The organism is Exiguobacterium sp. E17S (genome assembly GCF_057772545.1).
The window spans coordinates 106,808-162,454 of sequence record NZ_JBYLRU010000003.1; the positions used below are offsets into that span (position 1 = coordinate 106,808).

Sequence of the window (55,647 nt, forward strand, 5' to 3'; positions counted from 1 at the left end):
CGTAAGCGTTCGATTAGCGAAGGAACGTAAGAAAATAACGCAAACGTTCCAGGGTAGTGGACGGTGGCATCTCCACCAATCGTTCCGTCTCGATCAAGAAATATTGCCTGAATAGAATTCATGTGTACAACTCCTTTGATTACGAAGCATCTTTCAGTTCTTGGTACGGTTGAACACGTGCTGCCAGTTGTGCTGGGATGAACGCCGCAATGACACCGAACAAAATCGGTAAGGCAAGCGATACACCAATCAACAACGGTTCATTCCACGGTACTAGATCGTACAAGACATAAATCGTCGTATAGGCGACAATCAGTCCAATGATTCCGGAAATCAGACCAACAAGGAAGCCTTCGAGGACGATCAATTGACGGATCGCGCCGTTCGTCCAGCCGAGTGCTTTTAAGACCGCGAGTGAGGCGCGGCGATCGGTGACGTTTTGCCACATGATCTCTCCCGTCGTCAAAATGGCAATCGTGATCGCAACACCCATCGTCACGTAATGCATCGGACCGACTTGTAAGGCAACGAATTGACCGAGCCATGATGTATAGAGGACACCGTGTAAATGGAACGTCACGAATAAGAAGAATGTCAGCAGTGCTGTTGGTAGAGCGATTGAGAGAACGGACAAACTATTACGCTTCCATTTCCCAATCAGTTCCTTTAGTGCAAGTGTCATCGTCGAACGAAGCTTCAGTCCGACGCGAGCAGCTTTCGCGTATTCACCGGTCTTGATTGCTTCGTACGGTGAGATGCGACGGATCGTCCACGCTGACCACGTCGCACCAGCCAGGTAAATGACGAGACTGAACAGCGCAATCCAAAGAAGACTCCAGCCGTTCATCGCTTCATTACGGACATACGAGAAGATTCCTTCGACAATTAAGGCAACCGTCGAGACGAATCCAGCGAGGATCGCCGCCTCAATCAAGACGATTTTATAGAGATCCTTCGTCCGCCAGCCGAGTGCGAGTAAAACAGCGAATTCTTTTCGGCGCGCGAGCATCGCAACATAACTCGTCGCGAGGACATAGACGATGGCGACGGCGAGCATCGCAAAGATGACGCCTGAGAACCCAACACTCGTCTCGCGGAAGATTGTCATCGCAGCACCGATGTGGATCCACGGTTGTTCGATCCAGCCAAGCGTCTTACCGTCATCGACAACCTTCGTGACGACGGGTTGAGGAGAGGAACCCTTAGTAATTGTGACCATTAATCCAGTTTTCTGTTCGATTTGCTTTTTCACGTCTTGGAGTAGTTGCTCCGATGCTTCACTGACGGTCGAAGCGCCTTTGATTTTAAGGCGAATCGAAGAAATGGCTTGTTCACCATTGACTGCTCGCGCGCTGTCAATCGTCGTCAGGATGTTTGGAGAACTCGTCAACAGTCCGACGGGATTACCAGACGTATCAATCGATTTCGCTGGGTTGACAGGTTCCCCCTTCGCATCTAAAACAAGATCGGCAGACGAAGGACGATAAGTTTCCATTGGTAACTCGTTCAGCGGGTCTTTTGAGACCTTGATGTTTTTCGGATCGTACAGACCAACGACTTTAAATTGTAAAAATGGAAAGCGGACATTAGATGAGCCTGGTTCTGGTTTTTTAACCTTTTGTCCCATCGATGTGAGGGAGCGAAATCCTTTATCTGAAATAAGTTCCTTCTCAATACCGATTCCTGAAATTCGTGTCGACGTCGCGGATACTTCGAAAGCGTTGCTCCATCGGCTTGTAAATGGACTAAGCGTTGATTGGAATTGAAGAGGGCCAGATTGATAAACCAATTGTCCTCCTTCTGCATATTCAGAATCCGTTTGTAAGCTGTTCGTTTTTTCAACCATCGTTCGCAGATAGGTTTCTTCTACTTTAGCGGTTGGGATGGAAAGGTGTTGAATACTCTTAGCGGGATAAGAGGCAAGAGGAGAATTGATAATAGACCGTTTTGGTTGTGTTTTGATGACCTTATCAATTAGTTTTTGCTGGTCTTGTTCGGTTTGATAAGGAGCATCGAGACGTTCGATATCATAGTCGTAACTTCCCTTATTAAAAGAATTCGGATTCACTAAGATCGGGATGATATTTTGATTATTAGTCGCGTCTGACTCATGGTGATCGGTCGAATTGAAGTATCGGGATTTGTTCGTCGTACGTACACTCTTGTCCAGACCGACCAACCGTGCTTCTTCTTTTGGGTCAATACCTACGATCAGGACTGGATTTCTAGCGACAGCCGTTGAAAAACCATCAATTTGTTCAGAAATGAATGAAGCGTTCTCAGGAACTTGAACTTTTGTTCCTTGAGCAAGATGAAGCACAGTTTTTGATTGTCGCTCTTTCTTGAAGCCGTTTTGAATATAAGTGGTTTCTGTAAAACGATAGATTCCTGGTGTGGAAGGAATTTTAATCGCTTTTTCAAAGGAAACATTAGACATGACATACCCCATGACGGCGACCGGGGCTGCAATATCAACCTCATTCATTTGTTTGATTTGTTGATATTGTTTAAACGAAATCCCACCGTTAATCCCATTAAGATAATTCGGTTCGAGTAACTTACTCGACTCCGTCGTCATCTGACTGCCTTTCGGTCGAACGACGATATCATACGCGGACGACCATTTCTTTTGTAACGTCTGCTCGACCGTACCCTGACTTGAATCGGTCAAGTTGAACATCAGACTGAGTCCAGCGCTGATGATGAGCGCACCGACGAGCGTCAAAATGAATTTTCCACGTTGCCTGCGCCACTGGTTTAAGACAAAACGAAACATAATCCTTCCTCCCGTGAAGAGAGAGGGACAACATCTGTTGCCCCTCGCTACAAAATAAATATTAAGCTGCATCTTTGAGTTCTTGATACGGTTGGACACGTGCTGCCAGTTGTGCTGGAATGATCGCGGCGATGATACCGAATAAAATTGGTAAGGCGAGCGATACGCCAATCAACAACGGCTCATTCCACGGAACAAGATCGTACAGTGTATAAATTGTGGTGTAAGCGATTAACAGTCCGACGATACCGGAAAAGAGTCCGATTAAGAAACCTTCAAGGACGATCAACTGTCGGATCGCGCCGTTCGTCCAGCCGAGCGCTTTTAAGACGGCAAGTGAAGCGCGACGATCGGTGACGTTTTGCCACATGATCTCTCCCGTCGTTAAAATGGCGATCGTGATTGCAACACCCATTGTCACGTAATGCATCGGACCGACTTGCAGGGCGACGAATTGTCCGAGCCACGACGTGTAAAGAACACCTTGTAAATGGAATGTCACGAACAGGAAGAAGGTCAAGAGAGCTGTCGGTAAAGCAATCGAGAGGACGGACAGGCTATTGCGCTTCCATTTCCCGATCAGTTCCTTTAGTGCAAGTGTCATCGTCGAACGAAGCTTCAGTCCGATGCGAGCAGCTTTCGCGTATTCGCCGGTCTTGATCGCTTCGTACGGTGAGATGCGGCGAATCGTCCATGCTGACCAAGCGGCGCCAGCGAGGTAAATGACGAGACTGAATAGCGCGATCCAGAGAAGGCTCAACCCGTTCATCGCTTCATTACGGACATACGAGAAGATTCCTTCGACGATCAAGGCGACCGTTGAGACGAATCCGGCGAGAATCGCTGCCTCGATCAAGACAATTTTATAGAGATCCTTCGTCCGCCAGCCGAGTGCGAGTAAAACAGCGAATTCTTTCCGACGCGCGAGCATCGAAACATAACTCGTCGCGAGGACATAGACGATCGCGACGGCGAGCATTGCGAAGATGACACCGGAGAACCCGACGCTCGTCTCGCGGAAAATCGTCATCGCAGCACCGATATGAACCCATGGTTGTTCGATCCAACCGAGTGTTTTGCCTTGTTCGACGACTTTCGTGACGACCGGTTGTGGGGAAGAACCCTTAGTGATCGTAGCGACAAGACCAGGATCTCTCTCGATGGTTGCTTTGATTTGTTGTAAGAGCTGATCTGACTTTTCGCTGAGTGTTTCGCCACCTTTAATTTTTAGACGAATCGATGAAATCGATTTGTTGCCTCGATATTGCTGTGCACTGTCTAAAGTCGTCAACATATTCGGTGAGTTAGTCAGTAATCCGACTGGGTCACCTGAAGTATTGATAGATTTAGCTGGATTGATTGGTTTTCTGTTTGCATCTAAGACCAGATCAGCTGAAGATGGGCGATATGTCTCCATCGGTAACTCATTAAGTGGATCTTTTGATACACGAATTTTGTTAGGATCATAAAGTCCGATGACATTCATTGAAAAGCCGGGAGAATAATAAATATCATTCCCGCTACCCATAGTGTCTTTTACTTTTTTTTCTAACGAATGCGTGGAACGATATCCGGTTTTAGGTAAAGAGTTGATATCCTTTAAAAATGGATTCGTGACTTGAATTTTCTGACTTTCAACTTGATATGCATTTGACCAACGCGTGGTATAGGGACTTTTTTCAGGGCGATAAGTTAGCGGTCCAGTTGTGATTTCGAGTTGTAAGTAATCAGCAATCGTTGCATTATCCAATCGTGATGAATGGATATTTTTTGTTGGAGTATTCGTTAAAGTGCTAAAAAATTTTTGCTCAACATCTTTTGAAGAGATCGTAAATTTTTTGATTGTTTTACTTGGAATCTCATTCAACATCTCAAAGGCAGGTGTAAAATCCTTTGGAATCTTTGAATAAAATGTATTTTGTTGTTTTTGTGTACCGAATGGAACATCTAGTCGTTCGATTGAATACTGAAAAGTCCCTTGATTGAATGAATTTGGATTTAAAAGAATGGGAATGGTATTTGGATCTGCTTTTTCGGTTGCTTTATCATTTTTAGTAAAATAGCGACTATTTCCTTTTGAAGGAATGATGCTACGGTCAAGACCTACTAACTTGGCTTCAGCTTCAGGATCAATTGCTACCAGCAAGCTGAATGTTCGAGGATAGATGATTCGCGACGTGGACTTAGTTGTAAAGACTCCTGGTATATCAGGAACACGTGAGTTTTGATTGGCATTGACACTATAAACGGCTTCGTCGCTTAGGATTTTTTCCCCGAAACCGTTAGGTGATGTCAGCGTTTCTCTCAAACGGTAAAAGCCAGGTTTATCGGGAACGTCCCATTGCTCATCAACGCGTAAGCCAAGTTTGACATAACCCATCACGGCGACGGGTGCCGCAATTTCAATGTCGTTCATTTTTTTGATGGTTTCGTATTGTTTGAAGGAAATTCCTCCGTCGATCCCATTTAAATAGTTCGGTTCGAGTAAATTATTCGACTCACTCGCAAGCTGACTTCCTTTCGGTCGCACGACGATATCATAGGCGGACGACCATTTCTTTTGTAACGTTTGTTCAACAGTCCCTTGACTCGAGTCGGTAAGATTGAACATCAAACTGAGTCCGGCACTGATGATGAGCGCCCCGACGAGCGTCAGGATGAATTTCCCACGCTGCCGGCGCCATTGATTGATGACGAAACGAAGCATATGTAGTCTCCTTTGCTTGTTATTGGGAGATTTGCGTCTTTAAATAATGTGCAAGATCTTGTTCGAAATGGTGAATCGCTTGTGCATCGAGTGCTTCTATTTCTGCTTGCGCTGAGTAGCGAGTGACGAAATAAGGTGAGAGTGGCGTCACCAGATGAATGCGCTCTGTCCAGTCTGTCAACGATTCGTGACTTCGCCGCTTGAGGGCACGTGGTAAGCGTTGATTAAAATCAAATAGCATCAGGCGTAATGATTCTTCAGGCGGAGTAAGCATCGATTGAAGGTTTGTTTGTTGGACATAACTTTCAGGAGATGGTTGGACCCAATGTTTTGCTTCACTGTCAACTTCTCGTGACTGTGATGAACGTCGCCGCCGACGAAGAATCCGGTATGCTACGAAAGTAACGAGTACAAGTACAGCGGTGAAGAATAGAAGTTTATTTGAAGAAGACGAACTTTCTACAACATTCGAAATAGAAAATGGAGGAAGATCGTTTACTTTTCGATCGCGTGGTGTGCCACCAGTATTTTTAATTTGTTCATCGGACTCACCAAAATCGATGCCGTCTTCTCTCTCATCGATTTTTTCATCGAAATTACAACTGTTTTTTGTGAAGAATAAATTGGATAAGTCATTATGATTACATCCCCGCACGATCGTCGTCTCCTGTTCCGAGAAGTCCGCATTCCGAAACGCTTCATACGCAGACTGCGTCGATACCGACAGCAACAGAAAAACGACAAGTGAGCCGATAAAGCTCGTGATTAATTTGGCACGAAACGTGTGCAACGCGAGACACCTCCCTTTAAACAGTACTTAAACACTTTGCACCGTACGCTTCCGGCGGTCTTCGACGATTCGTCCGTCCTGCATGAAGAGAATCCGGTCAGCACGTTCGGCGAGTTCTAGGTCGTGTGTGACAAATAAAACGCCACATTTAGCTTCACGATGCAGCTCTAGTAACAACTCGAAGATTGCGTCACCGGTCACGGAATCGAGATTACCGGTCGGCTCGTCCGCGAGAATCCATTGCGGATGGTGAAGCAGGGCACGGGCGATCGCGACCCGTTGTTGTTGTCCACCGGATAATTGAGCAGGTAAAGCATTCCGTTTATCGTCGAGTCCAACCCGTTCGAGCAGCTTGAGAATCCGCTCATCTTGATTGAAGGATGTCTTTTGCTTTAACAAGGCGACCTTTAAGTTCTCGGACACCGTCAGTGCCGGTAATAAGTGAAACTGCTGGAAGATGAAGCCGATCTCGTGCGAGCGGAATTGCGATAACCGTTTGTTCTTCCAAGACGTGATGTCCTGCCCGTCATAGAGGATCTGCCCGGACGTCGGGCGATCGAGTGAACCAAGGAGACTCAGGAACGTTGATTTTCCAGACCCGGATGGACCGACGAGTGCCGTCACCTCACTTTGCGAAAACTGACCGTTTAGTTGATGCAAGACGTCGGTCCGGACACCGCTTCGTTCGAATGTATGCGAAATATCTTGAAAGGTAATATCCATATGACCACTCCTTTTACATAATTTGGTTATGTTCAGTGTATTATTTTTAGAAAATTTTGTCTATTGCGTTTTTATTTTTGACCCAACCACTTTTTTTACATTTGTTCATAGTTGGTTCATAACTTCTCCTTATGATCGGATTAACACCAATCAAGGGAGGCATTTAACATGAAACGAACACGCAAGAAATGGTTATGGATCAGTGGAGGGGTCATCCTGGTACTCCTGTTAATCGGTTCAACGCTCTTTTTAGGACGAGGAGAAGCACAAGGAACGAAGGAGGTCGTCGAGTCGAAGACATTAAAAACATTCTTCTACTTCTCAGGCACGCTTGAAGCGAAAGATCGACAGACGGTCATCAGTGATCGTGATGTCCGTATCACCGACGTTCGATTTGAAGAAGGGGATACCGTTAAGTCGGGTCAAACGATCGTCAGCGTCGAAGGAGGAGAAGATTTCAAGGCACCTCGCTCCGGACAACTCGTTCGTCTTGACGTCACGGAAGGCGAAGTTTATGCCCCGAATACTGTCCTCTTCGTTGTTGCAGACAACAAAGAGTTGATCGCTCGTCTGAAAATTGATGAACAAGATATCGAACGGATTGAAGTTGAAGATACGATTGAATTACAGACGGATGCATCTGATAAAACCATCAACGGGAAGGTCGAATCGATTAGTCCGGAAGCTGTGACGGAAAATGGAAGTACGTATTTCAATGCAAAGGTATCGGTACCGAGCTCGTCAAACTGGTTACCCGGCATGACGGTCGAGGGACGTTTACCATATCAACTCGCACAAGATGTACCTGTCTTATCGCTCGATGTCATTTCGTATTCGAAGTCGGATCGTCCGTATGTATATGTGAAAAAAGATGGGGAAACGACTCGTCAATACATCGAGACGGGGGTGACGGACGGACAGGATATTGAAATCAAGGACGGATTGTCCGCCGGAGACGAAGTCTTCCTGCCGAGTGAAGACGGTGGTTCCGGTCTTCTTCCGACTCCACCAGGAGGTGCGTCCTGATGCCGGTCGTTGACTTGCAAGAAATCCAAAAAACTTACGGCGAAGGAACCAATCGTCACATCGTTCTCGATCGAGTATCGCTGACGATCGAGGCTGGTGAATATGTGACGATCCTCGGACCTTCGGGTTCAGGAAAATCAACGCTGATGAACATCATCGGATGCCTCGATGTCGCTTCAAGCGGCGTCTATCGTTTGCAGGAGCAGCTCGTCCACGATCTATCCGAGGATCAGCTAGCGACGATTCGCAACGAAGAAATTGGCTTCATCTTTCAACAGTTCCAGTTGCTACCGCGCATGAGCGTCTTACAAAACGTCGAATTACCGCTCATCTATGCCGGGGTCTCGCGCAAAGAGCGCCGCGCACGATCGCTTGAGCTCCTGGAACGTGTCGGATTGACAGATAAAGCCGATGCCTTACCAAGTCAACTGTCCGGTGGTCAACAACAACGGGTTGCAATTGCGCGGGCGCTCGTGACGCGACCGACGATCTTACTCGCCGATGAGCCGACCGGAGCGCTCGATCAAAAGACAGGGAAACAAATCATGGAGTTGTTCGAGAGCCTCTCAGAGGAAGGGAAGACGATCATCATGATCACACACGATGTCAATATTGCTAAGCAAGCCCGTCGGATCATCCGAATCGAAGATGGTCAGGTGACGGAGGTGACGACATGATTCGCGAAACGTTACGGATGGCATGGTCGAATATCTGGCATCATAAGATGCGGTCGTTCTTGACGACGCTTGGTGTCATCATCGGTGTCGCATCGATCATCGCCTTGATTTCAATCGTCAACGGCGCAACGGCCTCAATTAATGAAGAGGTCGCCTCGTTCGGTGCCAATAAATTAACGGTCCAAACGACAGAGACGCCGTTGAAAGAAGGATTATCACCTGCACAACTGGAAGAGTTAAACACGATTAAAGGAACACGCGGTGTCTCACCGACCGTCTCGACGGTAAGGGACATCCGTGTCGAAAATCACTCACTCGAACAGGTGACGATCGAAGGGCGAAATCACATCTATTACCGGGAATCTGAAGATGTCCCGCAAGGTCGCGGCATCGTCATCAGTGATGTGAAACAACGGACGCATGTCGCCGTCGTCAGTCCATCCGTCGCCCGAACACTCTATCCGGGTCAGGTCGCGATTGGTAAGACGATCAAGCTCGATGGACTCAATTACCGGATCGTCGGTGTCAGTGACGCGGATGGCGATCAAATCGTCATTCCTTATACGACGGCCTTGCGGACGCTTGGGGTGACAGCCGTTAAGCAAGTGGATATCTTCAAGACGGACGCAGCTGACGTCGCGACTGTCAAACGGGATGTCACGGCAAAGCTGTACCAGTTCTATAACGGACGCGACGATACGTATGACGTCGTCAGCTTGGATGAAGCCCTCGATTCGATTGACCAAATCAATACGATGCTCTCGCTCTTATTGACGGGTATTGCGTCGATTTCCTTGATCGTCGGTGGGATCGGCATCATGAACATGATGCTCGTCTCGGTCACTGAACGAACAACGGAGATTGGCTTACGAAAAGCACTCGGTGCGAAACCACGTACGATCCGCCTTCAGTTCCTCTTGGAATCAATTCTGCTGTCCTTGATGGGTGGAGTGATTGGGATTCTTGTCGGAGCGATGCTCGCATTTGGCGTCAGTCTGATGATCAGTACACCGTTCACACTCTCCGTGAGCACGATTCTGCTTGCCGCTGGATTCTCGATCGGTGTCGGTGTCTTGTTCGGTTATATGCCAGCGCGAAAGGCATCTCGTTTGAATCCGATCGAAGCCTTACGAAATGTTTAAGTGAAGGAGGAGGACGATGGTAACGATTTTGATTGCCGAAGATGACCGGAATGTCCGTCTACTATTAGGCGAGACACTCCGGTCCGCCGGCTTTACGGTGATTGAATCGAGAGACGGGAAAGACGCACTCGACCAACTGGATCAACAACACGTCGATCTCGTCGTAACGGATGTAATGATGCCGCACGTTTCAGGGATCGAACTGGTTGAGCTGCTGCGTGAATCAGGATACGAACAACCTGTCTTGATGCTGACGGTGCTGGATTCCTTTCAGGATAAGGAAGCCGGGTTCACGACCGGTGCTGATGATTATATGGTCAAGCCGGTTGATTTGGACGAACTGTTACTGCGGATCCGAGCGTTGTTACGCCGGTCAAAGATCGTAGCAGAGCAAGAATTAATCGTGGGTGCCCTGCAACTACGGATGACGGACGCGACGGTCGTAACGCCTCATGGTGAGATACCGTTACCACAAAAGGAGTTTCAACTGCTCTATCGCTTGCTGGCACATCCGAAGCAGATTTTTACGCGTCAGCAGTTGATGGACGAAATTTGGGGATATGATGTCGAGAGCGACAGTCGGACGGTCGATGTCCACATCAAGCGGTTGCGTGACAAGTTCAGCGCCTATGATGATTTTACGATCGAGACGGTCTGGGGACTCGGTTATAAGGGAGTGATCCAGTGAAACGCTTCGTCCGCTCGATCTCTGGTCGCTTTTTCGTCATCCTCTTCGGTTTATTGTTACTACCACTGCTGTTACCGTTCATCATGACGATCTGGTTCCAGTTCCAAGAAGTCGATCAAGACCTAAATAATCAATTGCAACAACGAACGGATCAGATTGAACGATTGATGCAAGACCAAAACCTGTCGTTCGCTGAGGCGAGTCAGTATATGGATCAGTCTTTGATTGAGACGACACAATACACGTCGCTCAATCAAGTACAATCATTATCGTCGTCAGAACGTGACCAATTACAGCAAAAGGGTGAAATCACGATCGATGGAACGTGGCTCGAACCGTCGCAATACATTCGCCAAACGGAGACAGGATATCTCGTCTCGACACCGATTGCCGGACAACGCATCCTTGACGGATTACGAACGTCAGCTGGGATCGGTATCGTCATCACGATCGGCGTCGCCTTCATCCTGACGTGGCTTGCCGTTACGCTCGTGACACGACGGATTCGTAGCATCAGTGAAGCGGCGATTGAAGTGACGAACGGGAACTATGATGTCTCGATCAAGGAAGGTGGAAATGATGAGGTCGCACTCCTCGTTGAAAACTTCAACCACATGACCGAAGCACTACGACGAAACGACCATCTCGCAAAAGATCTCGTCGCCTCGATCTCGCATGAGCTGAAGACACCGATTGCTTCGATTCAAGGATTTTCTAGGTTGTTACAGACAGAAGAAAATTCGGATAAACGGCAGCAGTACTTGACGATCATGGAGCAAGAGAGCACCCGTCTATCACGCTTGACGTCGAATCTCGTCCGCTTATCGCGGCTTGATCATCAGACGATCATCGAGCGGAAATGGTATCGCCTTGATGAACAACTTCGGACATGTCTTTTACTACTGGAACGACAGTGGACGGAGAAATCACTTCGACTGGAGCTTGATTTACCAGAAGTGTCCGTCGAGTGGGAAGAGGAACTGATGCAGCACGTCTGGCTCAATCTGCTTGAGAACGCGATTCGCTTTTCGCCGGAATCGGGAGTGTTAGAAGTGACCTTAAGTGAAGGAGAGAACATTTGTGTCACGATCCGCGATGAAGGACCGGGAATCGCAGAACCGGACTTACCGTACGTGTTCGATCGCTTTTATCAAGGCGAACAGTCACGAGCGAATGAAGGACATGGTCTTGGATTATCGATCGTTAAACGAATCATCGATTTACATGACGGTGAGTTGACGATTAGGAATCATCCAGATCAAGGAGCAATCGTGACCGTTATGTTGATGGCGCACGAGACGCGAGAATGATGACAGACAAAAGGAGCGCGGACTTACAAGGTTTTATCGTGAAGTGTGACGCTCCTTTTCATTTGCTTAAGTCATCGATTTGAATTCAGCTTAGCTTTCTAGCTTGATATGAATCCTGCGTAATTGTTTTTGTAATATCATTCTTTCCAAAGGTTCACCTGCGTCTTGATCAGGTGTAAAGGCATAATCACTAAAGATTTTAACACCGTCCTTGAGCCAGTTCGCGCGATACAAGTCGTGTGCTTCACTTCTCGATAAGAAGATACCGTCCTCGATCTCGACATCATCGTCTACTCCGAACTGAAAGCCGCAACAAGAACAAAGTTCGAATGAAGCGTCACCATTTTCGTAATATGCATCGTCGTTCATTTGGTCATATCCACAGACGGGACATGTGTGTTTCATGAGAGCACCTCATTGTTCAAGAATCTTTTGATACTTATATCCTTTTAAGATATCTGTTTGATTCGTATAGGTCCAGTCAGCAATGGACTGATCTGGATGCAACTCAAAATAATGATTGAGGATATCACGCCCTAACATGTAGTTACTCCAGCGAGGAATCTCTTTTTGTTCATTACCTACAACGAAGTCGAGTTGTGATACTTCATGGCTGTTGACTAGATGCACGACATGTTTCTTTGTTACTTCATCCATCTCGATATTCCAAGGAATGGAAACGTTTTTGACGATTCGCTCGGCAAAGGCATCTGCCTTTCCTTCGACAATGACGGAATTAAGAGTCGTATTTAAACTAAAATCGGGTGTATCCATGAGGACTAAGTGATGATATTCATGTGCCGTCGTATATGCTAAGACGTCTTGATCGTAGTTTGGATCCAGGTAGAGAATGAAAGCATCTTTATAGGCGGCTCCAGTAACACCTTTCATCGGCTGGATATCGAGAGAAGATTCAGGGTTAATGGGAGCGACAATAATGGTACTTTTCTTTTTAGGAAGGATCTTATGTGAAGCGATGTAATTTTTTTGGATGATTTTTTTAATGTTGTCCTGCTGTTTCATCAAGTTCTCGATTTTATCGAGTAGGTCTTGTTCGTATACGGTTGATTGCAACATCAGAGAACCTTTTAAGTCGGCTGTCGCGAACTGCTCCTTTTCCCCGACTTTGTCGATATAGCTTAAGACATACTTCGCATAATTCTTTTTATCTATTTCAGGATCATTGTTTTTTAAAGACGCCTGTAGATATTTTTTGTACGGTTCATAGAGAAAAACAATGTTCAATTTACTTTCATCATCAATTTTTACAGATTCGGATTGTATTTTTTCACTCTTTGAGATCTGTTGAGTAGAGGGTCGTGTTGTCTTCTCTTGTTCCGTGCAAGCAGTTAAGAACAGGAAGGAGATAGCGAAAAGTAAGGTCAGTGATTTTTTCAAGATACGTTCATCCTCCCTTGATGGATGTGACAAAAATATTAAATGATAGATTATGAAAACGGTCGTTGATTCCTATTCATCCTCTTTCGCCATATGATCAATGATGATTGGATCACTGTAGGACAGAATATAAAAATCTTGTTCATGCGTCCTGATAGCGAATAAGTGCAAGTCTCCCCGTTCCGTATAAATTTCCTTCGTTTTCATATACTTCGCAGCGAACTCTCCCAAGATCGATTCTTTTGACTTCACGACTGGATAAGGGTTTCGGAGTCTGTCATCGATGATGCCATGCTCTTGCAACGTTCCTAGGAAAACGGCGTACTTTTCGAAACGCATCAAAAAGTAATCGCGCGAAGGATCGTCAATCAAAAGCTTGAATGTTTCGTCAGCGCCATAAAAATAGAAATCAATCGCGTAATGGTCGTTTGCCTTTAACGACATCGTATCCAGTTCGAGATCATATTCTTCAGTCGTCAGTAAAAAATCGAGATCAATAATCTTCAAAAAAATCACTCCGTTGTGATGATTGATGTCGTCGAACATTATGTTATCGAAGATTTATCGATGAACCACTTCTCCCCATGTTCCGCGATGAAACGGTATTCCGCACGGTAATGTGTGTCGTGACCTTCTTCTTTCATCTTGATGAAGGCAGCATCACCGTCCGCAGCTCTTTGATCAATCAACAGATAGAGGGCTTCGACGCGTAACAATAACATGGATAGGAGTTTAGAACGCGGTCCTTCATAGCCATACGCATCAAGGAACCGACTCACTCGCTTGGCGAAACGTGTGTCATCTTGCTCTGGTGAATAAGCAAGAACGGATCCGTCAGGTGCTTGTCGTCTGCTACTAAGCGGAACGAATGTATAGAGCGTATAGACGATATCCCAAGCACGTGGACCGGGTGCTGCGAGGTCAAAGTCAATCACGCCACTCAGTTTTTGATCCTGAAAAATCGTATTGTAGACGGCAAAATCGTTGTGGCAGATGACTTCGTGTGGAGTCGGGGTATTGAGCAACGGTGCCCAGTCCGGTGAGACGTCGAAGTCGACTGTCGCGTCATGATACTGGCGCATCAGATGCGCAACATCGTCTAATACGTCGTCATGCCACATGTATGCTTTTAGAGGATAATCGGCCGTTTCGCCAGGGAGGAAGGTCAGGATCTCTCGATTTTGTTCGTCGATGCCGACGAAACGCGGAACACCAGATAGACGTTTCGCTTCTAAATGGCATAATAACCGTTGGACGTTGTTGCTGTTCTCTTTTTGTGAGCGATAGACATGCTCACCTTTTTGATAGACAGCGGAGACATTTCCGCCAGTCAATCGTTGTTCTTCAGACATGAGTGTTCCTTCTTTCTTTTGTAATCGGTTACATATCGGCTAGTCTTTTTGCATGCGTTGATGCAGAAGCGGGTGCTTTACGCACGATTGTCATGTTCTTCAATCAGTCGACACCGCATCAAAGAGAGCATCAAGCGTCGGATTCGTGACATGGTCGAGGAATGTGTCAACGTCTTCCGTCGAACGAAGACGAACGATTTTGTCCGTTTCACCTGTAACTGGCGGCTCGATTCGTTGCCGCTGATAGATGTCGTAGTACGACGAGTCGCCACGAATTTCTCGTCCATCGCGTTTGGAGTGAGTCAGTCGGTCTGCAATTGTCACTTCGGGTAAATCGAACCAGACGAGGATCGAGCGGAATGTCGAACGGGAGAATGGATCTAATAATTGTTTCCGACCAATCCGCGAGGTGTTGGCATTACATAAGATGATCGTCTCGACGGAAGACGCGATTGCCTGTTCGATCAACCATCCCGTCAAGTCATGTTTGATCTGATTCGGTCCTTCTGTTGGAACGAGGTCCGGATAATGTTCGAGCAAAAAACGTGCTTGAAGATCCTGATCGATGACAAGGCTTGCTGGTAGACGTTGAGCAAGCTGTCGTGCGAACGTCGTTTTCCCGGCATGGGTCGGTCCAATTGTCAACAGGACGGTCCTCATGACGTCAGTTGTTCTTCCGGTAAGCGATCAGCGAGAATCTGCGCGAGCCAGTCTTCTTTCGTTCCGAAGCAAGGGGTCGTCCGTCCGATATGATAAAACGTACTGGCCAATGGTCCGGTGAAGTAGGTCGCATCCGGCATGCATAAGTAAATCGGGCGATTCGTCGCGAGCGCAATCCCGAGTTCGACGTGACTACTTTTTCCTGCTGGTAACACGAGGACGAAGGCGTCCGCTTGTTGTACGGCTTCGAATTCAGCAAGACCAATCTTTCGTAATGCTTCGGGATCCTCTGCCCGATCATTCATCGTCCAGTCATATGTTACATCGTGTCTACGCAAGCGGAGTTCATCGCGAAGCCAGCGGACGGTCAACGTGTGATCAAAGCGAGAAGCGATATAAAGGTTCATGTATGGATTCCTTTCTCAAGTAAAAGTTGTTCGATGGCCTGAACGAGCGCGTAGGCTCCGTCAGACGTATTCGATAAGACCGTGACGATCGTTTCCGATTGTGGATAATAGGCGGAATGAAAGCTGACACCCGGGTCGTAACCCATGATGTGCCACTTCTCGTGCGAGGCATCGAGTCGTTTCAGCCAGACGCCGTAACCATAAGACGCAACATCGTTGACTTTGACGTGGGGATGAAACAGTTGCGCGGTCATCGATTCAGACAGCAACTGATGCGTCAGAAGACTTCGCCAGAAACGTTCCATGTCTGATGCTGTGAGGAAGGCACCGCCATCTGGTCCGCCAATGATCGGTAACGCATAGTGGTTCGTTCGCCAAGTACCATCTTCATTCTCGATATGGCCGGTGGCTGTATCCGCCGGTAGGGAGTCGAGTCGGAAGTAACCAGACTGTGTCATTTGCGCACGAGCGAATAATTCGTTCGTCACGTAATCCGCGAAGGGTTGTTTCGTCAATTGTTCGATCACGAGACCGAGCAGGATGTATCCCGCATTGTTGTAATGAAAACGTTCGCCTGCAGTGAACAGTCTTTTTTGGTCCTGAAACAACGGTAAAAAATTGATGGGACGACGCAAACGGTACATCGGGAAATCTTGAAAGACCTCCTCGAAATCGGTCATCGTCGCTTCGTCAAAATAATCACCGATGCCTGATGTATGGGTTAACAGATGATGCACGGTCACACCGTCTAGATCGATTCCTATGTCCGGTAGAATCGTCGTGACGTGTTCGTCGAGTGCTACCTTTCCTTCCTCGACTAACCGTAAGATGGCGACCGCCGTGAAGAGTTTTGCACCAGAAGCAATTCCGAATCGTGTCGTTTCTGTATTCGATGCGCGGTAGCCCCGATGTGCGAATCCGTCAGCATGGCTAAAGATTTGTTCATCTTGCTGGTGGATGGAGACCGTCCCTTCGAGATGCGTAAGCTCCGGTAAAGCAATGAGTTTCTTGTACACGTTTATCATCCTCTCTGTTTCCCATCCTATCGAATTCATTCATGCAAGAAAAGGGAATTATAAGAAAAATTTGAAAAAAATGAAACTTTTTAAACGTGTCGCGTATCTAATAGGGGAGTGATTGCCAAAAAGGAGGATGCCGATGTGTTTCGAAAGTCAGGTGCAGCATTATCCGACGCTGCTTTTGAAGCAGCTTTATTCGCAGAAGAAGACTATGTGTACCGTATTTCCTTCATTTATCTGAAAGAGGAGGCGGCAGCGCTTGAGAATGTCCAAGAGGTCGCGTACCGGGCATGGCGTGGGCGAAAGAGTTTACGGGATGCTTCGTATTTTAAGACGTGGTTGACGCGCATTACGATGAATTGCGCTTTCCAGCAACATCGAGCGTCGTTTCAACCGCTCGCGATCGAACCGAGTCAAACGACTTCGTTTGAAGAGCGTCTCGTCGATCGCTTGTACTTGGACGATTTACTGGATGTCCTCGAGCCGACCGAGCGTTCGATCGTCTACTTCCGGTATGAAGAAGATTTGTCATTGCAAGAGATTGCGCAAACCTTCAATGTGCCACTGAGTACGATCAAAAGCACGTTGTACCGCGCACTCGAGAAAGTACGACGACAGAAGGGGATGAGTCTATGAATCACGAGCCAAAAATCTTGATCGACGTACCGTCATCTGTCAGGCAACGGACAATCCAAGGTATCCGCAAAGCGAAACGGCGCCGGCGTTCGTTACAAGCTGCTTGTCTCGCTGCCGGTCTGACGATCATCGGCTTTAATTCCTTGCATGAGACCGTTCCCGAACAATCATCGCAATCGATGAGGGTCGGCATGTATTATGATGAACAGTTTTACAAAGTTGCAAAAGAGATGACGAATTTAGACTGGCAACAGCTGAAAGGGAAGCGACTCGGTGTCACGGACGATGTCTTGACTGATACGGGACTGGAACAGGACACATCTGATTTTGCGTCGAACCTCGATGCGTTTACCGTCTATCAAGTCAAGGACGATCCGGTATCTGAGCACGTGCTGGTCGTCGGTGAGGAAGAGGGTCGAGAACGGGTGATGATTCTGTCGCCCACACGATAAGGGGGGAGAGAAATATGACCATCCGGTCTTGGACAACAGACGATCTACCACAATTGGTCGGATTGATGACGCAGCTTGGTTATCCGGCAAGCGAGGACGTCTTACGCGAACGATTTTCGCGGGTCACCCGTCATCCGGATTATGAATTGCTTGTGTTAGAAGACGACGATATTCTTCTCGGCTGCGTCGGTCTGTTTCAGGCGCAAGCGTTCGAGAATGATACGACCTATGTCCGAATCGTCGCGTTTGTCGTCAACGCGAAATATCGTCGGCAGGGAATTGGACGCCGTTTGATCCGAGCAGCGGAAGACTGGGCGCATGCAAGAGGAGCAACTGCCGTCTTGCTGAACAGTGGCAATCGACCAGAACGCGAAGCAGCCCATCACTTTTATCAAGCGATGGGCTACAGCGTGACGAGCACGAGTTATTCGAAATCACTCGCTTCATCGTGATTTACGGAAACCATGGAAAGCACGAAATCCTTGTTGTTCATAAAAAGAAGCAGATTGACGAGTTGCTAGGAGATCGATCCGCGTCGGATAGGTAAGTTGCAAGTGATCGAGTAACTGTTGTCCGTACCCACGCTTGCGTGCGTTTCGGCTGACGAGGAGCTCACAGACGAACGTCGTCACTGAACCGTCCGTTAAAGCGCGGACATAGGCAATGATTTCTTCGTCAGACTCAAGGACGAAAGCGGCATTTGCATTCATCCACGCGTTGCGAGTCCGCTCTTGATCAGCGACGAGATCCTGCCATCCTTCTAATGCGTTCAATCGATGAATCTGCTCAAAATCGTCAGGTTGGAAACGGCGAATCTGTTCCGTCATGGCTGGTTCTCCTTTCGTATCAGGTCTTGGAGTGGAGCAGGCAGCTGGCACCAGTCCGAAAATTGCGTGTCAGTCAATGGAACATCGCCTGTGCGCTTCCAAATCGCCTGCATGCCGAGGGCGCGTGCAGGTAAGATGTCGTGGTCGTAATTGTCGCCGACATAAAGAACTTCGTCCGGGCGAACACCTAAACGGTCCGTTAAGCGAAGGAAAAATATCGGATCCGGTTTACGGACGCCTTCTTGTTCCGAAATCCCAATCTGCGTAAAGGAGGGAGACAGTCCGATTGCGTCACAGACGGCACGTTGGAACGTCGTCCGACCGTTCGATAGTAAGCCGATGGGTAGCTCAGGCGGTAATTGCGCAAAAAAGGTGTCGACTCCCGGAAAGCTCCGTGCGAAGATCGGATAACGCGTCACGTAGTCCTGTAGCAGTACTTCAACAGAAAGCGACAATTCGAAGCGACGAATCATTTCGGCATAGACGACGTCCTTCCAGACGCGTCCTTCTTGATCAAGCAATAAGAACGTCGTGATATAGTCGTCGATCGGAACATGCGCAACTTCACGAAAACGTTGATGCTGATCCCGAAGGAAATAGGGAAGAGAACCGGACCGGTCATGTAACGTCTCGTCTAAATCAAACAATAAAGCACGAATCAAGGTAAACACCATCTTTCAAAGTATGGAGGAGTGATTATAATGGAACGAATTATGCAGCATCAGGGAAAACAAGTGACGTATTATGACGACGGTTCGACAGGTCGACCGTTGTTACTCCTACCCTCGCTCGGTGGGACGTATCAAGACTGGGCGGACATTCTGACGAAACTGACACCGGACTACCGCGTCGTCAGCTTTCATCCACACGAATGGTCGGAGGATTACATCGACGGGACGACCGGCATTTTACGGCAAATCAATCAGTTTCTTAACGCGACGAATATTGCGACTCCGGTCACACTCGTCGGTCATTCCTACGGTGGTCTTGTCGCGCAAGCTTTTGCTCTACATCATCCAGAACGTGTCGCCGGTCTCGTTCTCGTGGATGCGACGTCCGTTGATTTAGCAGAACTCGATCAGCTGGATACACCGATGCTCGACCGAGAAGGGGATGACGCCGTCTGGATCGATCGGTTCGAAGAACTATCAAAAGCAACTGATTTACGTGACCGTTTCCCGGACGGGGATGACCGCACGGATTGGAACCCGGCGTATTACCTGGCGATGCATGCGATCATCTCGCAGTGGAAAGCTGATGCGAAAGATCTTCAACCACGCATGCGCGATCTCGGTGTTCCGTTGACCGTTCTTGGACGGGACAAAGCGAAGTCGATCGAAACGATGAGCGCTGCTGGTTTTCCAAAAGACGAACTGGAGCGGATGGAAGAGAAATGGCAGGAATTGATTCAGCGACAGGCGAATCTATCCGATCAGGCGAACGTGACGTTCGTTCCGGGAACATCACACCTGATGCATCGTGATCGTCCGGACGTCATCGTAGACGCGATATTGTCACTACATCAATCGAAGGAGTTTACTTTATGACACGCATGTACGTATTACATGGATTAATGGGAACGGCAGCAACACACTTTGCACCACAGCTATCCGCTTTAGCGGCTGATTTTACGTTCATTCCGATTGATCTGCCTGGTCACGGAATGACGACGGAGCCGGCAACGGAGGATTACTTATCACAAGCAACACGTGCCATCCGCGAACGGATGGCACAGGAAGGTCCAGGATGGATTCTCGGGTTGTCGCTCGGCGCGACGCTTGCGATGCAACTGGCGCTCGACCCACCGGACGAACTCGAAGGGGTATGTATCACGGGTTTTTCACCATTCATTCCTAAAGCGATGGAACCGCTGATGCGCGAACAACGGGAGTTTTTCCTTAACCTCGAACAGCAGGCACCGGAGATTGCCGACCAATTCGAGCAGTTGCATGGTCCTGCCTGGAAAACGACGGCGCGGGCAGTCCTCGATTTGATGACGTTCCGTTTTCCGGCACTAACGGAAGCGATGCTGCAGTCGATCACCTTACCGGTCGTCATCCTAAACGGAACGAATGAAACATACGAAGTCGACGCAACCGCGTTCGTTGCGGAACACGTGCCGAACGTCATCGTCTTACCGGTCGAGGGAGCCGGGCATACGGCGAATCTCGATCAACCGGAACGCTTCAACACCTTATTGCTTCAAGCCTATCAATCCATGCTGACGACTTAAGCGATCATTCATCTTTTCTTGATACATCTGCTCATCTGCCTCATGCAGGACGTCGTCGACACGGCGTCCTGTTGTCGTATGTACGGCGCCGATTGCGAGCCCGATTTCGTGTGTCGCGAACGTCGAGCGGACGTGTTCGACGAATCCCTCGAACAGCTCAATCGACGGACTCTCATCGATCAAGACGAATTCATCACCACCGATCCGGTAGCCATGGTCTGTCAAGCGGCGGATGCAAAGTCCTGTTTGTTCAAGCAAGGCATCACCGACCGCGTGACCGAACCGGTCGTTGAGCTCTTTTAGTTCATTCAAGTCAAGCAGAATCACCCCATACGCCGTCTTCTCTTGATCGAGTGTGTGGACAGCCTCGTTGAAGGCATGGCGATTCCCTAGACCAGTCAAGGCATCGATCCGGTATTGATCGAGCAATGCCTGTTGTGATTTCAACTGCTCGTCAATGTTACGGATCACCCCTTGGATGGCAACGATTTGCCCATTTTCGCAAATGGGTGTCGCATACTCTTCGAACCAGACGTACGTTCCGTCATTCGTCCGCCAGCGTTGCCGAAACGGCTGATCGTAGTCACAATCGCCCGAAATCTTCGACATCAAGACTTCGATGTCTTCCGGATGAATCCGCGCGAAACACTCGTCCGGATCCATGTAGCTGGCTGCTGCCACGCCTTTCCCCATATGGTCATCGAGGGAAGGACTGATATAACGAAATCGATATTCCGGCTGCACTTCAAACACGTAGAAGATATCTTTACACAATGCGATCGTATCCGGCTGTTGCTGGCGGAATAACCGGAAACTGATCAACATGATAAGACCACCTACAATCAATCCCAATACAAATATGACGTCCACCTCCTCTACTCATCGACCATCATATCATAATTGGGTTTTATTACCTATAATTTACAAAAAACACTCTACTTCAATCGTAGAGTGTTTTTGGATTAATCAAGCTCAATGCAGACACGAAATCCTCGGCTCGCATAATAGGAATCCGCTCCGTTGTGATAGATGAACGTCGTCTCATAACGACGATCTCCGTATAGGGCACCGCCTTTTTGACGGATCAGGTCTGGCGTCTTAAGCCAACTGGAGGTTTTTTCGTCAAACGAAAACTGCGTCTGCAGTGTTTGATACTGTTCTGGTGTTAAGAGGTGCACCTCTAGCGTCTCAATCATTGACTCGACACTTGCGGCAGGAGCATTTTTCTTTCGACCAAGTCGAGCGGATTCGTCCAAACAGACACTTCGACGACTGGCTGGACTCTCTTTGGCAGTATCGACGATGACGAGTCGTCCATTAAGAGCTACGACATTCGGCTCTCCGCCTGTCTGTTCCATCCAAGCGAGGGCTGCTTGTTTCGAAGACGTCAGTCGTGACTCCACCTCGTCATACGAAAGACCCTCGTGGCGATCAGAAGTAGCTTCAAAACGATCACGAAATTTCTTGAATTGGTCCTCCATCGGTAAAACCTCACTTTCCTAGTTCGTTTTTTCCATTATTCAATGAATCCGTTTCCAGTGCAATCGTTTAGTGACTGAATAAGTCAATCTGAAGACAATTGACAAATGAAATCGGACTGCCTACACTAATTGTACATATCCGGTTTCTGTTGCGATCGCGCGTACAGGAACGACATTTAGGAGAGGAGCCCAACCGTATGCGCTGGATCAGTTATGCGGCTGTTGTGACGATTCTTTCGTTCTTAGCGTTCACAGCATATTCGTTCTTGACGACGATCGACTTTGAGATCGTCTATCAATTCGGAACGTTTGCGATGACGTTATCCTATTTTATCTTTGGTTTACCGATGTTATGGATCGTCCGTCATTATCCATTGACCCTTCGTTTACTCATCTACGTGACGACGAGTAGTGTCGTCCTGTTTCTTTTCATTGGTTTGTATGAAGCGTGGCATGATGCATCGCTGTCTCCGCTCCCACCAATCGGAAGCATGATTCAGTTCACGGCTCTTGCCTGTCTATTATTCGTTTTACCGTATGAGATCGTCTATCGTAAAAATTTCGTTTCCATTCAACCACGTGTTTCTTGACAGTATTCTTGTTCCTCAAGAGTGCTGTTTTTTATTTCCTTTCATTTAGAAGGAATTCCCAATAAATTCTTGAATTATACGTTATCACGAATTTTGGAGGGTTACATATGGAAGGAACATTTCAATGCAAACAGATGGGAAAATCATTTTCGGGAGACGGTGTCGAGACACATGCGTTACAAGACATCGAAGTGACGCTTGAAGCAGGTGACTTCATCTCAATCATCGGTCCGTCAGGTTCTGGAAAGTCGACGTTACTCAGTCTAATCGGAACGCTTGATCGTCCGACGAGCGGGGAGTTGCATTACGACGGAAAACCAATCAACAAATTAAACAGCAAAGAACTATCCGACTTCCGGTTCGAGAACATCGGCTTCATCTTCCAGCAGTTTCATTTGATCCCAACGCTGACAGCGCTTGAGAATGTCATGGCGCCTTTGTTCGGTCGAAAAGTACCATACGATAAAAAAGAACGCGCCGAGCAGTTACTCGCGCAAGTCGGTCTCGCCGATAAAGAAGGCAGTTTGCCGTCGCAACTTTCCGGTGGACAACAACAACGGGTCGCCGTTGCCCGAGCACTTGTTCATGAACCGAAATGGTTGCTTGCCGATGAGCCGACAGGGAACCTTGATACGGATACAGGAGAAATCATCTTTAATCTCTTACGGTCATTAAACGAAGAGAAGGGATGCGGCGTCTTGTTCGTCACCCACGATCCGGCACTCGCCGAAAGGGCGAACCGAACGATCGAGATGCGAGATGGCGTCATCATCGAAGATCGTCTCGTACGTGTCTGAGCCTCGTTTTTGAACTCCGTTCCTCCACCCTTTACACTGAAAGGGTAGAGGAGGAATGCGTGATGCGACTAGGAATACTGGATCAAGTACCGTTACATGAGGGCGATACGGTCGAAGCGACGATGGAAGCGACGGAACGACTCGTCTTAGAAGCCGAGCGACTCGGTTATGAACGGTACTGGTTCGCCGAACATCATAATACGAACGGTTTGCTCAGTGCGGCACCGGAGTTGTTCATCGCCCGAATGGGTGCGAAGACTTCAAAAATCAAGCTTGGTTCAGGTGGAGTGTTGTTGCCGCAGTATCATCCGCTGAAAGTCGCCGAGAGCTTTGCGACGCTCGATGCCTTTTATCCGGGGCGGATCGAACTCGGGATCGGTAATTCTCCGGGCGGGAGCGAACGGACACGACTTGCGTTGACGGATGGAGAAGAAAACCGGGCAGCGGAGTTTAGTCGACTCGTCGATGAAACGGCGGGATTCTTAACAGACGGTTTATCGAATCGACACCCATACCGGATCGTCAAGACGACACCACGTGACCGGAAACCGTCACCGATCTCGATCTTGGGTCTGTCGCCACGTAGCGCTCGGATTGCAGCCGAACAAGATCGTGGTCTCGTGTTTGGTCACTTCATCAATCCGGATCGTTGGGAAGAGACGCTCTCGACATATCGCGAGGCAGGCGGGAAGAACGTCATCGTCTGTGTTTTCGTTATTTGTGCTCCGACACAAGAAGAAGCAGAACGTCTCGCTCGAACACAGGATGCCTGGATTCAAGGCGTCCGACTCGGGAATTCGATCGTTCCGTCGTTTACGACGACAGAAGCAAAGGTCTGGAATGACGTGCAAGTAGAACGGATCCGCAAAGATCGCCGACGAGCAATTGTTGGGACACCGGATGTCGTTGAGCGTGAGCTAGAGGTATTAGCAACGCGTTATCAAACGGATCAATTTTTACTGATCAACAATGCCTTTGATCAAGAAAAACGATTACAGTCGTACCAGCTCATCGCGGAACGACTACTCTAAACAGAACAGGACCCCTCGTTAGCTGTTTGGCTAATGAGGGGTCCTGTTAATAAATTCTACATTCAATTAACGTTGAGCCGTTGGACGAATCAGGATCTCGTTAATTGCGACATCTTCTGGTTCGTTAACGGCGTAAGCGATGGCACGCGCAATCGCACTCGCATCGATTGCTTTCAAGTCACCAATCCCTTGTTTGATCTCGTCATCCGAGATATGGTCCTTCAGTTCTGTATCGACCGCTCCCGGTGAGATGATCGTTGCACGGATGTGATTGTCGACCGATTCTTCCTTGCGGAGACCTTCCGTGATCGCGCGAACGGCGAATTTCGTACCGCTATAGACGGCGCTCGACGGCATGACTTCGTGACCTGCGACGGACGAGATGTTGATGACATGTCCGCTTTTTTGTTCGCGCATGTACGGCAAGACGGCTCCGATTCCGTGGAGAACACCTTTGATGTTGACGTCGACCATCGTATTCCATTCATCCTGTTGATTCTTGTGGAGGTGTGATAGTGGCATCAATCCAGCGTTATTGACGATGACATCAACTGAGCCGAACTTGTCTTTCGCAAGCTTAGCGAGTGCATCGACTTGCTCGCGATCAGTCACGTCCGTCACTTGATAGACGGCTTGACCACCTTCTGCTTCAACGGCTTTGACGAGTTCTTTCAAACGATCTTCCCGGCGTGCAGCAAGAACGAGTTTTGCGCCTTGTTTTGCAAGTTCTTTAGCGGTTGCTTCCCCAATCCCGCTTGATGCTCCTGTAATGATGACGACTTTATCCTGAATCATCTGAACTCCTCCTTCTGAATAACGTACTCCTTGAGAGGTATTGCCGCTTTTATTGATTTGAAAACATCGTATAGGAGGTTTATTTATGAAACGCTATGTATGGATCGGGTTGATCGTGATTGCAATGGCAATCGGATGGTTTTTATCGCTTGATCCATTTCGGCATCAACCACCAGAACCTACTGTAACCATCGAGGATCGCGACGTGAAGGTGTCTATCGGTACCTACGATTGGTCAGGAATGTTTCGCGGAGAAGTAGCTGATACGAAGTCGGAAGCCGTCGATTTAGTAAAAGGCGATCCGAGTACGCTAGCAAAGCCTGAAGATCGCTTGACGATTCGTTTTGAAGAGGGACCAACTCCGAAGTCTGTCACGATTGTTCTATGGTCGGTCGAGGATAAAAAAGAAATTAAAACATATAAGAAGACTGGGCAGATTACAGTTCCCTCGACTCCCGGACGATACGTCTACCAGATCACAGCCGACTGGAAAGAAGGTGATGGCGATTTCGCCTTTCCGATTGAAGTGAAATGAACGGCAAGATAAAAACATATTGACAGGATATATGTTTAGTGATAAATAAATGAATCGTTGAACTCTTCTTTGATTAAAAGAGGTCTTTTTTCGTGGAATATAGTAAATAATCTATTGGTTTCGCTAATTATAGTCTGAATAATCAGAATATATGAACATTTTAACAAAAGTGTATGTAAATGTTTCGGGTTCGAATGAACGGGAATAAACACATCATACACATAATATTTCATGTGTTGAATCACCTAGGTGAAAGAAGCTAACAATCGTAAAGGAGAGGTGCAGATGAATGGGTTCAATCGATTCTTACTCGTCATCATAGGCATACTCGGACTCGTCAGTGTCGGGCTGCTTGTGCTCGGTGTGTATGATGTTCCACGGCTCAGTTCGTTAATCGAGCAGTGGCAGGATCAGCAATGGTATAGCTATACCGTTCTATCCATCGGAGGTTTTTTAGCATTCGTATTCCTCATTCTATTATTCACAGGATTATTCAGCCGCTCAAAAGGTCAACGTCTGTTGATTCAAACGGGTGACGGAACGATCACGATTTCGAAGGAAACGATCGAACGGACGGCACTGGAGTCGATTCGTGGGATTGGTGGCGTACGGACACCGCGTGTCCATGCCGACATCCATTCGAAAAAAGAGACGGTTGCTTTAAAAGTCGACTGCTCAGTCTTCGGACAAGAGGGACTGCCGACGATCGCGAAGGATATCCAAGAACGCGCTAAACAAGCCGTCGAATCCTTACTCGAGTTGCCGGTAACGAGTACGAAGGTCACGATTAGTGACACGAAAACAAAAACATCGGAACGTGTCGTCTAAGAGAGGAGAGGGAACATGAAGACAAGGGAAGCACTTTATCCGTATCGGTTCCGACTGATCGGAGGACTTGTTGGTCTAATCCTCGCCATCTTATTCTTGACGATTGGCTTTGGTCCGACGATCCTCATCGTTGCCTTCGCAGCGATCGGATTCTTGATTGGGAAGTGGCGCGATGGTGCGCTCGATATCGAAGGGTGGATTCAGTTCTTTCAACGGGACTGATTCATATATATCTAACTACACATTCAAAAGGAGAGATTTCAAATGGCAAACGAAGTAAACACAACAACTGAAAACGAAGTGGTACGCGAGAATAAATTGACGTTCGAAGATCAAGTCATCAAAAAAATCGCAGGGATTGCCTCGAATGAAGTGACAGGCATCTTGTCAATGAGTGGTGGATTCATGAGTGGACTGACGGATCGTCTCCGGAGTTCAGAAGACATCACGAAAGGTATCGGTGCGGAAGTCGGCGAACGCCAAGTCGCACTCGATTTGAAAGTCATCGTCGAATACGGTAAAAACATTCCGTCGATCTTCCAAGAGACGGTCGCTAAAATCAAAAAATCGATCAGTGATATGACAGGACTTGAAGTCGTCGAGGTCAACATGCACGTCGAGGACGTCATGACACGCGCTGAATTTGAAGCGAAAAATAAATCGAACAACGAACAAGAAGAAAAGAGCCGCGAACTGCAATAAGGAAGTCAAAAGATCCGACGAACTCGTCGGGTCTTTTTTCATGGAATCGCCACGACATTTGACTAAACTAGAGCCTTTTTCGGGAATAGATTAGTATCACGATAAACGAAAGGATGATTCAAGATGCGACTAACAGGTAAAACGATCATCGTCACGGGAGCTGGCTCAGGAATGGGTGAAGCCATGGCCAAATTGTTTGCACAAGAAGGCGCACGGATCGTCGCAGCCGACATTCGGTTGGAAACCGTTGAACGGGTCGTCTCTGACATCAAGGAAGCGGGCGGAGAAGCGATGGCTGTTGCAAGTGATATCGCCAAACCTAACGCAGCAACAGAACTCGTCCAACAAGCGCTTGAGGCTTACGGCAAACTGGACGTTCTCGTCAATAATGCTGGGATCATGGACGGAATGGAGGGAGTGGAAGACATCTCCGATGAACGCTGGGATCATGTTTTCGCCGTCAATACGACTGGAACGATGCGTCTGATGCGCGAAGCGGTCAAGCATTTCAAGGAAGTAAAAGGTGGTGTCATTCTGAATAACATCTCGATTGGCGGTCTGAACGGTGCCCGAGCAGGAGCAGCCTATACCGCTTCCAAACATGCCGTCATTGGTTTGACGAAGAATACCGCCTTCTTTTACGCCGGAGAGGGGATCCGGTGTAACGGCATCGCTCCTGGAGCCGTCGAGACGAACATCGGGCAATCGATGACGAACCTGAATGAATTCGGAATGGGACGGGCGATGCTCGGTATGGGACTCAATCCACGTGCGGGTCAGCCGGATGAGATCGCAAAATTGGCATTGTTCCTCGTGTCTGACGAGGCGAGTTTTATTAACGGGGCGATCGTCGTCGCCGATGGTGGATGGAGTGCGTATTAAAAATCGTATCTTATTTACTAGATTACAGTTTAAAATGGCAGGAACCTGTCGATATAAGGGATAATATGACAATAGGAGCATTATGACCTTGAGTTTGAATCCAGGGAGGAATCGGCATGTCGATGCAGGAACAAGCAGCACACGTCACCGACACACAAGTCATTCGAGCAATCGAGCAAAATCTGGCAATCATCCGCTTTGACGATCGACGGAAAGTCGCATATGTCAACGAGTTGTTTGCCCGGACGATGGGGTATGAAGTGGAAGAGCTAATCGGTAAATACCACCGTGATCTTTGCTTTCCAGCGTACGTCAACAGTCCGGATTATGAGTTGTTTTGGCGCAAATTGATGCAAGGAATTACGTATCAGGACAAGATTGAACGCCGGGCTGCCGATGGGCAACAGAAATGGCTCGAAGCGACGTATATGCCGATCTACTCAGATGATGGGCGCCGGGTCGTCGGGGTTTCAAAAATTGCATCGGACATTACGATTCGCCAACAGGACGTCTTACGGATGGCGGCTGAACTCAACGAGACATCCGCGTTCTTAACGGTCAAATCGGAAAGTGGTCGTCAGGATGGTCTGAACGTGCTGGCGACCGTCCAACAAGTCGAGGCGGAATCCGTCGAGAATCTGTCGAGCCTTTTTGCCTTACGAAAGGATGCGAACTCGATCACCGACATCGTCAAGACAATCCGTGATATTGCAGCGCAGACGAATCTGCTTGCCTTGAATGCGGCAATCGAGGCGCACGTGCAGGTGAACATGGGCGCGGATTCGATGTCGTCGCGACCGAAGTCCGTAACCTGTCGAACAAAGTTTCCCACTCGATCGGGGAGATTAAGAACAACATTGAAGGGATTGTTGAACGGATTGAAGATGTTTCGCACAGCATCGAGCGGATTTCCTCTAAGGTCAAGGACAGTACGGGTCAACTCGAGCATACAGTCAGTGAATTCGATCAATTGGCTGATTCAGCGAAACAACTCGAGCGTCAGGCAAAACAATTCGTCAATGTCTTATGACACACATCGATACCGGATCACACGAGCTGTTCGCTTGTAGTTGATTCGGTATTTTTTTGATGGCGAATTCAATATAGAGAAATAGAAAAGACGCTTGTTAAATCGGAATCGTTACGATATGATGTAAAACGTAATTATTCCGAATTAAAGGTGGAGAACAATGTCTACATATAAAACTGCGAGCCTCATCGGCAGTGTCTTCCTCGGTTTGACACTTGCCGGTTGTGCTGCTTCTGATAAGCCACAAGAGCAAAACAATTTGACGTTCGTCTATAACTTCGCGACACAATCGCTCGATCCGCATCGCGACAGCAGTTATGTTCCGCTTCGCGCAGGGGTGACGGAGACGCTCGTCCGTCTTGATGACGAACGATTGACGGTCGAGCCGTGGCTTGCGAAAAAATGGTCCTACGAAGGAAAGCGAACATGGCGGATCGTCTTACAGGAAGACGTGACGTTCCATAACGGGAAACAACTTGATGCGGCAGCCGTCAAATCGTCTCTCGAACGCTCAATCGACGAAAATCCAGGTGTCAAGAATGCCTTGAATATTGAGACAATCAAAACGGACGGACCCGATCTGCTCATTCAAACGAAGACGACATATCCAGAGTTCATCTCGGAACTCGTCAATCCGAACACAGCAATCATCGACACGAAAGCGAGTGGGGTGACGAAGGAACCGATGGGAACCGGTCCGTTCCAAGTCGAGCGGTTCGCTCCGGGAACAAAAGTCGAGTTAAAACGTTTTAAGTCCTATTGGCAAGAACAAGCGAAACTTGATTCCGTTGATTTTGTCTTCAACGAAGATGCTGGCGCACGGACGAACGCTTTGCGTGCCGGACAGGCGGACATCGTCTATCGACCGGAAATCGAGAGTGTCAAGCAGTTGAAGTCTGAAGGATTAACAGTCCAAGCGACGGATACGTTCCGTGTCCATCAGTTGACGATGAATGTCGCGAACGGTCCGATGCAATCGCTTGAAGTCCGACAGGCAATGGATGCTTTGGTCAATCGAAAGCAACTCGTCGATCACGTCCTCCAAGGATATGCGGTGCCAGCACGTAGTCCATTCCTATCGTCATTCCCATTTGCTCCGAATTATCCGCAACAAGAGCAGAAGACGCCTGAGGAATGGCTCAAGCAAGCCGGTTATACGAAGCAAGATGGACGGATGCAAAAGGACGGTCGCCCTTTAAAACTGACCTTATTGACGTATGCGGCTCGACCAGACCTTCCATTAATCGCCCAAGTCATTCAAGATGACGCGAAAAAGATTGGCGTGGCGATTACGATCAAACAGATCGATGTCCCAGAAGAATACATGGCGAGTAACCGGGGCTGGGATATCGCGACGTACAGCAATCTGACTGCTCCGCGTGGGGATGCTGGTTATTATTTGAACGCGACCTATCATCCGAACGGGGGACTGAACTTCAGTCGTGTCGCGGATCCGAAGTTGACGAAACAGATCGAGACGTTGAATGAAACGATTCAGATCGAGGAACGTTCACGGCTTGCGGAGCAGATCGCGCGATATGTCGACGAGAAACGCTACAATAGCTTCTTGCTCCATCCTTCAACACTCGTTGCCTACGACGGCAAACGCGTCAAAGGATGGAAAACAGAAAAAAGTGAATACTACATGATCACGAACACGTTGCAGGTGAACGATTGATGCGTTCGATCGTCAAACGACTGCTGTCGCTGAGTCTATTCACTTTACTCATCACGTTCGGTTGTTTTGTCTTGCTGCGGTTACTGCCGGGTGATCCGGTCTTGACGTTATTGAATATCGATGAATTATCAGCGACGCCCGAACAAATCGAGGCCGCGCGCCGTGAATTAGGATACGATCAGCCGTTGCTCGTCCAGTACGTCCGTTGGCTGATAGACATACTCACCTTACGTCTCGGAAACTCGTTACAGACGGGTCGACCGGTCATCGAGATATTGTTAGAGAGTTATCTCGTGACGGCGGAGCTGGCACTTGGTGGTCTTACGATCGCTTTATTAATCGCCTTACCCCTAGGAATCGGTAGCGCCTTGACGACGCGCCAAAGCGTCGTCCGTCTCGCGCACCTTGTCAGCATGAGCGGAGCGGCCGTGCCTGGTTTTTGGATCGGTCTGTTGCTCGTCGATCTGTTTGCCGTCCGTCTCGGGTGGTTACCTGTGATGGGACGGGAAGGGATGACGTCACTCGTCCTCCCGGCTCTATCGCTCGGCTTTCCACTTGCGAGCGTTTATATTCCATTGATTCGACTGAATCTACGCCGTGAACTGAACCAACCGTACATCGAGTTGGCACGGATGCGTGGCATATCAGAGCGGACGATCCTTTGGCGTTATGCGTTACGCGGCAGTGTGCCACCGGTCCTGTCCGTGTTCGGTCTGACGCTCGGCAGTCTTGCCGGGGGTGTCGTCGTCCTCGAAGTCCTATTCGCGTATCCAGGTGTCGGAAAATTAATGGTCGATGCGATTTTGCAACGCGATTACCCACTGATCCAAGGCTACATCTTGCTGACGACAGGCATCATTCTTGTCTTGCATCAAGGTATCCGGTCGTTAAACCGGGCGTTACGACCAGATTGGCAGAAGGGAATACACACATGAAAAAAACATGGCTCATTTTCGGAGGATGTCTCCTACTATTTATTTCATATACCGTATACATTAATCCATTTGATACAAACGTAACGAAAAGACTTGAGCCTGCTTCATTCGAACATTGGCTCGGAACAGACGGTTTAGGACGAGATTTCGCAGCTCGTCTTTTTTTAGCTGGTTTGATATCCTTAGGTTTCAGCCTGCTTACTGTGTTGCTCACAGCGTGCATCGGTACCTGCCTTGGTTGTCTAGCTGGCTTTTATGATGGACGTCTCAAGCGCTTGATTCATCGGTTAGAAGATGGTCTCGTGATTTTTCCAGACACCGTTCTAGCACTCGTTATTGCCGGACTATTTGGTGCTAGTCCTCAAAGTTTGATCCTTGCGATTTTACTCATCAAATGGATCTCCTACGCGAGATTAAGTGAGACACTCGTGACCGAGACGATTCAAAAACCATACATCATCATGGCGCGCATCAACGGGTTAACAGACAACATGATCTTACGACGCCACATCCTTCCGACTATCATCCGGCAAGTCGTCGTCTTGATGAGTTTGGATGTCGGCAAAGTCATCTTATTCTTATCGGCATTCTCTTATATCGGGCTTGGTGTCCAAGCACCACTGCCAGAGTGGGGAGCAATGTTGAACGAAGGACGTCCTTATTTCAGTTCCGCACCCCGGCTCATGCTTTTGCCAGGTGCGTGCATCGTCTTGACCGTCGTTGTGACGATGGGATGGACACGGTGGATGAAGAAAAAAGGAGGACAAGTAAATGATTCAGATTCGGAACTTACACGTTCGGGCGAAACACGTCCTTCTGCATGACATGAATCTATCGTTACCAGCTCATCGATTCATCTGTCTCGTCGGAGCGAGCGGGAGCGGTAAGACGCTCTTGCTTAAACGATTACTGGATCGATTGCCGGACGGGATGTCGTCGAGTGGAGAAGTCATCTCGGACGAACCTCTTCGGCGTGGTCTCGATATTGGTTACATACCACAGCAGTATACCGATGCGTTTCTTCCGTTTTTGACGATGCGTCAGATGTTACGGGATACATATCGCGCACATGGACGAAAGATGGATCATCCTTACATCGATGACGTCTTGCGAACGCTTGAGTTGGACCCGACCTGGTTGGATCGGTATCCAGCAGAGTTGAGCGGTGGGCAATTACAACGGTTTGCGATCCTGTTTGCCGTCGCCTTAAAACCACGGTTGATTTTAGCGGATGAATTAACGACGGCACTCGATCCCGTCTTGACACGTCGTTTACTCGACTGGTTGACTGAGTACCAACACCAGTACGGGGCAACGATTGTGTTCGTCACCCACGAATTAGGACCTGCCTTACATTATGGTCAGCAACTCGTCTTGATGCAGGATGGACGAATCATCGAGACGGGAACACCACAGATGATCGAGCAAAGTCGTCATCCGTTTACGCTTGCCTTGATGCAAGCACATCGTACGTCACTGGAAGAAAGGAAGAGTTCATGTCACCAGTCTTATCCGTAACAGATCTTACTTATCAGATAAAGGATCAGTCCCTCTTGTCGAATATCTCGTTTCACGTAACGAAAAAGGCGTCACTTGGTATCATCGGGGAAAGTGGGAGTGGCAAGACGACACTCGGACGATTGATCCTCGGTCTGCTTAAACCTACACATGGTTTGATTTCCTTACATGGAAAGGTATTTCCGAGTGGGCAACGAAACGAGCGACGAGCTATTCAAGCCGTCTTTCAACATCCTCTCGCTTCCTTTAATCCAGAATGGACGGTACGGGAATCGATTCTTGAACCGTTTCGTCAGCATCGTCCGATCTTGCGGCATTTCCCAGCGACGTCAGAAGAGGATCTTATGACTGCCCTCGCACTTGCGGTCGGGGTCGAGGAACAGTTATTCGATCGATTGCCCCATCAATTGAGCGGGGGACAAATTCAGCGTGCCGCGATTGCCCGCGCGATTTCGATTGAACCCGACATCATTGTGATGGATGAGCCGACGACGGGGCTTGATGTCGTCTCCCGCGCACAGATCATCGAACTACTAGAACGCTTGCAACAGACACTCGGTGTCAGTCTTGTATTGATCTCGCATGATATCGACTTCATCCGGCGTCTCTGTTCAAAAACACTCGTCTTACGTGACGGTCGTGTTGTTGATTTGATTGATCGATTGGAATCAGGTGGTGCGTATACCCAACGATTCGTCGAGGCCGGAACATGGTGAACGCACAACCGACGCACAATACGTACTGGTTACTCGCGTATCCGCTGATTCTCTCAAGTATTGCGACACCCTTGCTTGGCGTGACCGATACCGTCGTCATCGGTCAATCCGGTGATCCGCGGGCGATCGGCGCATCGCCGTCGGAGCCGTCTTCTTCAATACGATCTACTGGTTGTTCGGTTTCTTAAAAGTCAGTACGACAGGATTCAGTGCCCAAGCAAGCGGGGCGAATGACGTGCACGCCTTACGGACGTCACTTTACCGACCGCTGTTTCTAGCAGCTTGTATCGGCCTGCTCATCCTGTTGTTCCGACAGCCGCTCGAGCAAATCGGACTGTACTTACTGGCACCACCCGCTGACTTGCTAGATGCGGTCAAGACGTATATCTCATACCGGATGATTGGCGCACCGTTCGTGTTGATGGGTTATGCGTTACTCGGCTGGTTGATTGGTACCGGTCAGGTCAAGCACGCCTTGTTCGTCCAATTGTTCAGTACAGGAGTCAATGTCGTTCTCGATATCGGATTCGTCTACGGATTGGATGCCGGTGTTGCTGGAATTGCGGTTGCGACCGTCATCGCGGAGATCAGCATCGTCGTCTGTGCTCTGTACCTAATCCGTGGTCATTTGGCGATGACGCGTGATGAATGGCGTGCCTTGACGGCGTGGCACGCCTATCGTCAATTCTTTCAAGTCAATCGTGACTTATTCATTCGCACGATTTTCCTTCTAGTCGTTACCGGCTGGTTCACACGTGCTGGTGGACAATTCGGACCGGATGTCCTCGCAGCCAACGCGATTCTGCTACAAATCCAGTATTTGATTTCGTACTGGTTCGGTGGACTCGGTCATGCGTCAACCGTTCTCGTCGGTCGGGCGAGAGGGAATCAGGATCAGGCAGGATACCGGACGAGTGTCCGTTTGGCACGGACGTTTGGATTCTACTCGGTCGTCTTCTGGTCACTGGTGCTCCTATTCCTTGAGACACCGCTCCTTCAATTGTTCACTTCAGAAGAGGCAATCTTAGACGCAGCGCGCGATTATTACTTCTGGATCATCATCCTACCGCTTCTCGCCGGTTGGGCGATGATTTATGAAGGCATCTTTGCCGGACGGGTTGAAGCAACACCCGTCCGAAATTCGATGATTCAAGCAGGCATTGGTTTTGCGGTCGTCCTCCTGCTGACACCGACTTTTGGAAATCAGGGCGTCTGGGCAGCGTTTTTGACGTTCTTCTTGATTCGTTCCGTCTCGTTGATTCTCGTAGAAGCAAGACGATGAAAAACCCGCTGTTTCCCTCGTGCGTAAAGGGAACAGCGGGTTATTTGTCTTCGATCGCTAAAGGACGGACGAAGAGGGCATTCAAGTGATGGACGAGCACATGACGCAGGCGTTCTTTTGGTAATCGTTCTGGTCGAAACAGAGCATGAAAGGCTAACCCGTCAACGAGTGCTGCGAGGCGTTCACTTTCAAGCTCAATGTCTAAACCTGCTCGGAGTGTACCGTCCGGGATTTGTGTCAACAGTACCTGGACCATATGGTAGATATCATCCGGATTTTCCGTCGCTTGCGACGTATACGCGGACATCATGAATTGAAACCAGACCTGCATCTCGAGCTGATGCTCGGGTGCATAAGGTAAGACCTCAAGTAAGACGTCACATAACGTTTCTTCCGGAGTTCCTCCTTTCTCGAAAATGGTTGTGATGCGTGCTTGGACCCGCTCTTGAACGAGGTCCATCGAGAAGCGGAGCAACTCGTCCTGGGTCGTGAAGTAATACCGCAAGGCACCCAGCGAGAGTCCCGCTTCCTTGGCGATCGTGCGAACACTGGCTTGTTCAATACCGACTTGAGAAATCGTGCGCCACGTCGCTTCGGCGATGAGGCGTTTGCGTTCTTCGTGATTGACTTGTTTTGGCATGTCTCAAGTATATCATCTTTTTTAGCACGAATGTATTAAAAAGACTAGTCAAACTACGAAAGAGGTGTTATCTTTATGATACAGTCGTATTAAAAAAGGAGAGGATTGATATGCAACTTGTCGCGTGGGCAATCGTCTGTTGTGAGATTTTATTTTGGGTATTCATCGTCGCAGGACTAATCGTGCGTTATGGATTGAGACGAGAGAAGCTTGGTTTTCGATTGATGGCGATGTCGCCGGTCATTGATATCGTCTTACTGCTCTTAACGGTGTTTGACTTAAGTCGCGGCAGTACTGCAACGCTCGCGCACGGACTTGCTGCGATCTATATCGGTGTCTCACTCGCATTCGGGAAACAAATGATTGCCTGGGCGGACGGGATGTATCGCCGGTTCATTCTGCGAGAACAAGTATCGCGGGAGCGAATTTCAAAGGCACGTAAAGAGCGAAACGGTTTCTATCGACACATCCTGGCCTTTTTGATTGGTGGTACGTTACTCGGTGCCATGATTCTCTGGCTGGGAGATGCTGAGCAGACGGAGAGTCTCTTACGGACGTTACAACTGTGGGGGCTTGTCCTCGTGATCGATGGAATCATCTCGATGAGTTACACCGTCTTTCCGGCTCGATCCAAATAAAAAAACGAACCTTGTCTGTCAGCGGTCGACAGTGAAGGTTCGTTCCCGAATCGTATTCGTATGGACTTGTTTCCGGGCGTCGATCGAATCCCGAATGTGGATGATATAGCGGCGTCCTTTTTTGTATCCCGAGCGCGGTGGTTTGATTCGGATTTCTTTGCCGTCAAGGACTTCAATCTCCGTTTGCATCCGTTCACCGTTCGAATCCGTCACGGTGACTGTTCGGTTCGAGACTTGCTCCTTCCGTAATCCTTTCGCATATTCGATGTCGAAGGTATGGTACGAGGAGATGGAGCGGGCACGCGATTTGAAGTGTGGCTCGTCCGTCCGTTCGTCGAGAGTGCAGTAGCAACCCGTGAACAAAAGACTCGCCGAGAGGAGTATCGAAAATAGATGTTTCACGAAAACGCTCCTTTATGTATTTGGTAATTTTAGTATAAGACAAATTTTGGGTTACGACAATCCTTCTTGAGACCGAGTCGTTGACAGCTATTAAATTCAAGCAGCTCCATGCTATAATCAACCGAGAGAAAGGAAGCGATACACCATGCCAGTACAACCAGACCAACGCGAGATCATCGTCTCGATTCGGACGAGTTATGATTTTAAAGCGGATACCGGTCGCGCGATCCGCGTCATCGAGTTTCACGGACGCCGGACGACACTGTTCGATACGTTCGAAGCATCATCACCGAAACGGATGATCTTGATCGAGATGATTCGTGCTGTCCAATCATTCAAGGAACCGTTCCACATCATCTTCAACGTCGAATGTAACTTCGGTTTCAAGTATTTGACGGATCAGCGGAAATGGGAAAACCGGGACGTCGGGAATACGTTCCTCGACTTGATCGAACAAGGCGGTCATACGTATGAATTACGAGACAGCTCATTCTATGAAGGCGGAAAAGCCCTCCAAAAATGGCTCGGTAACACCTTAAAGCAAAATAGCTGAAAAAAAGGCTGATTCCATGATGGAGTCAGCCTTTATCTGTATCGATTGTCTCGCTTTCGAGATATCGGTACAACGTACTTTTACTAATACCGGTCTGTTCGCGGATATCAGCGAGCGAATAGTTTTTACTTTGATACATCGCGATCGCGCGGCGGACATTTTCATCCGGCTTCCGCGGGCGACCGGTCTGCTTTCCTTGTTCTTTTGCTTTTGAGAGTCCGGCACGCGTCGACATGCTGATGACATCACTTTGCAGCTGGACCAGGTGGCGTGCCGTTTCAAGAAACGACAAGGAGGCACGCTCGCTCGTCCGAATCTGTTCGCGGAGTGACCACAGCGTCGCACCGCGCGTCTCCATGTGCTCGAGCATCTCGATCAAGTGCCGCGTCGAGTCTGCTAAGATGTAGAGATGCGTGACGATGACTTCGTCTCCCGTCTGAAGGGTCTCGAGCATCTGTTCTAATTCCGTCCGTCGTTTCGCTGAATCATGCGTCTCGATGACACGTGTCGTCACATTCATCTTGTCGGCTTCCGCTTGTTGCGTAGAACAGTCTGGATCATCCGGATAGGGTCTCATGTAGAAATATTGCATGGATGGAGCTCCTCTCTGTCGATCACGATCGACGTCAGTTCCTCATCAGTATACCGTATTCTCACCTCCGTGCCGCAGAAAACCGAAAACAAGCCTTTCTTCTCATGTTCGTATCGACTAATTTGTGGTAAATTGAGTGGAAGTAAGTTTCTCGGACTCATCCCGATACCATTCATTCTTTTTAAATGAGGTGCTCATCATGAACAAAGAAGATCATCAACTCGCCCGTCAGCTTTTGACGACCTATTTCATCGGCACACAGTTAGCGACGGTCCATGTCGCAGGCTACGTCACGCTCGAATTCATCAATTTGTTCGATACGACTGCGCCTGAACTACGACTTCGGATCGAGACGGATCGTCTGTTTTATGGCGATGTCGAGACGACACAGGACTGGGTCGTCCGCCATGCGACGAAGGAAGAGATGTTACACTTGATCGTCTCGCTTCACGCGGAACGCATCACCGGTGTCCGGATCGGAAAGACGGCACCCCACTTATTCCTAACGTTTAGCAACGGACAAACGCTCGTCTTAAACGGATCGGATACATATTATGAATCGTGGGCGATCGATATTGGTCTTGCGCCACACCGAGCCGACGCGACGATCGTTGCCGTACCGGGTGACGAACTGGCCGTCTTCTCCGGAATCGGTGAACAAGTTGAAGACTAAGACACGTATGGAGTGGTGCGACTGGATCATGCCGCTCGTTGCGTCACGGTACCCGAATCACTGTGCTGTTTTACTTGCCGGCAGCCATACGCGAGGGCAAGCGACCGCACAATCAGATGTCGATGTGATCATTTTTGAAGCAAGTCGAGGTCAGGCGTACCGGGAGTCGTTCATCCATGACGGTGTCCCGGTCGAAGCATTCGTCCATTCCTTTGAGACGATTCAGTCGTTTTTCGAGAGTGACCGGGAACGTGGTCGCCCGTCCCTGCAACGAATGATTGCTGACAGCTGGACGATCGAGGATCATCCACACCTTGCATCTATCCGTCAGGAAGCGGCTCAACAATTGGCGGACGGACCTGTTGCGTGGACGAATTCGGAACAAGAGCGCGCACGTTATTTTTTAAGTGATATGCTCGACGACTTCGAGAGTGTGACGAACCGCGCGGAAGGTTTAGCGATTGCGTCACGTTTATATGAACAGAGCATCGAGTTCGTCCTTCGCGCCAATCGTCGCTTCATTGGACAAGGGAAGTGGGCGATCCGTGCTCTTGCGGAGTTTGACGAAGACTATGCTAGTCGACACACAACGGCATTCGAGTTGTATTATCAATCGGATGACCGACGAGAAGTCGTCGCATTAGTCGATGATTATCTTGCACCATTTGGCGGGCGTTATTTTGACGGCTTTACGCTCGGGAAACGATAACAAGCAAAAGGAGGTACGCTTTCGGATCAATCGACCGAAAACGTGCCTCCTTATCGTTCGCTTCTGTTTAACGCCAATGGGACGGACGGAGTAAGCGACGCGGTAACTGCGTCGCTGCATTGCCGATTGCCGCATTGATTTGTGCCTGTGTCAAAAAGAGTGCATCCGTCAGATCGGCGTCTTTGACGTTACAGTCTCGCAAATCCGCCCCGAGAAAGTTGACTCCGCGCAGGTTACTGCGCGCCAAGTTCGTCGCGAGCAACCATTGATTCTGAACACTGGCACCTGAGAAATTACGTCTTGGTAGCTGTTTTCCGACCCAGTCGCGTGGTGTCTGGTCGCGTCTTCCGCTATACTGAGCTTGAACACGTGACGCAATTATTTCAAGGAGTGGTCGGACGGTTTGACGAACCGGTATCAAGTCAAGTCGTTCAAATTGATCGGCTGGTAATGCCGCGTACCGGGTCAGTGCGGCAAGTGTCTCATCGAGTTGATCGTGGATGTCACGGGTGACATCACGTTTCCCGTCGGTTATGTACCACATCATCTCAAACAAATGAACCATCTTCGGGAAGGCAGCATAGATCGCTTGGCGTCGCTTAGGTGCATCATCGCCTTCGAATGTCTGCTGTGACAGATGCTGTCCAGCACCGAGACAATCATAGACGGTGCAGCCTTTGTAGCCGCTGTCGCGTAACCGGTCATGGATGCTACAGCTGTAATCCGCGTCAAGATTACGACACGGTGTTGCTTCCGGTTTGTCATGACCAAAATCACTGGATTTCGAAAAAGCGAGTGCGGTACAACATAAACCAAAACACTTCGTACAATCAATCTGGAATGTAGGTTCCATCGGATTCACCTCCACTACTACTATAACAAGAAAGGGGATTCGGAAATGTTGAAATTTCAACTCAATGAAAATGAGGACGGACAGGACTGGCTCCGAAAACAAGTGCGTCAATACAATGTCGAGCGTTCACCGCTTCATGCGACGAAACGCTTCGAGGGAACACAAGCCGTCACATTACTTGCGACGCGTGACGATCAACCGATTGGCGGCATCTCAGGGGAAATATACTGGGGCTGGTTACATATTGAATGGTTCTTCATCGTCGAAGAAGAACGGGGAAGTGGGCTCGGTACTCAGTTATTCCGTCAACTGGAGGAATGGGCACGAGCAGCGGGTGTTCAGCGAATTCGCGTCGAGACGTTCTCGTTTCAAGCGCTTCCGTTTTATGAGCGACAGGGATTCGTCGAAGTCGGACGAATCGATGATTATCCACCAGGGATGAGCTATCATCTGCTCGTCAAACAGGTCGACTGATGAAACGGCGTCTTTTCCTCATCTTATTGTTCGGTCTCGTGCTCGGAACGCTGACGGGAATGCATCCACGTCAAGAGACCGTTTCCTTTACGGCGAAGCAAGTCGCCCGGTTATATACAGAGATGACAAGCACACCAGTCGAAGCACGTGATGTCTACTTCGTCGAACGACTATCTGACCATTATGCCGTCGCGTATCTTGAAGCGAAGCACGACCGCTTGTTTTTGCTCCTGCAACAAACCGATGAGTCACAACGAATCGACCGAATCATTCGCTCGAAACAGACGAGGGAGTCGGATTGGTTTGAAGGTCGTTTGTTGACGACGGACGAAGGTCGATACCTTGTCGCCTACGGCATGAATGGTTCGAAGCAAATGAAATCGATCCGGTTCGAGCCGTATAAGACGACGGCTGAAGGCGAAGCGCCCCTTCGTCCGATGCAACGCTCATTGCCGGTAGCAGATCAGGAACGTTTCCATACCGTCCAACCGTTACCGGATGCCTTCCCGCATTCGCTCTATTTCGAGATGATCGCGACGAGCGTAGACGGGAAAGAGACGATCCAACGCTTGACGTTACCAAGCGACAACGCATCCGTGTTTTCTACGACCCGTGACTTCTAGTATACTGAAGACGAAAAAAGGGGGAGAAGAACATGTGGATCGTCATGAACCAGTTACACGTCGTCAAAGGTGCAGCAGATCAGGTCGCAGCGCGTTTTAAGACGACGAAGGGAATCGAACGGATGGAAGGATTCCACCGGATGCAAGTCCTCGTCGATGTCAGTCAGGAAGAAGAAGACATCGTCACGATCATGACGACGTGGTCGAATCAAGCAGCATTCCATGCGTGGCAAGAGAGTCAAGCGTACAAAGGCGTGCACCATAAGCGGGATAACGGAACGTCCGAAGTCAAACCGCTCGTGACGTCGAATACCGTCACGGAATATGCGATCGTCGCTGATCACAGTGCCGCAACGGAATAACAAACAACACCCCTTGGGAGGAAGTCTCTCAAGGGGTGTTGTTTGTAACTATAGATTAGAGTGTTTTTCCGTAATCTGGGTATATTCTAACAAACTAGATGAAACGAGGTGGCACTGTATGGTATATCGTAAACCTGTCGTCTCTAGCCTGTCCGTCCTCGGGGGTATGATCCTGCTTTTCGGTTTCTTGACGAGCGGTGGCTTCATTTATCTCTACTTCTTCGTCTTGCTGTTTGCTTGCGTCTCTTTCTTACGTGAACCGTTGACGCGTAAGGAGTGGTTGCGAGAGGGAATTGCCTTCATCTTCTGGTGTTCCTTGATTTATTTGCTCCAGCATCTCGTCTTCATGGCGTGAGTCATTTTTCGTATTGCTCGAACAAAGGAAGGATGATGTCACGACCTGTTGCTGATAAGTGAATCGACACGTCACGTTTCGGATCCTTCAAGTAAATGTCGGTCTTTTTGACACGCTTGTCGAGATAAACTTCGTATTGCTGTCCTTTCGTCCCTTCTCGGAACGTCAGGTATTTCCACTTCGCCCGTTTTCCCCGCACATCAGACTGTTCACTCGTCTTGATGGCTTTTTGTAATTTTCCGGATTCATCACTCGTCATCATGATCATTTTGTCCCAATCGAAGCCTTTTTCCGAAGTAAAATCATCTTCTTCAAAACGGATATGCTGGAACTGCTCTTGATGGAATAGCGTCACTTCCAAGTTATCCGCTACGACGTCGTCTGCTGTCTGTTCCGGCTCTTGAAGTTCAGGCGGTCGTTCCATCGTATGTCGAATCGATAATTCATAGCGGAATTCGCTTCCGTTTTTCTCCGTTGCGATGAGCGTTCCGTAATGTTCCGGTGTCCCGTCACCCGGGATGAACCGGACCTTGCCCGGTTGTTTCATCGAATGAATCGGGCGTTCCACATGACGTCCACCGTATAACTCGGGTAAGCGCACCATCACGTCATAAGTCGAACCGAATTGTTGATTGTAGACGAGATAGAGTTTGACGTCACGTGTAAATGGTGTGAGTGAATGCGTGTACGTAAAGATCGTCGTCCGTGAATCTTTTTTCGTGACATCCGTCGCGTCGATGACAAGGTAACCTGAACCTGGGAGCTCTAATGTTCGAGCGGAGTGATCGGCAACCTTCTCATTACGAATGAACCGATCGTCTTTTTTTAATACAGTAGGCTTCATGTTAAAGTTCTGTCGTTGTGGAGTCAGAGCTGTCTTCTTGAAGACATCGTCTTTCTTTGCTAGCGGATAATATCCACTTTTTAATGGCGTTTCGCAATATAAGTAGGTCTTCTTTCCGGATTGAACGTAACGAACGGTTTGACCTGCATAGTCATCGAATGGATTCGCCATCATGACGGAATAGATGCCGCCGACAGAGTAATCTTCGGGTGCATCGCTCGCTTTCGACGCGCACGTTTTTTGGATGACGATTCGTTCCTTCGCTGACAAGGTTCTTGGACCTTGATCACTAAATTGTCCTCCATCATATAGTTGTGATAAGTAATCCCATTTAAAATTCGGCGCATCACTTTGACAACCGCTTAATACTAGCGTTGCACCGAGTGTTAGTCCGATCCAGTAACGTTTGTTCATTGATTAAGCACCTCACTAAGTGCTTCACTGGTCGTACCTGACAGCTTCGCACCGTTCTTTGATCCTTTTTTAACGACATAGATTTCAAGTTTTTTGGCGCGTTTGCGTTCGAATAGCTCGAACATTTGGCTTTTCCCTTCGCGCATCAACGTTAATTTTTTCTGCTTTAGTTTTGTGCCTTGTGGTTCCATGACGTCGGTCTCTTTTAATTCCTGAGCGATTTTTTTCGCTAGTTTATCCGGTATTGCTGAGACGAACTTATAATCGCTATCGATGAGCTGTTTCGGTGATTGATGGATGAAACCGACATAATCGCTTGTGGATGCTTGAAGGAATCCATAATCGTAATTCACTGGTTTTGTGTAGGTTTTATTAAAACGCAAATATATCGATGTTTCTTGGACGACTTTTCCGTCCTCTTGTTTCCGAACGGTTGCGAACTGGACAGTCTGACCTGTCGCAATCGTATCCGGCAGTTGCTTTCGCTCAATCTGATAGGCTTGTCCATTCATATATTCTTGAATCGTCGAAGGGAATCCGACACGGTCACCACTGAACATCAGCTCGATCGACGATTGTTGGACACCACCATCCGGACTAGCGCGAAAAGCTAAATTCAATTCGGAACCGGATAGTGACTCGGTCGTCTCAAAGAGTGTTTGTTCTTTATCTTTGCCTTTCTCTTTCATGTAGACGACGAGTTGTCCTTCCGGTGGCAAAGATAGTTGATAGGACGGGAAAAGGTACCGTCCGAGCTCTTTTACTTCTTTACGATCTTCGTTTTCCTGTTTTTGTTGATCTGTCACTTCTTTTGGAACGGGTCCAAAGCGAACGACTGTCGATTTAGCTTTAACCGGTTGTTTTGACCAATCGACGAATGGATAATCACTACGCTTGATCTGATGGACCGCATAATCCGCATGGCGAATCGGCTGACACGCCAGATAGTCCTTTTTTTCGTCTGACAGGAAACGGACGTGTTGGAACTCACGCCCTTGGATACTCGGAGGCAGGAAGTATAAGTCAAATCCTTCGTGTTGCACATATCGATCAGGTAAGTGCTTCATGTCTGGTTTTTGCTGGCAAACCTTCAACAAAGCAGCGGTTTGTTTTTTCGGGAGATCCGGTATCTCTTGCCCATCAAAGGTAGTCGAAATACCGCCCCAGTAATTAACATCGTATGTAAGGTCTAAGTATTGTTCTTTACCGCATCCGGCAAGTAAGACTACGCCTGCGAGAATACCCGTATGTATATAGCGTCTCATGAAAAACCTCCTTTATCCTAGTGACTATATTTTACCATAATTTCTAGAATAGACAGAATTTTCTATAATGCTTTAACATTAAGATGTTTGATATCTCTTGACTCGGGAATAATAGATGCATGCACAGTCAATCTATTTTTATGGGGGTTTTATGATGGGTACATTCATTCAAGCAGTTGATGGCACGAAAATTTATGTCGAGGATGTCGGATCGGGTCAACCGGTCGTCTTTTTACACGGCTGGCCGGCAAACAACAATATGTTCGAGTATCAAAAGAATCTGCTCGTCGAAGAAGGGTACCGTTACGTCGGGATCGATTATCGCGGTTATGGCAAATCAGATGCGCCGGCAACGGGATACGATTATAAGACGATGGCGTCCGACATTAATGAAGTCATCGAACAGTTGAAATTAACGAATGTCACGTTGCTCGGCTTCTCGATGGGAGGAGGAATCGCCTTGTCCTATCTCTTGCAATACGGGGATTCAAAAGTTAGTAAACTTGTCCTCGCAGGAGCTGCGGCACCTGTGTTTACGCAACGCGACGGTTATCCATACGGGATGACGAAAGAAGAAGTCGATGCGTTGATCGCCGACACGAAACAAGATCGTCCGTCGATGCTCAAAGGATTCGGGGAAATCTTCTTTGCGAAGGAGCATCCAGAACCACTTCAACAATGGTTCCATGGTCTTAGCATCGCCGCTTCGTCCCACGGTACGATTCAGTCAGCAATCGCATTACGTGATGAAGACTTACGTGGAAAACTCGAGAACATCAAAGTCGATACGTTGATCATCCACGGTAAAAAAGACCAAGTCTGTCCGTTCGAGTTCGCGGAAGAAATGCAAAAGGGAATCCCACATGCACGACTTGAAGTCTTCGAAGAGAGTGGGCACGGTATGTTGCTTGATGAACAAGAGAAGTTCAACGAAACGTTACTCTCGTACGTTAAAGGAAATCAAACCGTCTAATCCAACAAGCCATGGACACCCGTCCATGGCTTGTTTTTGTGTACAGAAAAAAGCGTGCGCCGGCGCACACTTTTAAGGGCGATACTTCCGCATGAACCGTTGATCGATCCAGCGCTTCAGGTACCAACCGAACGGGTGAGTCGAATACTGATTGCCATACATTGAAACTGCATGACGTGGTCCCATCGATAAAATCGTCAAATAGTTCGTTTGCGGACGATAGGTTTGCAGTGCCTCTTCCTGGACGTACCGTAAGAGGTTTGCCAGTAAGATCGGTGCTTGCCGGACAGCTGTGACGCCATTCTTCGGAATATCGGGATAAGCGACGAGGGTCGCTGCGTCACCCGCAGCAAACAGACTCGGATGATCGAGCGCTTGCAACTGTTCATTGACAAGTAGAAATCCGTCTTCCGTATAGAGCTTACTGTCCGCAAACAATGCTGGAGCTTTCGCACCTGTCAAGCGGATGATCGCATCTGACTCGATTGGTGGATGATGTGAAAAGCGGAGAGGAGACGCCTCGTTCAGTGGCCGTTCTCGAATCCAATATACATCGAGTTCTTGTAAGCGTCTCGCAATCGCTTCTGCTGCGGGGTGTCCTGAAAGTAACTCGGGATCCGTGATCAGTGTGATCGGTACACCCGCTACTTTTAAGGACGCCGCCATCTCGACAGCCGCTGCACCGCTTCCAATCACGACTGGACACTTTGCTTGTTGCAGTCGCTTTAATGTATCCGGTAACCGGTAGTTCGGTTTGATCGATAATCGTGTCGTATCTTCCGCCCAATCGAACGAGCCGATATTCGTCGAGACGACGTCATAGGTGTAACGCCTGCCGGATGCACCGAAGACGACTTTTTCAACGGGGTCGATTTTGATGACGGTCTCTTCGATGAACTGTTTATCATTGGCGCGACACAATGCGGCGACGTCGATACGGATCTCATCGATATCGTACGTTCCGTCAGCAAGTCCGGAGTACATGCCCGAGTAATATTGGTACGTCGAGGCATTTAAAATCAGCCACTCGACGTCTTCTGTTGGTCCATTGGTAATGCAATGCAGGTGAGCGTGTCCTGCACCAATCAAGAGGATTCGTTTCATGTCGTTCTCCTTCAATCTGTCTTGCTAGAATGTACCCGGATACGGGTGGCGGTAATCATAGCCAAAAGACAAGACTGATGAACAGGAGGATGACCACGAGGTAGATAATATCCTGGCGCTGAACGACTGGCACTTCATAATATGTCCGCTCTGCTGAAAAATGACGGGCTTCGAAAGCGATTGCCATCCGTTCTGCCCGCTGGATCGATCGCGAGAAGAGCGGTAAGCCGATTGATAGGAACGCATCACCAGGAAAGCGACTGTGCACGTTTCGAATCATTCGGACTTGCCGCAAGACGCGGACTTCTTCGACCAGTTGTGGCAGAAAGCGGATCCCGGCAAGGAACCCATACGCGAAGCGAGGGGACACCTTTGCCTGGTGAATCAAGCTCATCACGAACCGGGTCGCATCGGTCGTCGTGACGAAAGCGAAACTTAAGCAGACGAACGTCGCCATCCGTAAGGCAAGTAACCAGCCATGTACGACACTTTCCGACGTGACATGAAACCAACCGAACGACCAGAGCGTGTTCGTACCTTTGCCAAACGCCGCCATCATCCAGAACGTCAATAAGAATAATAGACTGTAAGGTGCGAGCCGTTTCAAGAAATCGACAGGACTCCATCCGGAGAGGAGTAGCAAGGCGATAGCAAAACTCAGGAACACCAACGTCTTGATCCAGTCGTTCGTTGCAATTAAGGCAAACATGATCAAAAACAATCCGCTCCCCTTGATGACAGGATTGAGTTTAGCGAACGGTGACGCGTTCGTCTGCATGGCGCTTCACCTCCTGGAATTGGTAAGAAAGTGGACGTTGCAGCTGACAGCGTTCGAGTAACGGAACGTCAGCGAATAACTCGCTCGGACGTCCGTCAAAAGCAATCCGCCCTTGCTCCATGACGAGGACACGATCCGCGTATCGGGCGACGAGTTCCATATCGTGTGTTGCCATGACGAGCGTCGTTCCGTTTTGTTGTTCCGTCAACAACTGTTCCATGAGCCGCCGTGTCGTCAATCCATCCTGTCCGAACGTCGGTTCATCGAGCAACAACAAATCCTTCGTCTGCCCTAGCATCGTCGCAACGCTGAGTCGTCGTTGTTGCCCTGTACTAAGCGCAAGCGGTGACTGCTGTTTGACGGATGCGAGTTCCAGCCGTTCGAGTAATGTTGTGCGCTCGTCACTCGTCGCTGCCCGGTGACTCCAGTCGATTTCTGCTTCGACCGTCAGTTTGAGAAACTGCAGATCCGGTTGTTGGAAGACATAGCCGACGTGCTCATAAAAGCGTCGCCGGGAGTAACGCTGAGCCGGACGTTCCTGGAACCGATATGTTCCTTGATGCGAGAGCAACCGACCGAGTGTTGCAAGTAATGTACTTTTCCCGGAGCCGTTTGCTCCGAGCAGCATCACCCATTCTCCTGTCTGCAGGGAAAATGTCGCATCGGTCAGCGGGTAAGGGGCTTTCGTCGATAATGCAGCGACGTGCAACAAGGGAATGCCGGCTGTAGCGACTGGAGGAAGCACGTGAAGTCGCGCTGCTTGTGGTCCATCTATGGGTAGCGTCTCTAACGTGTACGGATACAAAGAAGGAACAGCGATGCCTTTCGATTGAAGCTCTGTATAAGCCTGCGAGAACAAATCCTGCGGATGCGCCGTCGCAGTAATCGTTCCGTTCTCAAGTAAGACAACCTGATCGATGTACGGTAAACAGACATCGAGTTGGTGCTCGATCAAGACGATCGTTAAATCGTGTTCTTTCTGAATCCGAAAGATCAACGCCATCAGCTCGTGTTGTCCGATTGGATCAATCTGGGCTGTTGGTTCATCGAGTAATAAGATCGCCGGCTCGAGCGCTAGGACCGCGGCGAGCGCGAGGCGCTGTTTCATCCCCCCGGATAGACTCGCGATCGGTGTCGAGAAGGGGAGAGGGAGACCGACGAGTGCAAGTAAGCGTTCAATTCGTTCCTCCATCTCCGCACGTGGAATCGACCGGTTTTCTAAACTAAAAGCGATTTCGCGTCCGATCGTTTCCATGCAGAATTGTTCTTCTGGATTTTGAAATAAGACTCCGACCGAACCGGACCGGGTAACGGTACCAGTCTGTTCGACTTCAATCGTCTCCGGTGTCAGTCCGGCTAGGGCATGAAGCAGTGTCGTCTTGCCACTCCCACTGCGTCCAAGCAAAAGGGTCGTTCCTTGTTCGATCGTCAGCGATACATGATCGAGCACCGATTTCATCTGACCCGGATAGCGGATGCTGAGATCGTCGACAGTAATCATGCGACTTCCCGTTTCGCACGTCCTGCCGCAAACCCGTTCAAGACACCGGTCGCAACAAGGCGACGGACGAGAATCGCTGCAAGCAAACCGCCGAGTAATGCACCACTGATCAATTGTAAACCTGTTGTCGCAAGCAACGTCGTCGTCGTGTAGTAACCGAATCCGTTCGCGATCAAACTATAGACAATGCTACCAATTGCGGCTCCAACACCCGATAACATCAATGTCCAGGTGTCATAACGGTGATAACGCGTCATCGCAAAGACGAGTTCCGCACCAAGCCCTTGGCAGACCCCGATGAGAAGAGCCGATAAACCAAAGTGACTACCCGTGAACAGCTCGACGGCTGCCGCGACGATTTCCGCGATGAGAGCAGCACCTGGTTTTTGAATGATTGCTGCGACGAGCGGGCTCGCGATGATCCAGATCCCAAACATCCAGTTGGCACCGACTGGTCCGAAGATTGCAGACATCGGTAACCAGAGTGTTGACCAACCGAGATAGATGACGCCGCAAGCGACGGCGAGCATCATCATGACCATGATTTCTTTCATTTTCCAGTGTTGCATCGTGTTCGTCCTCCTTTAAGTGGGGGAGACACCAAAAAAGACCGCCCTCCGTAAAAAGAGAGCGGTCCTCAGAAAAACTGCGCGCAGCAGGAGTCATTGGATGTGATCGCTCCACTTTCCTACGCTAGTATGAACTAGATCAGGTTCGAAGGGTCCGAAGTGAATCGTCTCAGCCAAATGGGCTCCCCTAGTGGATATGGTAATAGATGATACGCTGTTCACTTTAGGCAATCTTCTGTCTATTGTCAAGACACAAAAAAACGATACGCCACGAAGGGCGTATCGATAAACGACTTATTTGTTATCTTCGTTCTCTTCTTTTGCTTCTTCTGAAGACTCTTCCGTAGCTTCCGCTTCGTTGTCTTCGCCAGCTTCCGCTTGTGCCTCAGCTTCTGCTTCTTCGATTTCCTCAAGCTCTTGTTCGAGCGTTGATTCGACGACAGCTGCGACTTGAATGTCGCCTTCTGTGACGATACGGAAATCTTTTTGTTCCGGAAGATCAGCTACAGAGATTGAATCGCCGATTTCGAGGTTTGTGACGTCGACTTCGACGTTCTCTGGTAATTTATCTGGTGTTGCTGCGACTGTTACTTTAAAGAGTGTCTGTGATAGGAATCCACCGACTTTCGCGCCAGCTGCTTCCCCGACGAGTACGACGTCTGCTTCGACTTCTGTCTCTTCATCCATTTTAACGGCGATGAATTCAACGTGATCGACAGTTGGTGTGAAGACATCCATATCACGACGGTTGATCAAGACGTTAATATTTTTACCGTCGAGTTTCAGTGAAATCAAGACGTTCTCACCGTTTTCTCGAACGATTTTAAGCAATTCTTTTTCTTCAAATGCGATTGGTGTACTTTCCACTTTGTAACCATACACGACACCAAGAGCTTTTCCTTCATGACGTAATTGTTTACGGAGTGAGCGTGGACGTACCTCGCGTTTTTCGGCTGTTAATTTAACTGACATGTTCATTTCCCCCTTGAATTTGGTATAGCCCTCAAAAGGTAATGAATGTAGGAGCAGGACAAGTCCTGAACAATATGAAACATGCTAAGACAATCGGTTTCAGACTCTTTTGAATCTGACGCTTTCGTGACTTTGCATTTCTCTCCCAGGTCATTACGCTGATATTGAGAAACATGTGTGAGTAAGTCACCGGTTTGATGCGGTGCTAGTGAGTTTATACCCCTATGTTTTAAATCCTTAAACCTCTATTTTTTATTTTTTAAAGTCGAAAGACCTCCAAACCGCTTGAAATCAAGGGTTAAGAGGTCTTTCATTTTTTCATTTTTTATGGTGATGCGTTGGTTTTCACGGACTAATACACGGATGAGACGTTCGATGTGCCGCATCGTCGTCTGTCCCATCGTTGAGATTTGGAGCCATTGATTATGGACGAGATAGTCGCTTTCATATTGAACATGATAGCCCTGGATCCGGAGAGCGTCTCCTAAAGCGGTTGCCGACGGATGGACGATCGTCAGAATTCCCGGCGCTTGTGCTTCTTGCGTCGCAAGCAGGTTGAAACCAGTCGCCCGAACGGCCTGTTCGAGATAAGTCATCTTGATGGCGGCTTGATCGAGATCAAGGGCATCGAGCGCTGCCTGACAAGCAAGCAACAAGTTCGATGAGCCGGAAAAGGCGACGCCTTCCGCATAGAGTCCGAGATCCAGATAACGTGGAATTCGTGGAGAAGGTAGGATGCTGTCTGTATGACCGATGAACGCAAGACCCGGTAAACCACCAATTGCTTTTCCGGAGACGGTCGTGACGAATTTGCAACCAGCGTATGAGAAACGTCCGGTTCCGACGGCGCTGATCGCATCGACGATGAGTGCGGTTCGTTGATCTAATAGCACTTTTACCGCATCGAAATCGTAGAGGACGCCCGTTGACGTCTCACAGTGCGTCAACCAGATCCAGTCGTATTCCGTTTGATGCAGTTGACTCGCGAGTTGTTCCAAGTCGATCGGGTGACCGGGTGGAAGCGAGTGGACATCAAAGGACTTCCCAGCTCGTGCCGCGTGATCAATCAAGCGTTGACCGAACTCACCACCGTTTAGGATCAACCCATGTCCACTCAGTTGTTGTGCGACGATATCGTTGGCGAGCGTACCACTGCCGACAGCCATCGAGACATGTGGCAAATCCAGCAACTGACATATCCGACCACGTAAATCTTGATCGAGCTGGCGCATCGAAGCCGTCCGATGCGGGCGCGGTGCTTGTTGCGCCGCTTGGCGGACTGTTGGTGCAACCTCGACCGGACCGGCTAGAAAATGCAGAGGACGTAAAACGTCCGCGATGACGGACCGTTCGTATGTTGCGCGCGACAACAACATCGGTACGAACTGGGCGTCGCCACTACCGAGCGTTGCTGCGATTGGTGTGAAGCCGAACCGCGCATATAGTTTAGCTTCCCGTGTCGTACCACTGATATAGACATGATCAATCGTTTCCCGCTCCAAGTAGACCATCAAAAAGCGCATCAATTGCATGAACGTACGACTATTGCGGTATTCGGGACGAACGCTGAGTAAACGGATTTCCGCCGGGTCCGTCAGTGTCTCATCTAACGTCACGCCTTTTTCTTCAAGTGAAAAAGGACGATGCTTTCGAATGGCAATCATCGCGACGAGTCGATCGTCTTCCTTGCCGATCAGATAAGTATTTTGATCATGAAACCGATCAATCCGTTTCCGTTCGGTGTTTGGTTGATGTTGCGGAATCTCTTCCGTGAAGGTGAGGTAGTTCAGTTCATGGATTGCTTCCGCGTCCGAAGCGGTGGCAATGGAAAAGTCGATCATGAGACGTCCTCCTTATGTAATGACTGGCTTGTGAAGTGCATCATGAGCCCACAGGACAAGTAGACTTACGGCAACGGTACACAAGATATTGATGGTTCCCGCGTCAAAGTAGACGGGGAGTAACGGGAGCAGAACAACCGGAATCAGCCCCGCTTTGACGCTATCTTTCGTTACGAGATAAGATAGACCGAGTATGCCTAGTCCGGCAAGATATGCCCACGGCGTGATGGCGAAGACGATGCCGGAAAATACGGCATACCCTTTACCGCCGCGTCGCGGATGAAACAACGGAAACAAGTGACCGATGAGCACGGCAAGAGCAACGGGATAAAATGCGTCTGTGATCTGTAGTGCAAGAACCGTCTTTGCGGCATCAAACAGATACACGAATAAAAAAGCCGGGAGCCCACCGGCACGATGGGCGTTGCGGGCACCGATGTTTCCGGAACCGACCTGAGCCAAATCGGTACGACTGACGTACTTCCAGAGCGTACCGCCAAGAATACTGCCGATAAGGTAACCAAGCAGGAGATCAAGGATCACCGATGTTCCTCCTTTGTTTCTACGAGATGAACGAGTTCTTTGACGGTCAAGGCATCACTGTCTGGAGCCGTCAGGACGGCATCGACCATCTGGGCTTTTCGATCTTGTAATTCCGTCATCTTTTCTTCGATCGTCCCGCGTGTCAGCAATTTGATGACCGTCACGTCAGATTGTTGTCCAAGCCGGTGGGCACGATCGGCAGCTTGCTGTTCGACGGCCGGATTCCACCAGCTGTCAAAGAGGATGACGGTATCAGCAGACGCGAGATTCAGTCCCGTTCCGCCGGCTTTCAGGGAAATCAAGAAGAGATCGACTTCACCGTCATTGAATCGATCGCATAATGCCACTCGGTCTTCGAGTGGTGTCTCACCCGTCAACAGGAAGTGGGGGAGGTGACGTTGCGCGAGATCCGAGCGAATGCGTTCGAGCATTTGTGTATACTGCGAGAAAATCAAGATCCGCTTTCCGGCGGCCCGTTTTTCGGCAATCAATGTGAGTAGACGCGTTCGTTTTGTTGCTTCCGCTGTATATCCCTCAACGAATAACCCTGGATCGTTGCAAATTTGCCGCAAACGCGTTAACCCAGCCAGTAACTTCAAACGATCTTCGCGTTTCGTTTCGTCTAAGTGTTGCAGCGTCTCGAGTTGCAGTTTGGCAAGATACGACGCATATAAGCGTTTTTGGTTCGGACCGAGCTCGACATAATGATGCTCGATCTGTTTCTTTGGTAAATCCTGTAAGACATCTTGTTTCTCACGCCGTAATAAGAACGGTTGGATGAACTGTTGCATGTCATCAAACGACCATTTCTCAAACGTCATTAGATCCGGCAGTAGCTCTGGAAACAGGACATGGAAGATCGACCAGATATCACGCGGACGATTCTCGAGTGGTGTTCCCGTTAAGGCGAAACGGCGTTTTGCTTGCAGATGCCGCAGTTGACTGACCGTTTGTGACTGCGGATTCTTCAAGTGCTGGGCTTCATCAAAGAAGACGACGTCATATACAGGGTGGCGACGGACGTCGGTCCGAAGCGTCGTATAGGAGACGATCGTTACCGTATCGTCAGGTAAGTGCTCCAGTTCGCGGAGTCGGCTAGTTTGAGAACCGGTGACGACATGAACCGGTCGATCGGGTAAAAAGCGCTTCAGTTCCGCTTCCCAGTTGCGGAGCAGTGACGCCGGCGCGACGATGAGCGCACGACGGTCAGGAATCGTCGCGATATAACCAATCGCTTGAATCGTCTTCCCGAGCCCCATCTCATCGGCTAGGATCCCGTGACATCCTTGTGCGTCCAGATTCTTCAGGAACTGGATGCCCGTCCGTTGATACGGATAGAGTCGTGACTCTAACGAATTCGGCAAGTCGAGCCGGAATCCTTGTCCGGATTTTAATTCAAGCCATTTCTCGAGCAAATCAGCGTGAAGATGGAGGACGGAGGCGCCTATCAGATGCTTCATGTTCCGGACGGCAGGTAAGACGATCCGTCCATCGCGTAAGTCGCGTTCACTTGCTTCCATCTGGGCGAGAACCCGTTGCAATTGCTGGAAAGCTCGTGTTTCTAAAGAAACGAACTGTCCGGATTTCAAGCGGTGATACCGTTTTTGTAAGACGAGCGACTTCAGGACACGTTTCAGCTCATCTTCTGGAATTCCGTCCATTGAAAAGTTGAAGATGAGCCAGTCGAGGCGGTCCGTCACGTCGACTTCGATCCGCGGATGAAACGGTCCTTTTGGTAACGTCGTCCGGATCGCTTGTGTTGCAAATAACTCCAGTTGACCGAGCGCGACCCGTTCGTCAAGCAGGCTCCGCAGAAAGGCATATTGCGCGGCGTCACGCGTGATGATGTAGCGCGTGTCACGTGGCGTTGCTTGGAATTCACGTAAGAAGCGTAAGACACTTTGTTCCGTTACTTGATCGCGACCAGCGTAAATCGTCTCGTCGAGCGGATTCAGCTGAATCCCTTGATAATCGAACAACACGCGGACTTCGACTTCCTGAGCCGTTCGGTCAAGATGCAATTTGACGATTGGCGTTCCGGAGACGATTCGTTCTTGCAAATCAGGACTGAACGATACATCGGCGACTCGCTGCAAATACTCTGTCTGTCCAAGCAGACGATCGAAGTAGGGCAGGGACAGTTGATGCTGTTGATTGTCCGTCAGTCGTTTGAGCGTCACGACGGGTCCGGTCAGTTCGAAATGTATCGCTACCCGACGATCCGGTGTGAGACTGCGTAAATAATGGCGCGCGCCAGCGTCATCGACTTGGATCGCCGTGAACGGACGGATCTGCGGCGATAGCGGCGTCGGTGTACCATGTGCCTGTACATGATGCATCGCCAGC

General features: G+C 49.0%; 66 protein-coding genes and 1 riboswitch (2 of these 67 only partly in view). Of the genes, 35 read left to right on the plus strand and 31 right to left on the minus strand.

Annotated features, from left to right (window positions below; genetic code table 11):
• The 5 genes from AC3B4V_RS11505 to AC3B4V_RS11525 form a co-directional block, all read right to left on the minus strand.
• On the minus strand, positions 1–122 hold the beginning of the coding sequence (locus tag AC3B4V_RS11505) for an HAD-IIIA family hydrolase (RefSeq protein ID WP_488378491.1). The gene continues 406 nt to the left of window position 1, outside the view; 122 of the gene's 528 nt are visible here — the first part of the coding sequence; the start codon lies at positions 120–122; the stop codon falls past the left edge of the window.
• Between the two features lie 17 nt (positions 123–139).
• The gene (locus AC3B4V_RS11510; RefSeq protein ID WP_488378492.1) at positions 140–2,776 is read right to left on the minus strand and encodes an ABC transporter permease; all 2,637 of its coding nucleotides are present in this window, start codon (positions 2,774–2,776) and stop codon (positions 140–142) included.
• 61 nt (positions 2,777–2,837) lie between these two features.
• The gene (locus AC3B4V_RS11515; protein WP_488378493.1) at positions 2,838–5,483 is read right to left on the minus strand and encodes an ABC transporter permease; all 2,646 of its coding nucleotides are present in this window, start codon (positions 5,481–5,483) and stop codon (positions 2,838–2,840) included.
• A 19-nt stretch (positions 5,484–5,502) separates the two neighbouring features.
• A complete protein-coding gene (locus tag AC3B4V_RS11520) occupies positions 5,503–6,273 on the minus strand; it encodes a hypothetical protein (protein ID WP_488378494.1) in 771 nt (256 codons plus the stop codon).
• A 27-nt stretch (positions 6,274–6,300) separates the two neighbouring features.
• Positions 6,301–6,996 (minus strand): ABC transporter ATP-binding protein, encoded by a 696-nt coding sequence (locus AC3B4V_RS11525; protein ID WP_488378495.1) that lies wholly within the window; start codon positions 6,994–6,996, stop codon positions 6,301–6,303.
• A gap of 168 nt (positions 6,997–7,164) precedes the next feature.
• Here AC3B4V_RS11525 and AC3B4V_RS11530 point away from each other — a divergent pair, with 168 nt between their 5' ends.
• From AC3B4V_RS11530 to AC3B4V_RS11550, 5 genes are read left to right on the plus strand one after another with little or no spacing between them, the layout of a single operon-like run.
• A complete protein-coding gene (locus AC3B4V_RS11530) occupies positions 7,165–8,022 on the plus strand; it encodes an efflux RND transporter periplasmic adaptor subunit (protein WP_488378496.1) in 858 nt (285 codons plus the stop codon).
• Complete coding sequence (locus AC3B4V_RS11535; RefSeq protein WP_058713134.1) at positions 8,022–8,699, plus strand: ABC transporter ATP-binding protein; 678 nt, start codon at positions 8,022–8,024, stop codon at positions 8,697–8,699. The genes AC3B4V_RS11530 and AC3B4V_RS11535 overlap by 1 nt, the downstream gene beginning before the upstream one ends.
• A complete protein-coding gene (locus tag AC3B4V_RS11540) occupies positions 8,696–9,841 on the plus strand; it encodes an ABC transporter permease (protein ID WP_488378497.1) in 1,146 nt (381 codons plus the stop codon). Before AC3B4V_RS11535 ends, AC3B4V_RS11540 begins: the two co-directional genes overlap by 4 nt.
• A 16-nt stretch (positions 9,842–9,857) precedes the next feature.
• The gene (locus AC3B4V_RS11545) at positions 9,858–10,529 is read left to right on the plus strand and encodes a response regulator transcription factor (protein ID WP_488378498.1); all 672 of its coding nucleotides are present in this window, start codon (positions 9,858–9,860) and stop codon (positions 10,527–10,529) included.
• Positions 10,526–11,839, plus strand: a complete 1,314-nt coding sequence (locus AC3B4V_RS11550) for a HAMP domain-containing sensor histidine kinase (RefSeq protein ID WP_488378499.1) — start codon at positions 10,526–10,528, stop codon at positions 11,837–11,839. Before AC3B4V_RS11545 ends, AC3B4V_RS11550 begins: the two co-directional genes overlap by 4 nt.
• 90 nt (positions 11,840–11,929) lie before the next feature.
• On the opposite strand, the gene AC3B4V_RS11555 is transcribed toward AC3B4V_RS11550, so the two are convergent.
• The 7 genes from AC3B4V_RS11555 to AC3B4V_RS11585 form a co-directional block, all read right to left on the minus strand.
• Entirely contained in the window at positions 11,930–12,244 is a 315-nt protein-coding gene (locus AC3B4V_RS11555) for a hypothetical protein (protein WP_488378500.1), read from the minus strand.
• A gap of 9 nt (positions 12,245–12,253) precedes the next feature.
• A complete protein-coding gene (locus AC3B4V_RS11560) occupies positions 12,254–13,237 on the minus strand; it encodes a DUF2268 domain-containing putative Zn-dependent protease (protein WP_488378501.1) in 984 nt (327 codons plus the stop codon).
• A gap of 72 nt (positions 13,238–13,309) precedes the next feature.
• Positions 13,310–13,744, minus strand: coding sequence for a hypothetical protein (locus AC3B4V_RS11565; RefSeq protein WP_488378502.1), 435 nt, complete (start codon positions 13,742–13,744; stop codon positions 13,310–13,312).
• Positions 13,745–13,782: 38 nt separating this feature from the next.
• Entirely contained in the window at positions 13,783–14,589 is an 807-nt protein-coding gene (locus tag AC3B4V_RS11570; protein ID WP_488378503.1) for a phosphotransferase, read from the minus strand.
• A 99-nt stretch (positions 14,590–14,688) separates the two neighbouring features.
• Positions 14,689–15,234: an ATP-binding protein gene (locus AC3B4V_RS11575; RefSeq protein ID WP_488378504.1), complete on the minus strand. Its 546-nt coding sequence runs from the start codon at positions 15,232–15,234 to the stop codon at positions 14,689–14,691.
• A gap of 11 nt (positions 15,235–15,245) precedes the next feature.
• Positions 15,246–15,656, minus strand: coding sequence for a group-specific protein (locus AC3B4V_RS11580; RefSeq protein WP_488378505.1), 411 nt, complete (start codon positions 15,654–15,656; stop codon positions 15,246–15,248).
• Complete coding sequence (locus AC3B4V_RS11585; protein ID WP_488378506.1) at positions 15,653–16,672, minus strand: serine hydrolase domain-containing protein; 1,020 nt, start codon at positions 16,670–16,672, stop codon at positions 15,653–15,655. The genes AC3B4V_RS11580 and AC3B4V_RS11585 overlap by 4 nt, the downstream gene beginning before the upstream one ends.
• Positions 16,673–16,816: 144 nt before the next feature.
• On the opposite strand from AC3B4V_RS11585, the gene AC3B4V_RS11590 reads away from it, so the two are divergent.
• Genes AC3B4V_RS11590 through AC3B4V_RS11600 form a run of 3 tightly spaced genes read left to right on the plus strand, consistent with a single transcriptional unit; the run spans position 16,817 to position 18,215 of the window.
• Entirely contained in the window at positions 16,817–17,311 is a 495-nt protein-coding gene (locus AC3B4V_RS11590; RefSeq protein WP_058713127.1) for a sigma-70 family RNA polymerase sigma factor, read from the plus strand.
• The gene (locus AC3B4V_RS11595; RefSeq protein WP_488378507.1) at positions 17,308–17,763 is read left to right on the plus strand and encodes a hypothetical protein; all 456 of its coding nucleotides are present in this window, start codon (positions 17,308–17,310) and stop codon (positions 17,761–17,763) included. The genes AC3B4V_RS11590 and AC3B4V_RS11595 overlap by 4 nt, the downstream gene beginning before the upstream one ends.
• A 14-nt stretch (positions 17,764–17,777) precedes the next feature.
• Positions 17,778–18,215: a GNAT family N-acetyltransferase gene (locus tag AC3B4V_RS11600; protein ID WP_488378508.1), complete on the plus strand. Its 438-nt coding sequence runs from the start codon at positions 17,778–17,780 to the stop codon at positions 18,213–18,215.
• Here the strand turns inward: AC3B4V_RS11600 and AC3B4V_RS11605 are convergent.
• Together AC3B4V_RS11605 and AC3B4V_RS11610 are read right to left on the minus strand one after the other, a co-directional pair.
• Entirely contained in the window at positions 18,207–18,590 is a 384-nt protein-coding gene (locus AC3B4V_RS11605; RefSeq protein ID WP_488378509.1) for a GNAT family N-acetyltransferase, read from the minus strand. The two genes, AC3B4V_RS11600 and AC3B4V_RS11605, sit on opposite strands and share 9 nt — an antisense overlap.
• Positions 18,587–19,252: an HAD family hydrolase gene (locus tag AC3B4V_RS11610; protein ID WP_488378510.1), complete on the minus strand. Its 666-nt coding sequence runs from the start codon at positions 19,250–19,252 to the stop codon at positions 18,587–18,589. Before AC3B4V_RS11610 ends, AC3B4V_RS11605 begins: the two co-directional genes overlap by 4 nt.
• Before the next feature lie 39 nt (positions 19,253–19,291).
• Between AC3B4V_RS11610 and AC3B4V_RS11615 the strand changes: the two genes are divergently transcribed.
• Both AC3B4V_RS11615 and AC3B4V_RS11620 read left to right on the plus strand, forming a co-directional pair.
• On the plus strand, positions 19,292–20,137 hold the full coding sequence (locus AC3B4V_RS11615; protein ID WP_488378511.1) for an alpha/beta fold hydrolase: 846 nt from the start codon (positions 19,292–19,294) through the stop codon (positions 20,135–20,137).
• The gene (locus AC3B4V_RS11620; RefSeq protein WP_488378512.1) at positions 20,134–20,823 is read left to right on the plus strand and encodes an alpha/beta fold hydrolase; all 690 of its coding nucleotides are present in this window, start codon (positions 20,134–20,136) and stop codon (positions 20,821–20,823) included. The genes AC3B4V_RS11615 and AC3B4V_RS11620 overlap by 4 nt, the downstream gene beginning before the upstream one ends.
• Here AC3B4V_RS11620 and AC3B4V_RS11625 read toward each other — a convergent pair.
• Together AC3B4V_RS11625 and AC3B4V_RS11630 are read right to left on the minus strand one after the other, a co-directional pair.
• Positions 20,785–21,648: a sensor domain-containing diguanylate cyclase gene (locus AC3B4V_RS11625; RefSeq protein WP_149427398.1), complete on the minus strand. Its 864-nt coding sequence runs from the start codon at positions 21,646–21,648 to the stop codon at positions 20,785–20,787. The two genes, AC3B4V_RS11620 and AC3B4V_RS11625, sit on opposite strands and share 39 nt — an antisense overlap.
• A gap of 137 nt (positions 21,649–21,785) precedes the next feature.
• Positions 21,786–22,304, minus strand: a complete 519-nt coding sequence (locus tag AC3B4V_RS11630) for a DUF4256 domain-containing protein (protein WP_488378513.1) — start codon at positions 22,302–22,304, stop codon at positions 21,786–21,788.
• A 197-nt stretch (positions 22,305–22,501) separates the two neighbouring features.
• Between AC3B4V_RS11630 and AC3B4V_RS11635 the strand changes: the two genes are divergently transcribed.
• The 3 genes from AC3B4V_RS11635 to AC3B4V_RS11645 all read left to right on the plus strand — a co-directional run bounded on the left by AC3B4V_RS11635 (position 22,502) and on the right by AC3B4V_RS11645 (position 24,722).
• Positions 22,502–22,894 carry a hypothetical protein gene (locus AC3B4V_RS11635; protein ID WP_488378514.1) on the plus strand — a complete coding sequence of 131 codons (393 nt, stop codon included), beginning with the start codon at positions 22,502–22,504 and terminating at the stop codon, positions 22,892–22,894.
• 107 nt (positions 22,895–23,001) lie between these two features.
• A complete protein-coding gene (locus AC3B4V_RS11640; RefSeq protein ID WP_488378515.1) occupies positions 23,002–23,691 on the plus strand; it encodes an ABC transporter ATP-binding protein in 690 nt (229 codons plus the stop codon).
• A 62-nt stretch (positions 23,692–23,753) separates the two neighbouring features.
• The gene (locus tag AC3B4V_RS11645; protein WP_488378516.1) at positions 23,754–24,722 is read left to right on the plus strand and encodes an LLM class flavin-dependent oxidoreductase; all 969 of its coding nucleotides are present in this window, start codon (positions 23,754–23,756) and stop codon (positions 24,720–24,722) included.
• A gap of 66 nt (positions 24,723–24,788) precedes the next feature.
• On the opposite strand, the gene AC3B4V_RS11650 is transcribed toward AC3B4V_RS11645, so the two are convergent.
• Entirely contained in the window at positions 24,789–25,517 is a 729-nt protein-coding gene (locus AC3B4V_RS11650) for an SDR family oxidoreductase (protein WP_488378517.1), read from the minus strand.
• An 85-nt stretch (positions 25,518–25,602) separates the two neighbouring features.
• Between AC3B4V_RS11650 and AC3B4V_RS11655 the strand changes: the two genes are divergently transcribed.
• The 13 genes from AC3B4V_RS11655 to AC3B4V_RS11715 all read left to right on the plus strand — a co-directional run bounded on the left by AC3B4V_RS11655 (position 25,603) and on the right by AC3B4V_RS11715 (position 35,623).
• Entirely contained in the window at positions 25,603–26,052 is a 450-nt protein-coding gene (locus AC3B4V_RS11655; RefSeq protein WP_488378518.1) for a hypothetical protein, read from the plus strand.
• A 285-nt stretch (positions 26,053–26,337) separates the two neighbouring features.
• Positions 26,338–26,880, plus strand: a complete 543-nt coding sequence (gene amaP, locus AC3B4V_RS11660; protein ID WP_488378519.1) for an alkaline shock response membrane anchor protein AmaP — start codon at positions 26,338–26,340, stop codon at positions 26,878–26,880.
• 15 nt (positions 26,881–26,895) lie between these two features.
• Entirely contained in the window at positions 26,896–27,102 is a 207-nt protein-coding gene (locus AC3B4V_RS11665) for a DUF2273 domain-containing protein (RefSeq protein ID WP_035397250.1), read from the plus strand.
• A gap of 42 nt (positions 27,103–27,144) precedes the next feature.
• Positions 27,145–27,582, plus strand: a complete 438-nt coding sequence (locus AC3B4V_RS11670; protein WP_023468370.1) for an Asp23/Gls24 family envelope stress response protein — start codon at positions 27,145–27,147, stop codon at positions 27,580–27,582.
• Positions 27,583–27,705: 123 nt separating this feature from the next.
• Positions 27,706–28,464 carry an SDR family oxidoreductase gene (locus AC3B4V_RS11675; RefSeq protein ID WP_050677978.1) on the plus strand — a complete coding sequence of 253 codons (759 nt, stop codon included), beginning with the start codon at positions 27,706–27,708 and terminating at the stop codon, positions 28,462–28,464.
• Between the two features lie 116 nt (positions 28,465–28,580).
• Positions 28,581–29,534: a methyl-accepting chemotaxis protein gene (locus tag AC3B4V_RS11680; protein ID WP_488378520.1), complete on the plus strand. Its 954-nt coding sequence runs from the start codon at positions 28,581–28,583 to the stop codon at positions 29,532–29,534.
• A gap of 120 nt (positions 29,535–29,654) precedes the next feature.
• Positions 29,655–31,172 (plus strand): nickel ABC transporter substrate-binding protein, encoded by a 1,518-nt coding sequence (nikA, locus tag AC3B4V_RS11685; RefSeq protein WP_488378521.1) that lies wholly within the window; start codon positions 29,655–29,657, stop codon positions 31,170–31,172.
• Positions 31,172–32,107, plus strand: a complete 936-nt coding sequence (locus tag AC3B4V_RS11690) for an ABC transporter permease (RefSeq protein ID WP_488378522.1) — start codon at positions 31,172–31,174, stop codon at positions 32,105–32,107. Before nikA ends, AC3B4V_RS11690 begins: the two co-directional genes overlap by 1 nt.
• A 173-nt stretch (positions 32,108–32,280) precedes the next feature.
• Complete coding sequence (locus AC3B4V_RS11695) at positions 32,281–32,931, plus strand: ABC transporter permease (RefSeq protein ID WP_488378523.1); 651 nt, start codon at positions 32,281–32,283, stop codon at positions 32,929–32,931.
• Positions 32,879–33,625, plus strand: a complete 747-nt coding sequence (locus AC3B4V_RS11700) for an ATP-binding cassette domain-containing protein (protein WP_488378524.1) — start codon at positions 32,879–32,881, stop codon at positions 33,623–33,625. Before AC3B4V_RS11695 ends, AC3B4V_RS11700 begins: the two co-directional genes overlap by 53 nt.
• The gene (locus AC3B4V_RS11705) at positions 33,604–34,341 is read left to right on the plus strand and encodes an ABC transporter ATP-binding protein (RefSeq protein ID WP_488378525.1); all 738 of its coding nucleotides are present in this window, start codon (positions 33,604–33,606) and stop codon (positions 34,339–34,341) included. The genes AC3B4V_RS11700 and AC3B4V_RS11705 overlap by 22 nt, the downstream gene beginning before the upstream one ends.
• A complete protein-coding gene (locus AC3B4V_RS11710; RefSeq protein ID WP_488378526.1) occupies positions 34,335–34,529 on the plus strand; it encodes a hypothetical protein in 195 nt (64 codons plus the stop codon). The genes AC3B4V_RS11705 and AC3B4V_RS11710 overlap by 7 nt, the downstream gene beginning before the upstream one ends.
• On the plus strand, positions 34,514–35,623 hold the full coding sequence (locus AC3B4V_RS11715; RefSeq protein WP_488378527.1) for an MATE family efflux transporter: 1,110 nt from the start codon (positions 34,514–34,516) through the stop codon (positions 35,621–35,623). The genes AC3B4V_RS11710 and AC3B4V_RS11715 overlap by 16 nt, the downstream gene beginning before the upstream one ends.
• 40 nt (positions 35,624–35,663) lie before the next feature.
• Here the strand turns inward: AC3B4V_RS11715 and AC3B4V_RS11720 are convergent, their stop codons facing one another.
• Positions 35,664–36,263 carry a TetR/AcrR family transcriptional regulator gene (locus AC3B4V_RS11720; RefSeq protein WP_488378528.1) on the minus strand — a complete coding sequence of 200 codons (600 nt, stop codon included), beginning with the start codon at positions 36,261–36,263 and terminating at the stop codon, positions 35,664–35,666.
• Positions 36,264–36,373: 110 nt separating this feature from the next.
• Between AC3B4V_RS11720 and AC3B4V_RS11725 the strand changes: the two genes are divergently transcribed.
• Positions 36,374–36,901 carry a hypothetical protein gene (locus tag AC3B4V_RS11725; protein WP_488378529.1) on the plus strand — a complete coding sequence of 176 codons (528 nt, stop codon included), beginning with the start codon at positions 36,374–36,376 and terminating at the stop codon, positions 36,899–36,901.
• Between the two features lie 18 nt (positions 36,902–36,919).
• Here the strand turns inward: AC3B4V_RS11725 and AC3B4V_RS11730 are convergent, their stop codons facing one another.
• The gene (locus tag AC3B4V_RS11730) at positions 36,920–37,303 is read right to left on the minus strand and encodes a hypothetical protein (protein WP_029341748.1); all 384 of its coding nucleotides are present in this window, start codon (positions 37,301–37,303) and stop codon (positions 36,920–36,922) included.
• 145 nt (positions 37,304–37,448) lie between these two features.
• Here AC3B4V_RS11730 and AC3B4V_RS11735 point away from each other — a divergent pair, with 145 nt between their 5' ends.
• Complete coding sequence (locus AC3B4V_RS11735) at positions 37,449–37,856, plus strand: hypothetical protein (protein WP_023468357.1); 408 nt, start codon at positions 37,449–37,451, stop codon at positions 37,854–37,856.
• Positions 37,857–37,881: 25 nt separating this feature from the next.
• Here the strand turns inward: AC3B4V_RS11735 and AC3B4V_RS11740 are convergent, their stop codons facing one another.
• A complete protein-coding gene (locus tag AC3B4V_RS11740) occupies positions 37,882–38,448 on the minus strand; it encodes a recombinase family protein (RefSeq protein ID WP_023468356.1) in 567 nt (188 codons plus the stop codon).
• A 199-nt stretch (positions 38,449–38,647) separates the two neighbouring features.
• Between AC3B4V_RS11740 and AC3B4V_RS11745 the strand changes: the two genes are divergently transcribed.
• Together AC3B4V_RS11745 and AC3B4V_RS11750 are read left to right on the plus strand one after the other, a co-directional pair.
• The gene (locus AC3B4V_RS11745) at positions 38,648–39,121 is read left to right on the plus strand and encodes a hypothetical protein (RefSeq protein ID WP_029341746.1); all 474 of its coding nucleotides are present in this window, start codon (positions 38,648–38,650) and stop codon (positions 39,119–39,121) included.
• Complete coding sequence (locus tag AC3B4V_RS11750; protein WP_488378530.1) at positions 39,030–39,830, plus strand: nucleotidyltransferase domain-containing protein; 801 nt, start codon at positions 39,030–39,032, stop codon at positions 39,828–39,830. The genes AC3B4V_RS11745 and AC3B4V_RS11750 overlap by 92 nt, the downstream gene beginning before the upstream one ends.
• A gap of 67 nt (positions 39,831–39,897) precedes the next feature.
• On the opposite strand, the gene AC3B4V_RS11755 is transcribed toward AC3B4V_RS11750, so the two are convergent.
• A complete protein-coding gene (locus AC3B4V_RS11755; RefSeq protein ID WP_488378531.1) occupies positions 39,898–40,683 on the minus strand; it encodes a pentapeptide repeat-containing protein in 786 nt (261 codons plus the stop codon).
• A gap of 45 nt (positions 40,684–40,728) precedes the next feature.
• Between AC3B4V_RS11755 and AC3B4V_RS11760 the strand changes: the two genes are divergently transcribed.
• The 4 genes from AC3B4V_RS11760 to AC3B4V_RS11775 all read left to right on the plus strand — a co-directional run bounded on the left by AC3B4V_RS11760 (position 40,729) and on the right by AC3B4V_RS11775 (position 42,497).
• A complete protein-coding gene (locus tag AC3B4V_RS11760; protein WP_488378532.1) occupies positions 40,729–41,157 on the plus strand; it encodes a GNAT family N-acetyltransferase in 429 nt (142 codons plus the stop codon).
• A complete protein-coding gene (locus AC3B4V_RS11765) occupies positions 41,157–41,780 on the plus strand; it encodes a hypothetical protein (RefSeq protein ID WP_488378533.1) in 624 nt (207 codons plus the stop codon). Before AC3B4V_RS11760 ends, AC3B4V_RS11765 begins: the two co-directional genes overlap by 1 nt.
• A 32-nt stretch (positions 41,781–41,812) precedes the next feature.
• Positions 41,813–42,142, plus strand: a complete 330-nt coding sequence (locus AC3B4V_RS11770) for an antibiotic biosynthesis monooxygenase (protein WP_488378534.1) — start codon at positions 41,813–41,815, stop codon at positions 42,140–42,142.
• Positions 42,143–42,260: 118 nt separating this feature from the next.
• Complete coding sequence (locus AC3B4V_RS11775; RefSeq protein WP_029341740.1) at positions 42,261–42,497, plus strand: hypothetical protein; 237 nt, start codon at positions 42,261–42,263, stop codon at positions 42,495–42,497.
• 1 nt (position 42,498) lies between these two features.
• Here AC3B4V_RS11775 and AC3B4V_RS11780 read toward each other — a convergent pair whose 3' ends face one another.
• Both AC3B4V_RS11780 and AC3B4V_RS11785 read right to left on the minus strand, forming a co-directional pair.
• Positions 42,499–43,755: a hypothetical protein gene (locus AC3B4V_RS11780; RefSeq protein WP_488378535.1), complete on the minus strand. Its 1,257-nt coding sequence runs from the start codon at positions 43,753–43,755 to the stop codon at positions 42,499–42,501.
• On the minus strand, positions 43,752–45,020 hold the full coding sequence (locus AC3B4V_RS11785) for a hypothetical protein (RefSeq protein ID WP_488378536.1): 1,269 nt from the start codon (positions 45,018–45,020) through the stop codon (positions 43,752–43,754). The genes AC3B4V_RS11780 and AC3B4V_RS11785 overlap by 4 nt, the downstream gene beginning before the upstream one ends.
• Positions 45,021–45,174: 154 nt before the next feature.
• Here AC3B4V_RS11785 and AC3B4V_RS11790 point away from each other — a divergent pair, with 154 nt between their 5' ends.
• Complete coding sequence (locus AC3B4V_RS11790; RefSeq protein ID WP_064299866.1) at positions 45,175–45,993, plus strand: alpha/beta fold hydrolase; 819 nt, start codon at positions 45,175–45,177, stop codon at positions 45,991–45,993.
• A 72-nt stretch (positions 45,994–46,065) separates the two neighbouring features.
• On the opposite strand, the gene AC3B4V_RS11795 is transcribed toward AC3B4V_RS11790, so the two are convergent.
• From AC3B4V_RS11795 to AC3B4V_RS11830, 8 genes are all read right to left on the minus strand, one after another.
• Positions 46,066–47,097, minus strand: coding sequence for an NAD(P)/FAD-dependent oxidoreductase (locus tag AC3B4V_RS11795; protein ID WP_488378537.1), 1,032 nt, complete (start codon positions 47,095–47,097; stop codon positions 46,066–46,068).
• A gap of 55 nt (positions 47,098–47,152) precedes the next feature.
• On the minus strand, positions 47,153–47,875 hold the full coding sequence (locus tag AC3B4V_RS11800) for an energy-coupling factor transporter transmembrane component T family protein (RefSeq protein ID WP_488378538.1): 723 nt from the start codon (positions 47,873–47,875) through the stop codon (positions 47,153–47,155).
• Positions 47,847–49,376, minus strand: coding sequence for an ABC transporter ATP-binding protein (locus AC3B4V_RS11805; RefSeq protein ID WP_488378539.1), 1,530 nt, complete (start codon positions 49,374–49,376; stop codon positions 47,847–47,849). The genes AC3B4V_RS11800 and AC3B4V_RS11805 overlap by 29 nt, the downstream gene beginning before the upstream one ends.
• Complete coding sequence (locus AC3B4V_RS11810) at positions 49,373–49,945, minus strand: ECF transporter S component (RefSeq protein ID WP_214804950.1); 573 nt, start codon at positions 49,943–49,945, stop codon at positions 49,373–49,375. The genes AC3B4V_RS11805 and AC3B4V_RS11810 overlap by 4 nt, the downstream gene beginning before the upstream one ends.
• A gap of 99 nt (positions 49,946–50,044) precedes the next feature.
• Positions 50,045–50,144: riboswitch (TPP riboswitch) on the minus strand.
• A 95-nt stretch (positions 50,145–50,239) separates the two neighbouring features.
• A complete protein-coding gene (locus AC3B4V_RS11815; RefSeq protein ID WP_023468341.1) occupies positions 50,240–50,917 on the minus strand; it encodes a 50S ribosomal protein L25/general stress protein Ctc in 678 nt (225 codons plus the stop codon).
• A gap of 245 nt (positions 50,918–51,162) precedes the next feature.
• Positions 51,163–52,758, minus strand: coding sequence for a GNAT family N-acetyltransferase (locus tag AC3B4V_RS11820; protein ID WP_488378540.1), 1,596 nt, complete (start codon positions 52,756–52,758; stop codon positions 51,163–51,165).
• A 12-nt stretch (positions 52,759–52,770) separates the two neighbouring features.
• Positions 52,771–53,301 carry a glycerol-3-phosphate acyltransferase gene (locus AC3B4V_RS11825; protein WP_488378541.1) on the minus strand — a complete coding sequence of 177 codons (531 nt, stop codon included), beginning with the start codon at positions 53,299–53,301 and terminating at the stop codon, positions 52,771–52,773.
• Positions 53,298–55,647, minus strand: the 3' portion of a protein-coding gene (locus AC3B4V_RS11830; RefSeq protein ID WP_488378542.1) for a DEAD/DEAH box helicase. The gene runs 260 nt beyond the window's last position; 2,350 of the gene's 2,610 nt are visible here — the last part of the coding sequence; its start codon lies off the right edge, out of view — the gene reads right to left on this strand; it ends in the stop codon at positions 53,298–53,300. The genes AC3B4V_RS11825 and AC3B4V_RS11830 overlap by 4 nt, the downstream gene beginning before the upstream one ends.

Bases quoted from the DNA above. Each gene is read 5' to 3' on its own strand.
- AC3B4V_RS11725 (WP_488378529.1), top strand. From the start codon at position 36,374: ATGCAACTTGTCGCGTGGGCAATCGTCTGTTGTGAGATTTTATTTTGG.
- AC3B4V_RS11795 (WP_488378537.1), bottom strand. From the start codon at position 47,097: ATGAAACGAATCCTCTTGATTGGTGCAGGACACGCTCACCTGCATTGC.
- AC3B4V_RS11805 (WP_488378539.1), bottom strand. From the start codon at position 49,376: ATGATTACTGTCGACGATCTCAGCATCCGCTATCCGGGTCAGATGAAA.
- AC3B4V_RS11815 (WP_023468341.1), bottom strand. From the start codon at position 50,917: ATGTCAGTTAAATTAACAGCCGAAAAACGCGAGGTACGTCCACGCTCA.
- AC3B4V_RS11745 (WP_029341746.1), top strand. From the start codon at position 38,648: ATGAACAAAGAAGATCATCAACTCGCCCGTCAGCTTTTGACGACCTAT.
- AC3B4V_RS11595 (WP_488378507.1), top strand. From the start codon at position 17,308: ATGAATCACGAGCCAAAAATCTTGATCGACGTACCGTCATCTGTCAGG.
- AC3B4V_RS11810 (WP_214804950.1), bottom strand. From the start codon at position 49,945: ATGCAACACTGGAAAATGAAAGAAATCATGGTCATGATGATGCTCGCC.
- AC3B4V_RS11675 (WP_050677978.1), top strand. From the start codon at position 27,706: ATGCGACTAACAGGTAAAACGATCATCGTCACGGGAGCTGGCTCAGGA.
- AC3B4V_RS11515 (WP_488378493.1), bottom strand. From the start codon at position 5,483: ATGCTTCGTTTCGTCATCAATCAATGGCGCCGGCAGCGTGGGAAATTC.
- AC3B4V_RS11785 (WP_488378536.1), bottom strand. From the start codon at position 45,020: ATGAGACGCTATATACATACGGGTATTCTCGCAGGCGTAGTCTTACTT.
- AC3B4V_RS11570 (WP_488378503.1), bottom strand. From the start codon at position 14,589: ATGTCTGAAGAACAACGATTGACTGGCGGAAATGTCTCCGCTGTCTAT.
- AC3B4V_RS11655 (WP_488378518.1), top strand. From the start codon at position 25,603: ATGAAACGCTATGTATGGATCGGGTTGATCGTGATTGCAATGGCAATC.
- AC3B4V_RS11740 (WP_023468356.1), bottom strand. From the start codon at position 38,448: ATGCAATATTTCTACATGAGACCCTATCCGGATGATCCAGACTGTTCT.
- AC3B4V_RS11690 (WP_488378522.1), top strand. From the start codon at position 31,172: ATGCGTTCGATCGTCAAACGACTGCTGTCGCTGAGTCTATTCACTTTA.
- AC3B4V_RS11775 (WP_029341740.1), top strand. From the start codon at position 42,261: ATGGTATATCGTAAACCTGTCGTCTCTAGCCTGTCCGTCCTCGGGGGT.
- AC3B4V_RS11525 (WP_488378495.1), bottom strand. From the start codon at position 6,996: ATGGATATTACCTTTCAAGATATTTCGCATACATTCGAACGAAGCGGT.
- AC3B4V_RS11790 (WP_064299866.1), top strand. From the start codon at position 45,175: ATGGGTACATTCATTCAAGCAGTTGATGGCACGAAAATTTATGTCGAG.
- AC3B4V_RS11670 (WP_023468370.1), top strand. From the start codon at position 27,145: ATGGCAAACGAAGTAAACACAACAACTGAAAACGAAGTGGTACGCGAG.
- AC3B4V_RS11600 (WP_488378508.1), top strand. From the start codon at position 17,778: ATGACCATCCGGTCTTGGACAACAGACGATCTACCACAATTGGTCGGA.
- AC3B4V_RS11580 (WP_488378505.1), bottom strand. From the start codon at position 15,656: ATGAACCTTTATATCGCTTCTCGCTTTGATCACACGTTGACCGTCCGC.
- AC3B4V_RS11620 (WP_488378512.1), top strand. From the start codon at position 20,134: ATGACACGCATGTACGTATTACATGGATTAATGGGAACGGCAGCAACA.
- AC3B4V_RS11640 (WP_488378515.1), top strand. From the start codon at position 23,002: ATGGAAGGAACATTTCAATGCAAACAGATGGGAAAATCATTTTCGGGA.
- AC3B4V_RS11650 (WP_488378517.1), bottom strand. From the start codon at position 25,517: ATGATTCAGGATAAAGTCGTCATCATTACAGGAGCATCAAGCGGGATT.
- AC3B4V_RS11545 (WP_488378498.1), top strand. From the start codon at position 9,858: ATGGTAACGATTTTGATTGCCGAAGATGACCGGAATGTCCGTCTACTA.
- AC3B4V_RS11615 (WP_488378511.1), top strand. From the start codon at position 19,292: ATGGAACGAATTATGCAGCATCAGGGAAAACAAGTGACGTATTATGAC.
- AC3B4V_RS11645 (WP_488378516.1), top strand. From the start codon at position 23,754: ATGCGACTAGGAATACTGGATCAAGTACCGTTACATGAGGGCGATACG.
- AC3B4V_RS11605 (WP_488378509.1), bottom strand. From the start codon at position 18,590: ATGACGGAACAGATTCGCCGTTTCCAACCTGACGATTTTGAGCAGATT.
- AC3B4V_RS11510 (WP_488378492.1), bottom strand. From the start codon at position 2,776: ATGTTTCGTTTTGTCTTAAACCAGTGGCGCAGGCAACGTGGAAAATTC.
- AC3B4V_RS11820 (WP_488378540.1), bottom strand. From the start codon at position 52,758: ATGATCGACTTTTCCATTGCCACCGCTTCGGACGCGGAAGCAATCCAT.
- AC3B4V_RS11755 (WP_488378531.1), bottom strand. From the start codon at position 40,683: ATGGAACCTACATTCCAGATTGATTGTACGAAGTGTTTTGGTTTATGT.
- AC3B4V_RS11710 (WP_488378526.1), top strand. From the start codon at position 34,335: ATGGTGAACGCACAACCGACGCACAATACGTACTGGTTACTCGCGTAT.
- AC3B4V_RS11535 (WP_058713134.1), top strand. From the start codon at position 8,022: ATGCCGGTCGTTGACTTGCAAGAAATCCAAAAAACTTACGGCGAAGGA.
- AC3B4V_RS11705 (WP_488378525.1), top strand. From the start codon at position 33,604: ATGTCACCAGTCTTATCCGTAACAGATCTTACTTATCAGATAAAGGAT.
- AC3B4V_RS11630 (WP_488378513.1), bottom strand. From the start codon at position 22,304: ATGGAGGACCAATTCAAGAAATTTCGTGATCGTTTTGAAGCTACTTCT.
- AC3B4V_RS11780 (WP_488378535.1), bottom strand. From the start codon at position 43,755: ATGAACAAACGTTACTGGATCGGACTAACACTCGGTGCAACGCTAGTA.
- AC3B4V_RS11635 (WP_488378514.1), top strand. From the start codon at position 22,502: ATGCGCTGGATCAGTTATGCGGCTGTTGTGACGATTCTTTCGTTCTTA.
- nikA (WP_488378521.1), top strand. From the start codon at position 29,655: ATGTCTACATATAAAACTGCGAGCCTCATCGGCAGTGTCTTCCTCGGT.
- AC3B4V_RS11720 (WP_488378528.1), bottom strand. From the start codon at position 36,263: ATGCCAAAACAAGTCAATCACGAAGAACGCAAACGCCTCATCGCCGAA.
- AC3B4V_RS11735 (WP_023468357.1), top strand. From the start codon at position 37,449: ATGCCAGTACAACCAGACCAACGCGAGATCATCGTCTCGATTCGGACG.
- AC3B4V_RS11760 (WP_488378532.1), top strand. From the start codon at position 40,729: ATGTTGAAATTTCAACTCAATGAAAATGAGGACGGACAGGACTGGCTC.
- AC3B4V_RS11680 (WP_488378520.1), top strand. From the start codon at position 28,581: ATGTCGATGCAGGAACAAGCAGCACACGTCACCGACACACAAGTCATT.
- AC3B4V_RS11765 (WP_488378533.1), top strand. From the start codon at position 41,157: ATGAAACGGCGTCTTTTCCTCATCTTATTGTTCGGTCTCGTGCTCGGA.
- AC3B4V_RS11555 (WP_488378500.1), bottom strand. From the start codon at position 12,244: ATGAAACACACATGTCCCGTCTGTGGATATGACCAAATGAACGACGAT.
- AC3B4V_RS11540 (WP_488378497.1), top strand. From the start codon at position 8,696: ATGATTCGCGAAACGTTACGGATGGCATGGTCGAATATCTGGCATCAT.
- AC3B4V_RS11800 (WP_488378538.1), bottom strand. From the start codon at position 47,875: ATGCAGACGAACGCGTCACCGTTCGCTAAACTCAATCCTGTCATCAAG.
- AC3B4V_RS11625 (WP_149427398.1), bottom strand. From the start codon at position 21,648: ATGTTGATCAGTTTCCGGTTATTCCGCCAGCAACAGCCGGATACGATC.
- AC3B4V_RS11770 (WP_488378534.1), top strand. From the start codon at position 41,813: ATGTGGATCGTCATGAACCAGTTACACGTCGTCAAAGGTGCAGCAGAT.
- amaP (WP_488378519.1), top strand. From the start codon at position 26,338: ATGAATGGGTTCAATCGATTCTTACTCGTCATCATAGGCATACTCGGA.
- AC3B4V_RS11700 (WP_488378524.1), top strand. From the start codon at position 32,879: ATGATTCAGATTCGGAACTTACACGTTCGGGCGAAACACGTCCTTCTG.
- AC3B4V_RS11665 (WP_035397250.1), top strand. From the start codon at position 26,896: ATGAAGACAAGGGAAGCACTTTATCCGTATCGGTTCCGACTGATCGGA.
- AC3B4V_RS11530 (WP_488378496.1), top strand. From the start codon at position 7,165: ATGAAACGAACACGCAAGAAATGGTTATGGATCAGTGGAGGGGTCATC.